Below are 56,217 nucleotides of genomic sequence, written 5' to 3' on the forward strand. Positions count from 1 at the left end.
ACACCGGCCAGCGCGGCCACCGCCTCGGCGTCGAAATCCGCGCCGGGAATCAGGCTCAGCAACCGGAACAGCCGCTGCGCGTCGGCGGACAGCGCGGCGTGAGACAGGTCGAAGGCGACTCGCACCGCTGTCTGCTCGTCGCCCGGCACCGCGAGCGCGGCGAGAAGGTTGCCCTCGCGCAGTTCCGCGACGTAGTCCTCGATGTCGGAACCGGGCCGGTCGGCGAGGTTGGCCGCGGCGATCCGCAGCGCGAGCGGGAGATGGACGCACAGCTTCGCGAACTCGGCGGCCGCCTCCGGCTCGGCGCGGACGCGCGCGCCGCCCAGCACGCCCGCGAGCAGTTCGACGGCTTCGTCGGGGCTGAGCACGTCGATCGTGAGCCGGCGTGCGCCGTTCACCGCAACGAGCCCCGTCAGGCTGTCGCGTCCGGTCACCACCGTCAGGCATCCGGGTCCGGCGGGCAGCAGCGGCCGGACCTGATCCGGGCTGACGGCGTTGTCCAGCAGGACCAGGATCCGCCGGTCGGTCGTCATCGTCCGGTACAGGGCCGACGCGGTCTCCGTATCGGAAGGGACGCGGGACGGCGAAATCCCCAGCGCGGCAAGGAACTGCGCGAGGATTTCGGCCGGTGACGCCGGCGCGCCCGGAGCGTGGCCGCGCAGGTTCGCGTACAGCTGCCCGCCCGGGAAGCGGGCCCGGACGCGGTGCGCCCAGTGCACGGCCAGCGCCGTCTTGCCGACGCCCGCCGTGCCGGAGACCACGGCGATGCCGCCGGTCGCCAGACTGTCCAAAAGCGACAGTTCCGCCGACCGTCCGGCGAACGCGCGCGGTTCGGCGGGCAGTTGCTTCGGGACCCGGTGCGTCTGCCGGGGTTCGGCGGGAACCGCGGCGCCGGGGTCGCGCAGGACGGCCGCGTGGGCGGCTTGCAGTTCGGGCCCGGGGTCGATTCCGAGCTCGTCGGCGAGCCGCGTCCGCATTTGCCCGTAGAGCCGGAACGCCTCGCCCCGCTGCCCGAGGGCGTGATGCGCGCGGATCAGCAGCGCCTGCGCGGCTTCGTCGAGGGGCTGTTCCGCGGCGGCTTCGGCGATGCCGGGCAGGATCTCGGCGGCGGCGCCGGTGTCGATCATCGCCCCGGCGTACCGGCAAAACGTCTCACGGCGCTCGGCGACCAGCGAAACGACCTTCGGATGGCCGGCGAGCGGCGGCAGATCGGCCAGCGGCCTGCCGTGCCACAGCCGGAGCGCCTCGCCGAGCGAAACCACGACGCGGGCGGTGTCGGCGTCGCGGTGCGCGTCGTTCGCCTCGGCGATGAGTTCGCGGAACCGCCACAGGTCGACTTCGACGGCGTCCTGCCGCACCGCGTAGCCGCCACCGACATGCGGCAGCACCCCGCTGCCCGCCCGCGGCGCGCGGCCGGGTTCCAGCAACCGCCGCAGGTGCTTGACGTGGGTCTGGACGACGTTCACCGCGCTCGGCGGCGACCGGTCGCCCCACAGCGCGTCCACGAGGTCCCGCAACGCCACGGCATCCCCGCCGGCGAGCGCGAGCAGCCCGAGCACCGCGCGCCGCCCGGGCGGGCCGAGGTCGAGTTCGGCGCCGTCGCGCCAAGCGCGCAGCGATCCCAGCACCTGGATGCGTACCGATCTCGTTGCCACCGTGGCCCCCAGCTATCGGCTGCGAGCCAAAACGCTATCGGCTGCAGGACAAACGTAATGGGTTCGGCGGCCGGCGCACAAGAAAGTGGCTCCGCCCGGGCTAAAATACCGCCGACGGCCGGGTGCACGCCAGGGCCGTCCGCCGCCGCGAAAGACCGTTTCCCGGTCACGGACAGTCCTTTGTGGACTCATCGCGAACCGTCGGCGCGCGTGCCCGATTTCCCGGATCTCGTTGCGGACAACCCGTTTCCGGCCGCGATCCGCAGTCCAACGGCCGTCCAGTCGCCGTCCAGTACCCCCTGATGAAGTAATCGGCGGCGGCCTTCAGCCGTCGAATGCCCAATTCTCGAAACGTGCCCCAAACCGGACAGGAAACAGAAAAGAGGCGGACATGGAAAATCGTGCCTGGAAGGCATGCGCCCGGGCGGCGGTCGCGCTCGCGGTCGGCGTCATGGCGCTGACCACGGGGGTGACGGCGGCTTCCGCCGCGCCGCGTTCGTCCCTGATCGACGTGACCCAAGGCCCGTTCACTCTCGTCTCCGCGGACGCCGGGGCCAGACGCGCGGCCCCGGCGGACGACCCGATCACCGCGTTCCAAGGCTTCAGCACTTTCCAGAAGCTCGTGATCCAGTCGCAGGGCTTCGACCTCGAAGGAGAGATCCACGGCAGGCTCCGCAGCTACAACTTCAAGGCCCTGTACCAGGTCTACAACCTTCCGTCGTCGGACAGCTGGAAGGTGTGGGTCGTCAGCTTCAAGCACGACAGCAGCCGGAGCGTCCTGAAGGAGACCTTCCGCAACGAGCAGCTGATCGACGTCAACATCGACCTCAAGTTCCACGTCGCGGCCGCCAATCTGCGGGGCGTGTCGTCCCTGCGGGTCGGTTTCGAGACGCTGAGGCTGCAGTTCAACGGGACGACCAAGGACTTCACGGTCGTCAACGGCGCGTCCGGCGGCGCCAAGGACCAGAACAACAACGACGTCCCGGTGGACTTCCAGCAGGTCTGACCGGGACTCGCCGCCGGCCTTCTGACGAGCCGGCAACGGCGGCGGCCGGCGCAATGCCTCCCCTGGCGCCGGCCGCCGCCGGATTCCCCCTTTTTCTCCGCCTCGAACACCGGACAAGGAGTCGGCATGTTTTTCAAGGAAACCCGCGCGCTGCTCGCCAGACGTCGGCCGGAGGACCGCGGATCGCCCGGCGCGGCTTGGCGGAATCCGGCGAGATTCGCGGTAGCCGCGGCGACAACGATGGCGTTGCTGGCCGCCGGCTCCACCGCCGCGCTGGCGGCCGAGGCGCATTTCGTGCCGGAGGACACCGTCGTCGGCTGGGACGGCACCGTCGCCACCGTCTCGTTCCGAGAGGTGAATGTGGTGTTGGGACGCAGCACCACAACGATCTCCACCAAGTTGACCGCCGATGTGAAGGCCTTCTGCACGAACGGCGAGACGACTCTCGACGTCCACGCTTCCGCGACCGGCTTGACCACGGCGGACTATGCGATCAAAAACGGCACCGTCGCCGGGACCGCCAAGTTCCCCGTCCAGGTGAAGATCGAGCACGATCCCGGCTATACGTGCGTACTGCGCCACAAGGAGATCACCGCGGTCCTCGACGACTTCCGGACCGGCGCGACCCTGGTCCACCACCAGAACTGACGTGTCGGCCGTCAGCGCCCCGCCGACGCCCCCGCGGCGGGGCGCATTCCGGCCTCGGCTGCGCGCGATGCTGCCTGAAAGCGAGAACACGCACAACCAGCGCTTGCCCAACGTCGGATAGCGCGCGAAGTCGCGGCCGGTACCCCGTCGCCGTGGAAACTGGCGATCGCCGAGGCACCAGCGGCGCGGGTTTCGTCGACATACCGGCGCAGGTGCGGCTCAGGATCGCCTCGACCGGAACGAAGCGCTCGGGAAAGAACTCGCGGCAGACGTTGTCGCCCCGGAACGCGCCCTCGTCGGCGAGCGGGATCGCCTCGTCGGCGACGTCGAGCAAGCCCGGTGCGGTCGGCCTTCGAGCCGATCAGCCCTGGGAGATCGCCGCCGTCCACGCAGCCCTCGTGCTCCGCCAACCGGCCTCTGTTGACGTACCTGTGCCGGGCCAGTCAGCCGAACGCGGCGGCACCGACGCCCAGCACGTCGCACCGTTCGGAGAAGTACGGCACCGCGTGTTTGTTGATCTTGCCGAGGAGTCGTACGCCGAACCGGCGTCGCGCAGCATCTGCGAAGCGCCTCCTGCACGTCGGCCCGCCGCTGTTCAACTCGGCGCCCGGCATGGCCGCTCTTCCTCGCGCCGCGGGAGGACGCGCGGAGTTGTCGACTCGCCTCCGCGGCGGAGAGAAGCGGTCGCCCGGATCGGTGCACAACGGCTGAACACCAGGGAAAAACGCCCGGTCTGAATGCCCGGCTGAGCGTTTTGTCTTGTGTTGCGGGCCACCGGATCGCGGTTACTCAGGCTTCTCACAGCGTCGCGTTCATAGCCTGCGACGCGCCTGGGGGGGGTCCCGAACGAACGAGGAGCACGTGATCGTGACACCAGACGCTGGCCGGAAAGCCGAGCAGGCCAGGATCGCGACGTCGTGCTCGATCACCGAAGCCTGAGCGCCCGCCCGGCGCGGCCGGTTCCGGCCCGCCGCACCGAGGTCAGGCCCGCCGGACTGTCGATTTAGGACAGGTCCGCGCGTTTCCGCCGAGGCCGGGCAGCCCGCACCCGTGCCTGATCCGCACGCCCTCCCCCGCATCCCACCGCAGAAGGAAGCCTTGTGAGCGAGGAACTGTCGCTTTCCCTCGAGGACACCGCACAGCTCCGCCCGGAGCCGCGCCACGCGCCCGCCCCGGTCCGGCTGCACGAATTCTTCGAGCGGGCATGCGACGAGACACCGGACGCCGTCGCCCTCGAATGCGGGCCGGACCAGCTCTCCTACCGGCAACTCGACGAGCACGCGAACCGGCTCGCACACGCGCTGATCCGCCGGGGCATCGGGCCGCACCGCAGGGTCGGCCTCCTGATTCCGAGGGCGACGCCGATGTACGTCGCATTGCTCGCGGTGCTGAAGACCGGGGCCGCGTTCGTGCCGATCGATCCGGCCGCGCCCGCGGACCGCGTCGCCTACGTCGCCGGCGACGCCGCGCTCGACCTCCTGCTCGTCGCCCCCGAACTGGCCTCGGCGGCGAGCGAGGTCCGCTGCCCGGTGCTGCGGCCCCGCGAACTCGCGGCCGAGGCGGCGCGGGCCAGCCCTGCCCGGCCTCGGCTCCGGCCGGTCGAGGACGACGTGTGCTACGTCATCTACACCTCCGGGTCGACCGGACGGCCGAAGGGCGTCGCGGTGAGCCAGACGAGCATCTGCAATTTCATCGGGGTCGTCGCGGACGTCTACGGCGTGCGCCGCACCGACCGCGTGTACCAGGGCATGACGATCGCGTTCGACTTCTCGATCGAAGAGATCTGGCCCACCTGGGCGGCGGGGGCCACGCTCGTGGCCGGTCCGGTCGGCGCCGACCGCATCGGGTCGGGCCTCGCGGACTTCCTCGAACGAAGCCGCGTCACGGTCCTGTGCTGCGTGCCCACGGTGCTCGCCACGGTGGACCGCGACCTGCCCGGCATCCGCACGCTGCTGGTCGGCGGCGAGGCCTGCCCGGCCGAACTGGTCCAGCGGTGGAGCAGGCCGGGTCGCCGGATGCTCAACACCTACGGGCCCACCGAGGCGACGGTGACCGCGACCTGGTGCGAACTGCTTCCCGGCCGTCCGGTCACCATCGGCCGCGCCCTGCCGACCTACCGGATCCGGCTGCTGGACGACCGGCGCAGGCCGGTGCCGGACGGCGCCGTCGGGGAGATCTGCATCGGCGGGCCGGGCGTCGCGCTCGGCTACCTGAACCGGCCGGACCTGACCGCCGACCGGTTCCTCGACGACCCGCGGATCACCGGCGGGGGCAGGCTCTACCGCACCGGCGACCTCGGGCGGGTGCTGCCCGGCGGCGAGATCGAGTACCTCGGGCGGGCGGATTCCGAGGTCAAGATCCGCGGGCACCGCATCGACCTCCAGGAGATCGAGAGCGTCCTGATGGAACACGCGGAGGTGGCGGTGGCGGCGGTCGCCCCGCACCCCGCCGCTCCGACCGAAGACCTCGTCGCGTACCTGGCGCTCACCCGAGGCGGCCACGACCGGGACGCGATCGTCGCGCGGCTGCGGGAAAGCCTGCGCCGGCGGCTGCCCGCGCCGATGGTCCCCGGCTACGTCGACACGCTCGCCGAACTGCCCATGATGCCGAGCGGCAAGGTCGACCGCGCCCGCCTGCCGCGCCCGTCCGGGGCCAGGTTCCACGCGGTCGCCGCGGCGGCCCCGGAAACCGGGGCGGAACGGGCGATCGCCGCGGTGTGGGGCGAACTGCTCGGCACCGCCGAAGTGTCGGTGACCGCCGATTTCTTCCACGACATCGGCGGCCATTCGCTGCTGGCCGCGCGCGCGGTTTCGCTGCTGCGCCAACGGGGAGTGGCACCGGACGCGTCCGTCGCCGACGTCTATGCCCACCCCACGATCCGCGCGCTCGCCAAGGCCTTCGAGAACCGGGCGCCCGCACAGCCGTCCCGGGAACAGATTCCGGCGACGCCGAGCGTCGGCCGGGCTCGGCTGTTCGGCTGGGGCGCGGCGCAACTCGGCACGCTGTGCCTGCTCTTCCTGCTGCTCGGCGGGCCGGCCGCGGCGGTGCTGGGGCAGAGCGGGGGCGTCCTGTCGCTCGGCACCGTGTGGCTGCTGGTCGCAATCGCGCCCGCGCTGTACCTGACTGCGCGGTTCCTGCTGCCGATCGCCGGCGTCCGCCTGCTGTCGCGCGGGATCCGGCCGGGCGAGTATCCGTTGTGGAGCGCCGCGTACTTCCGGGTGTGGCTCGTGAGCGGGCTGACGACGCTGGCCCCGCTCGGGTCGATGAGCGGATCCCCTTTGCTGCCCTGGTATTTGCGGCTCCTCGGCGCCCGGGTGGGCCGGCACTGCCAGCTCGCGACCGCGAATCTGGGCCTGCCCTCGCTGCTGACGATCGGCGAGGACGTCAGCGTCGGTTACGGCGCGCACCTGCAGTCTTTCCGGGTGCGGGGCAACCGGGTCGAGATCGCCCCGGTCATGCTGCACGACCGCGTCTTCGTCGGCGCGAACGCGGTCGTCGAGCCGGGCGCCCGGCTCGACGTCGGCTCAGGACTGGCGGAAATGTCGGCCGCGACGGCCGGGCAGCGCATCCCGGCCGGGCAGTACTGGGCCGGCTCGCCCGCGCAGCGCTGTGCGGAGACCGATCCGCTCGTCGCGGCGCTGCGGGCTCGGCCCGGGCAGCCCCCGTCCCGGGCGTTGCGGGCCCGGTTCGCGGCGGCCTGGCTGGGCGTCGAACTGCTGCCCCTGGTGTTCCTCGCCCCGTCCGTCGCACTCGGCAGCTGGCTGTATCTCGCGCACGGCGCTGCCGGCGGATGGTGGGCGTGCCTGCTCGCCGGACCGGTGACCGCAGGCACCGTGTGCTTCGTGGTCTTCGCGGGCAAACGGCTCGTGCTCCCCGTCACCCGCCCCGGCGTCCGGTACGTCGCCTCCTCGTTCGGGCTGCGCAAGTGGATCGCGGACAAGCTTCTCGGCGCGAGCCTCGCCGCGACCAACTCGCTCTACTCCACGCTGTACACGCCCGGCTGGCTGCGTGCGCTCGGCGCCCGCATCGGGCCGCGCGCCGAGGTGTCGACGGCCTCTCAGCTCGACCCCGGCCTGCTCACGCTCGGCGCGGAAAGCTTCGTCGCCGACATGGCCGCGGTCGGAGCCGCGACGTACTGCCACGGCCAGGTCGCGGTCGGCCGCACGACAGTCGGGACCCGGTCTTTCCTCGGCAACGCCTCGTTCCTGCGCTCCGGAGCCACGGTCGGCGACGGCTGCCTGATCGGCGTGCACACCGCGGCGCCGGCGGACGGCAGCCCGGACGGCACGTCCTGGCTCGGCACCCCGCCGATCCGGCTTCCCCGCCGCCAGGACAGCGGCCGGTTCGCCGACGAGCTGATCTTCCGGCCGACCCGGCTGCGCGTCGTCGAACGACTGGTCATCGAATTCTTCCGGATCGTCGTCCCGGGCAGCCTGCTCGCCGCGGCCGGCTACCTCGTGCTGCTCGCCCAGCTGCAGGCCGGAAAAACCTCCGGCGTGCTCGCCTCCGTCCTCGTGACCCCGGCCGCGGTCCTGCTGAGCGGACTCGGCGTGGTGCTCGCGGTCGCCGCGGCGAAATGGCTGATCGTCGGGCGGTACCGGCCGCGCGTCGAGCCCCTGTGGAGCCGGTTCGTGCGCCGCACCGAATTCGTCACCGCGCTGTACGAAACCGCCGCCGTGCCCGCGCTGCTGGGATCGCTGGCGGGCACCCCGATGCTGGGCCCGCTGCTGCGGCTGTTCGGCGCGCGGATCGGCAAGCGCTGCTGGATCTCGACGACGTACCTGACCGAATTCGACCTGGTCCGGCTCGGCGACGACGTGTGCGTCGGCCCGGCGACCTCGCTCCAGACCCACCTCTTCGAAGACCGGGTGATGAAAATGTCCACTGTGGACATCCGGAGCGGCGCGAGCGTCGGCGCGCGGTCGGTGGTGCTGTACGACAGCGTGGTCGGCGCCCGCACGGAGGTGGACGCGATGTCCCTGGTGATGAAGGGAGAGCAGCTTCCCCCGGGGACCGCCTGGCGCGGCATCCCGGCGCGGGGAATTTCCGGGGCGCCGGATGCCGGAAAGCGCGTGGCACGCCCTTGATCCGGCCGGAGCAGCTGGCTAGCCTCGGCTTCCGGACCCGGCGCGCACGTCCTCGGCGTCGGCGGTAGCGGCGTTCTCCCGCTGGGCCTCGACTTCCGCCAGCCGCTCCCGCAGCGTTCCGGTCATCAACCGCCAGGCGTCCGAACCCAGCACGAGGCGGCGCGGCGGATTCGGCGACACCGCGGCGCGGATGATGCCCGCGACGGTGCGTTCCTCGCTGTCGGTCATCTCTTCCTCCGGGATCGGCTCTTGATCGGCAGGCCCGCCTCGGTACGGCGCGCTGACCGGCACCCGGGTCGCCGCGTCGAAGAAACCGGTGCGGACCATGCCCGGCTCGATCAGGGTGGTGCGGATGCCGAACGGCTCCACCTCCGCGGCCAGCGCGTCGAAGAAGCCCTCGATGCCCCATTTGGTCACGTGGTAGAGCGAGAACGCGGGAAAAGCGAGCTGCCCGCCCATGCTCGACATCTGCATCACCAGCCCGCCGCCCTGCGCTCGCAGGTGCGGCACCACCGCACGGGCGAGCTGGATCGAGCCGGTCAGATTGGTCGCGATCATCTGATCGATTTGCGCGTCGGCGAGGTCCTCCGCGGCGGCGAACACGCCGTAGCCCGCGTTCGACACGACGACGTCGATGCGCCCGTGCGCGGCGAACGCTTCGTCGACCACGGCGCGCATCCGCGCGGTGTCGGTCACGTCCAACGCCCGCACCCAGAGGCGGTCGCCGTAGCGCGCCGCGAGGTCGTCCAGTTGCCCGGGACGACGCAACGTCGCCGCGACGCGGTCCCCGCGCGCCAGCGCCTGCTCGACGAGTTCCCGGCCCATTCCGCGGGAAGCTCCGGTCACGAACCAGCTTTTCGGCATGATCGTCATCTCCTCATCATTGGCCTTCGTGAATCGACAACCTCAAGCATGCCAACAAAAATCCATGCAGGTGGTGACAGTTCCGGATGGCAGCCATACGATTGGCGTATGGGTGAGGTGACCGTGCCCGGACTGCGGGCCGTCCGGGAAATCGCGCTGACCGGATCGTTCACCGCGGCGGCGAGGCTGCTCGGCTATTCGCAGCCCGCGATCTCGCGCCAGGTCGCCGCGATGGAGACCGCGACCGGATCCCCGCTGTTCCTCCGCGAGGGCCGCGGCGTGCGAGTCACCCCGGCGGGCGCCGTCGTGGTGGAACACGCGGCCCGGATCCTGGCCGGGGTCGAGGCGTTGCAGCAGGATCTGGCCGCTCTGGACGACCGGTTGTCCGGCCGGATCAAACTGGGCGCCTTCCCCGCCGCGACCGCGGTACTGGTCCCCCTGGCGATGGCCCGGCTGCGGGCCGAACACCCCGGCCTGGAAGTAGCGCTGGCCGAAGGACCGACGCCCACCCTCCTGCGGCAACTGCGGGCGCGACGCTTGGCGGTAGCCGTCATCGGCGTCGGCGCCGGGCTGCCGGACTACGACCTGTCCGGGCTAGGACAGGAGATCGTGTCCGCCGGCGGCTTGTGCGTCGCCGTGCCCGCCGACCACCGGCTCGCGAACACCGGCGTCGTTCCCGTGGCGGAACTCGCCGGCGAAACCTGGATCGCCGGGTCGGGCGCCGGCGGCGATCCTCAATTCGGGGCCTGGCCCACCCTCGCCGACCCGGTCGTCGGCCACGCCGCGCGCGGCTGGCCCGCACGGCTCGGCCTGGTCGCCGCGGGGCTGGGCGTATGCCTGGTGCCCGAGGTCGCCGCGCTGTCCATCCCGGCCGGAGTGACCACCGTCGACGTCGACGACCCGAACTGGCTCGGCCGGTCGACGGTGGCCGTCACCCCGCCCGAACCCGGCGCCGAAACCGCCGCCGTGGTCGCCGCTCTGCGTCACGCGGGCGAGGAAATCCGGCACCGCCGCCGGAATCCGGAGCCGGAACACGGCTGACGGGAACTGCGCCGAGGTACCGGCTGGACGAGGCCCCGCGCATCACGCCCGTCCGGCCGTTCCCCAGTCTCGACGAACGCCTCGCGACTCGGGACGTAATGCGCGAACCGCCCAGTGCGTTGTTCACAACCGGTTGTTCGCGTCGGCGTCTTCCGGCGGTGAACAACGGGGCCGCCCTACAACGGACCCCGGACGGACCCGAGGTCGTCGACGCGACGGCCGCGGCAACGGGTCCGGAAAGGGGAATCATGTTTCGGAAAATCGTCACCAGGGCGCTCGCTGTCGCCGCGGCGGGAATGCTGCTGCTGGCGCCGGCGGCCGCCGCCACGACAGCGCACGTGCAGTCCAACGACCGACTGGCCCGCGCGTTCGTGAAGTTCCACACCACGGACAACGACAAGGACGGCGATTCGCACGTCTCCGTCTTCGTCAAGGAGCGGGACGGGACCATCGCCGCCCGCGTCGACAACGATTTCGGGCGATTCCCGGACAACAGCGACAACGGCCCGTTCGAACTGGAAGTCATAGACCCCGCCTCGCGCGACGACTTCGCCAGCGGGCAGGTCGTCGTCCGGATGGACCCCAAGGGCCACGACACCTGGGAATTCACCATGTATGTCGAGCTGCAGTTCGACAACGGCCGGAAGAAGAACGTGCAGTCGGAGAACCTCCGGCTCACCCAAGACGGCCGCCAGCAGTCGTTCCCGATTCCCTGACGGCTCGCGCCGCGTTGTCCTCCCTCTCGGGGCGGGGAGGACAACGCGGCACCCCGCCGTTCACGGGCAGGGCGGCTGGTAGTCCAGTTCAGGAAAAAAGGCGTCCCATTCGACGCGGCTGATCCGCGGGCGGGCGAGCGCGCAGACCCGTGCCGCGACCCGCTCCAGGCCGGTCTCCCACTGCCGCGCGGTGTGATCGCTCGACGCGGTCAGCACGAACCGCCCGTCCGGGCTGAACGCCGCCCCGGCCACCCCGTCGCCGTGCCCGCTCAGCACCCCCTGGTCGACCGGCTTGCCCGGATCGCTGATCTCCCACAGCCGGACCGTGCGGTCCTGGCCGCCAGTGACGAGCCGGCGGCCGTCCGGGCTGAAGGCCACTCCGTAAACCGCGTCGGAATGTCCGCCGACGATCGCGGTCGTCCGGGGGCTCTTGGGGTCGCCGACCTCCCACAACCGGACGGTGTGGTCGTTGCTTCCGGTGGCGAGATGCCTGCCGTCGGGGCTGAAGGCCAGGCGGCTGATCGCGTCGGTGTGGCCCGTTCCGGCCGCCGCGAGCCGGGGACGCCCGGGATCGGCGACGTCCCACAGCCGGAGCACGCCGTCCTCGGCCCCGGTGGCGAGCAGCCGCCCGTCCGGGCTGAAGGCGACCGAATCCGCGCCGCCGGAATGGCCGGCGGCGACGCCCAGCGGCCGGGGCCGGGACCGGTCGGCGAGGTCCCACAACCGCGCGGTGCCGTCCCAGCTCGCGGTGGCGGCCAGCCGCCCGTCCGGGCTCAGCACGGCCCGGCTCACCGCGGCCGTGTGTCCATTGAGGACACTCAGTTGCCGAGGGCGGGCGGGATCGGAGAGGTCCCACAGCCGCGCGGTCCGATCGCGGCTCGCGGTGATCAGCAACCGCCCGTCGCGGCTGAACTCCGCGGTGAACATCGCGTCCGGCTGCCGGATCGTCGCCAGCGGACGGGGCCGCAGCGGATCGGCCGTGCCGAAGAGGCGGACCGCGTGGTCCATGCTCGCGGTGGCGATCATGCGGCCGTCCGCGGAAAACGCCGCCGAGCTGACGGTGTCCGCGTGGTCGGCGAGCGGGAGGGCGGCCAGGTCCGTCAGCCGGACCGTCCGGTCGCCGGCGCCGGATGCGAGAGTTCCGCCGTCCGGACTGAACGCCAGCGCGTAGACGGTGTTGGTGTGGCCGGCCAGCGCGGCGATCCGCGGCGTCCGGGCCGGATCCGCGACGTCCCAGAGCACGACGGTGTTGTCGTCGCCGGCGGTGGCGAGCAGCTTCCCGTCCGGAGAGAACCGGAGCGCGTTGACGGCGGCGGTGTGTCCGGCGAGGACCGACACCCGCCGCGGCCGTTCCGGATCGCTGACATCCCACAGGTTCGGCGAATAGTCCCGGTCGTCGGCGGTGGCCAGCAGCCGTCCGTCCGGACTGAACGCGGACCTGCTCCGGCCGTCCACAGTAGACACTTTCCTGGGCTGGGCCGGATTGCGCACGTTCCACAGCGCGGTGCCGTTGCCCGGGCCGGTGACGGCGAGCAGCGAACCGTCCGCGCTGAGTTCGGCGGAGCGAACCGTACCCGCCGAGGCCGGGACGGCACCGGCTTCTCTCGGCGCGCGAAGGTCGGTGATATCCCACAGCCGCACCGTTTCGCCGCCGGTGGCGAGCAGGCGGCCGTCCCGGCTGAACGAGACAGCGGTGACGCCCGCGGTGTGTCCGGTGAGGACAGTCAGCTGTCGCGGGCGAGCCGGGTCGGCTAGATCCCACAACCGCACCGCGCGGTCAGCGCCCGCGGTGGCGAGCACCCGGCCGCCCGGCCGGAACCGTGCCGCACCGGCACTGTCGCCGATCGTGCCCAGCTGCCTCGGCTGGAAGGGGTCGGCGACATCCCACAGCCGCACCGTGCGATCGGCGCTCGCGGTGGCGAGCAGCCGCCCGTCCTCGCTGTAGCTCACCGAGTAGACCCGGTCGGCATGCGCGGTGATCCTCGCGGCGTACGGCGTCGCGAACGTACTGAGCAGGCCGTCGCGAGTCTCCGGCATCGGTGCCAGCCGGTACGCGGCGAGGCTCAGCTGCACCGAAAGCGCCGGGTTGGTCGCGCGGATCGCGGCGGCGTCCGCGACCGCCTTGCGGGCGAGCGCGGTGTCGCGCCGTTCGGTCGCGGTGTTCTCCGCTCGCACCGCGACCACGACGGCCCCGGCGGCGAGCAGCAACAGCACCGCGAGAAGCCCGGCTAACTGCTGCAGCCTGCGGGTCCGGCGGCGCGCCGCGGCCTGTTCCCGGGTCCACGCGGCCAGGCTGGCGGCGAGGAATTCCCGCTCCGCCGGATTCAGCGCGCCGTCGTGGTCGCGGGCCCAGTCGTCGGCGAGAGTGAGCCGGGTGCCGCGGTGGAGGGCACCAGGGTCTCGGTCGACCGCCTCCCACGCCTTGGTCGCCTCGGTCAGTTCCCGGTGCACGCGCAGCCCCTCGCGGTCCTCGGCGAGCCAGCCGCTCAGCCGGGGCCAGTTCCGGATCAGCGCTTCGTGGGTGATCTCGACGGTGTCGCGGTCGATGGTGAGCAGCCGAGCCGCGGCCAGCACTTCGAGGACCGCAGTGTCGTCCTCCCCGGTATCCGCTTCGCTGCGGTCGACCCGGCGTTTGGTGTCCTCGGTCCCCTCGCCCAGCGCCGTCAACCGCAGGAACAGCCGTCGCGCGATCTCCCGCTGCTGCTCGGTCAGTGCGGTGTAGACGGTCTCGGCGGTGCGGGCGACCGCGTGTTCGATCCCGCCTGCTGCCTCGTATCCGGCCACGGTCAGCGTCGCGCCGCTTCGCCGCCGCCAGGTCTCCAGCAGCGCGTGCGAAACCAGCGGCAGCACCGAGGGCCTGCCGACCGCGTCCGCGACCAGCCGCGACACCAGCGCCGCCTCCACCATGCATCCCGCCGCCGCGGCGGGCCGGGTGATCGTTTCCCGCAGGTCCTCCGGGGTCATCGGCCCGATGAGCACCTGCGCGCCGCGCAGCGCGTCCACCAGCGCGGGATAACGCGCGCAGTGCCCGTAGAAATCCGCCCTGACGCCGATCACGACACGGGCCCTGCTCGACGGCCCGCTCGCCGCGGTGACGAGCGCGTCGATCAGCCATTCCCGCTCGTCCTCGGCCCGGCAGAGCGTGAAGACTTCCTCGAACTGGTCCACGACGAGCAGCAAGTCCGCATCGGACGGCCGGTCCGCCATCGCCTGCCGGATCAGCAGATGCGCGTGTGCCGGGTCGGCGGCGAGTTCGGCCCGCAGCGCGGGCGCGGACCTCCCGGTCGGCCCGGCGAGCGCGACCGCGAACTCCTCGGCCGGATGCGCGCCGGGGGTCAGCACGACCACCGGGCTGCCGCCGCGCCCGGCCCGCGCCGCGAGCCCCGCCCGCAGCACCGAGGACTTGCCCGAGCCCGAGGCGCCGAACACCCCGGTGAACCGGCGGCGCTCCGCCAGGTCCGCCAGCTCCTCGACCACCCGGTCCCGGCCGAAAAACCGGTCGGCCTCAGCCGCCTGGAACGCGGCGAGCCCCAGGTACGGCGCCCGCTCTTCCGGCTCGTGCTCCTTCTCCGGCCCGGCGGACCGCTCGGCGGCGATCTCGGCGACAAGGGCGTGCCAGCGCTCGCGCCACTCCTCGACGTCGCCGCCGCAGCCGCGCACGTAAGCCAGCGTCACCACGAGACTGGGCACCCTGCGCCCGCTCGCGGCTGTCGACAACGCGGCCACCGAGTAGTTCACCCGCCCGGCGAGCTCGCGGTAGGTGGGGGCGCCCGCTTTGTCCCGCAACCGGCGCAGCCCGGCGGCGAACCTCCCCAGCGCGCTGTCCTCCGCGTCCAGCGGGCGTTCACTACGCGGCACCGTCACGCTCCCTCGACCGATGCCATTGTCGGCAGCCGCGTTGTTCACCGTCCAGCTTTCCGGCGGCAGACAACACTGTTGCCTTACCAAGATCTCCGGCGGACGGCCGGATGCCGTCGGCCCGGGGAGATTCGCGGTTGTCGGGTGCCAAGGCCGGTTGATTTGTCGAATATTCGGCCGAGCGAAGTCTCCTCACTCTTTTCCGCAGCAGAAAGCACGCTTCACTGCCGGATCGGCGATGTCGGGGAACGAAAGCGGAAATCCCGGCGCTTCAGCCATTCCTCACCGCAAGCGGCTGGAGAAGAACGACACGATCTCGCGGACGGCGTCGCCGCGCTGCCGAGCCGGTGTCAGCTTGCCGACGCAGCTCGCGGGCGCGTCGTCCTCCCCGCCGATTTTGCCGGGCGACCATTCAGTGTTGTAGAAGTTGTGGTTCGCGCCGGTGAGCGTCACCGAGCTGGCGTCAGGGTTCTTTCCGACAACATCCTTGACGTATTGCAGTCCTACCGTGCCGACAGCGCCGTCGCAGCTGCTGACGATTACCTTGAACGGCACCCGGGTGACCAGGACATCGCTGTTGTCGTCCTCAGTGGAGTTGAAGTAGACGGGTGCGAGCGGGACGACCGCGCGGATCCGGACGCCGGCGGGCCACTCGGGCGCGTGTTTGTCGGAGGCCTGCCACATCACGCCCTTGCCGCCGCGGGAATGGCCCATCGTTCCGACGCGGGAAAGGTCGACATGTCCGCGGAACCGCCCGAGAGCGCTCTCCAGGGGTCCTTCGCCGCGAGCCAGGTCGCGCCACAGCTGCAAGTGCTTGTTGACCAGGTGCGCGCGGGCGTAGTAGCCCTCGTCGCCGAGGACGTGCGCGTTGATGGCGTTGGCGCTGATCGACACGACGACGAAGCCGCGTTCGGCCAGCTTCTCGCCGAGGTAGTCGTAGCCGCGGTAGCTCGGCAGCGTCCGCTGTCCCGGCGGGCAGGGCCAGTCGCCGCCCGGGGTTTTCGCGACCGGGTCCAGGCAGCTCCACCAGCTGCCGTGCTCCTGGACGATCAGCGGATGCGGGCGGCCGCCGAGGTCGCGCGGATAGTGCACGACGGCGGCCAGCTCCATCGGCACGGACACGGTGGGGTCGTGAAAAGCCTGGTCGCCGAGGTTGTACTCGACGACGCCGACACCCTGCGCGGCTGACGCCTGCGGCGCCGCGACGGTCACCAAGGCCAGCGCCAGTACGGCGAGGGCCATGCGAAGGAAGGTCATGCCGCACAGGGTGCCGAAGAAGTGTCAAGGACTCATGAGCGTCGGCCGGTGCCGTCGCTTCGGAAACCCGGCCGCCGGACGGCGACTTCTGCCAAGGTGGAAGCATCGAGGCGGCGGAAAGGCGGACACGATGCGGATTTGGCTGAGACGGCTGGCGGTGGCAGTGCCGGGACTGTGCCTCGCCGCCTGCACCGGTGCCACCAGCCAGCCGGAATCCGCACCGGCGGCCCCGACGACGCAGGTTTCCTCCCCCGCGCTCGGCGGAAACCAGGACACGGCGCGGTTCGCGGCGACGGCCCGGAAGCGCGCGCAGGAGGCCGGAGTGTCGCCGCGGCTGGTCATGGCGATCCTGTTCAACGAGTCGTACAAACCGCACGACCCGGGTCTCGAGCGCGCCTGGCAACGGATGAAACCGGGAGCCGCGTTCGGGGTCGCGAACATGCACGAAGCGACCTTCAACGCCACGAAAAAGGACAGGGCGTTCGCCGGGCGCGCCTGGGACCAGCTGCCGGACGATCCCGACCTGGCGATCCAGGCCGAAGCCTGGTACCTGCACGACCTTGCCGCGCAGCTGCCCTCGCACCGGTCCGGCCCGATCACCTCCGACGAGCTCCTCGCGCTCGGCTACAACGCCGGGCCGGGCGCGATGAAGACCTTCGCGCGCGGGACCAAACCCGGCCCGCAAGCACAGTCCTATTTGGACACTCTGCGCGGGAACTGGGGCAAGGCGGGGCAGGCGCTCGGCGAGTCCTGAACGGGTTCCCGTCTCTCCGGCTCGGCGGGCCGGGCACTCACCCGGCGCCCGGCGATCTTGACCGACTGGCACCCGTTGCCGGCACGCCGCGGCGTCCAGCGTCGCCAGTGCCTGACCGAGAGGCGCGCCGCCCAGACGGTCGTCGCCCGGAATCCGGAAGCACCGGCGTCCTCAGTGGACACTCCGGCGTACGGTTCGCGCGTGCCCGTGGGAGCGAGCTCATCGCCGAACATCAGTCGCGGGTCAGAAGCGTCCAGTCCGCTGTGGACTCGGCCACGCGGAAGTGCTGCGCCAGGTACCCGCCGTAAATCCGGGTCATCGCCTCGACGGTGTCCTGGCAACAGCCCTGTCCGGCCCGCAGCTTGGGCACGATGACCCACTGCGCGTCCCGGAAGACCTGGTCCGCCGGCGGGTGAGTGCGTTCGTCGAAGCTGATCTCGAGATCCCACCAGAGCGGGCCGCCGGTCACCGGCGCCAGGTCGAGCGCGAACGCGAAGGGGTTGGCCAAGGACATGCTCGCCACGCGATCGCCGGGCCGGAGGTGGCGGCGCAGCAACGCGAGACCGTCGTCGAGCATCGCCGGGACCTCGGAGGCGTTGCGGTACGCGGTCTGCCACGTCGCGTCCGCCGGTACGGCGAAGTCCCCGAGGTGCGGGCTGGCGATCCGCTGCGACGGCGGAGGAACGGCGACGACATCTCGGCGTGCCGCGCTGATGCCGAGCGCCAGCGCGTCCTTCCCGGCGATCGGAGCCGTCGTCACGATGAGCAGCAGCACGAGCCCGGCGAGCAACGGCACCGGAATCCGGCGGCTGCCGTCTCCTCCGGTCCAGCGCGGCAGTTCCGGTTTCAAGACCGCCACGAGCACCAGTGGGATGACGACAAGTGCGGCGAGGTCGGACTTTTCCGGACTGTCCGCGGCGGAGATCACGACGCTCGAACCGAGCACGAACAAGGTGATCAAGAGAAGACGCCACGGCCGCGCCGGTTCTCCACGCCGTCGGGCGAGGAAGAAGAGACCGGCCACGACGAGCAAGGCGAGCGCGCCGACCGGAGCGTTGTACGCCACGGCGTGCAGCAGCAGGCTCAGCCGTTTTCCGCTGCCCTGCGCGGCGAACGCCGTCGCGACGTCGCCCGCGTAGCCGATCGGGCTGATCCCGAAACCCAGCCAAAACACCGTCGCGATCAAGCCGAAACCGGCGACCGTGCCAAGGATCTCCCGCGCGGCGAGGGTTCGCAGGAAAAGCCCGAGCACTACCGCGACCACGCCCATCAGGAAGAAGTTCGCCTTGTCGTAGGCGAGCAGTCCGAGCAACAGGCCGAGAACGGCGCCGTCGGCCAGCGGCCGCCGTGTGCGCGGCCGGAGCAGCACGGCGAGCAGGAGCGCGGAGTAGAGCAGCCAGCCGAATTTGTTGTAGAGCATCGCGTAGGTCGTCGTGCCCGGCGAGTAGCCCGGCGGCCGGACGGAAATGACCAGCAGGGCCATGAATACGGTGAATCCTGTCGCATACCCGCCGGGCAACCGCCGATGGGAAACGTATCCGGCGAGCCCCGCCGCGACCGGGAGAAACAGCAAACAGCCGTACGTGACCGCCGCAAGCGACGGCACCGCTTGCATCTGCATGCCGAGCGAAGCGAGCACATAGACCAGCGGGCCGATGGCGTTCGAGAAATCAGTTCCCGGAACCTGCCCCTGCGCGATCCGGTAGCCGCCGTCCAGCAGGATGAAATTGTCCCACGGCGCCACGAGCGCGACCGGGCCGAGCCACCAGGAGTACAGGCCCAGCAGGACAACGCCGGTCACCGTCAGCAGCGGCCACCGCACGCGCCGGCGCGCTTCGGACGCGGAAAAATCGGAATCTCCGAGACGGACATCATTTTCTGCCGACATGCGTTTCCCATCCCCGGGATTGGCTCGACTGATCATTTCGAGACGGCAGAGATCCGGCCGCCCCGCGATGCCTCGTAATCGAGACGGAAACGTCAGGCGTTACATTCGCCCGCCAGCCATTTCCAGAAGAGAAACTTATCAACCAGATAAATTATTGCACTATTTTCCACCGCTCCGGCAGCGGGATAATTGAGACCTGCGAGCGCTCCCGGTGTGCTGCCGACGCCGACGAGGAGGACGCATCGACACAGAGCAATTATTGACTCGCACACCGCAATCTCGGACATGGAGCCGGGGCCCGCCCGGCCCTACGGTTCATACCGTGGCTGATATTTCCGCGAACGACCCGTTGCCCCGCCCCGAGCCCTTCGCCCTCCGCGTCGCCGACGAGGATCTGGCCGATCTGCGGGCCAGGCTGGACCGAGTCCGGCTTCCCGAACACGAGACCGTGCCCGACGCGGCCCAGGGAATCCAGCTGGCGCATTTGGCGACTCTGCTGACCGCCTGGCGGGAACACGACTGGCACGCGCGGCAGGAGCAGTGGAACGCCATCCCCCTTTACCGGGCGGTTCTCGACGGCCTGAGCATCGCGTTCTGGCACGTGCGCTCCCCCGAGCCGGACGCGGTTCCCCTGGTGCTGACGCACGGCTGGCCCGGTTCGATCCTCGAGTTCGAGAACGTCGTCGGGCCGCTGAGCGATCCGGTCGCGCACGGCGGTTCCGCGCACGACGCCTTCCACCTGGTGATCCCGGCGCTGCCCGGGTTCGGCTTCAGCGAGCGGCCCCGGGAACAAGGCTGGAATCCCGGCCGCACCGCACGAGCGTGGGCGCAGTTGATGACGGTGCTCGGCTATCCGCGGTTCGGCGCGCACGGCGGGGACTGGGGCGCGTTCGTGAGCACCGAACTCGCGAGGATCGTTCCCGAGCGCGTCGCGGGCCTGCACCTCACGATGCCGGTGGCCTCGCCGATGCCCGACGACCTGCTCGCGCCCAGCCCCGCCGAACAACGCGTCCTCGACCGGCGCACGCTGCACCTGACCGACGGCTACGGCTTCGGGATGCAAATGAGCACGCGCCCGCAGACCTTGGGTTACTCGCTGGTCGACTCCCCCGCCGGGCTCGCCGCGTGGCTGGGCGAGAAATTCGCCGCCTACTCGGACAACCGGCCCGAAACCGGCGGCGGCGTAAGCATTTCGCAGCAGGTCGACAACATCGCGCTGTACTGGCTGACCGGCACCGGAGCGTCTTCTTCCCGCTGGTACTGGGAAGCGATGCGCTGGGTGCCCCGAAGCGCCGAAGCGGAGAACGCGCAACCGGTGACCGTGCCGACCGCCTGCTCGCTCTTCCCGGCCGATCCCTGGCCGACCGTCCGGCACTGGGCGGAGCGCCGGTACCTCGATCTGCGCTCCTGGCACGAACTCGACCGCGGCGGCCACTTCCCCGGCCTGGAACAGCCGGATCTGCTGGTGTCCGAGATCAGGGAAGCGTTCCGGCACACGCGAAAGCTCCGGGCCGTTTCCTGATGCCGTCCCGGTCAGGAATCGCGGTACGCCGAAGGCCGCATCCCCGTGTGCCGCAGGAAAGCCGTCGACAGCACGGCCGGACCGGCGAAACCGCATCGCCCGGCGATCTGGGAGATCGTCAGATCGGTGTCGCGCAACAGCCGTTTCGCCTCGTCGATCCGCAGCCGGGTCAGATACCGGTACGGCGTCGCCCCGGTCGCCTCTTTGAAGACCCGCACCAGGTGGTAGACGCTCAGGTGCACTTCTCCGGCGAGATCGGCGAGGGTGATCGGCTCGGCGAGCCGCTCGCGCATCGCCGCGACCACCGCCCGGACCCGCGGGTTCTCCCGCTTCGGCCGCGCCCCGGCGGACAGGCCGGCATGGCGGGTGAGCAGCTGCATCGTCAGGAACGCCGCCGCGGACTCGGCGTACAGATCGTCGGCCTCGGCCGCGCCGCCGAGGGTTCGGACGAGCTCCTCGACCAGCGGATCCCCGGCTGCCACCGACGCGGCCATCGCAGCGAAGTCCACCGCGGCGCCGCCGAGCTGCGCCGCCGCCGCGTCGACGGTGGCACGCGGAAGGTGGACCTGCACGCTGTTCAGCACCCTGTCCGCCCGATAGCGGCGCACGGCGGACTGGTCCGGAAGCATCAGCTCGACCCGTCCCGGCGTCCAGGGCGTGCGATCCCACCGGCCGCCTCTGCGCGTCTCCATCACCGCGGATCCCCCGGCCGGCAGTACCAGGTGCAGATCCGCCGCGGCCGGGAGTTCCATTTCCTCGGCCGCGGCGACGTGCTCGAACCGCTGCACGAGCAGCGACTCCCAGCCGGAATCCTCCCAGCTGCAGTACGTCCGCCGCACGTAACGGCCCATTTCGAAACCGGCGTACGGCTGGAGATCCAGCCGCGTGGAGTCGAACACCATGATTCACAGGCTAGCGACGCTCGACACCAGGAGGTTCCATGACCGCCGCACGCACCGCAGCCCAGGCCTTGCACGCCGCCGTCCGGAGGCGGGACAAGGCTGCCTGGCTGGCTCTTTTCGCCGCGGACGCCCTGGTCGAAGACCCGGTCGGCCCCTCGCATTTCGACCCGGAAGGCAACGGGCACCGGGGCCGCGACGCCATCTCGGCGTTCTGGGACCTGGCCATCGCGCCGAACGAATCGATCGAGTTCCTGTTCGACGATTCCTTCGCCTGCGGGAACGAAGTCGCCTTCACCGGCCACGTCCGCAGCCTGCACGAGGGCCAGGTGCTCGAGGCCGAGGGCGTTTTCGTCTACCGGGTGGACGAGGCGGGGAAGATCGCCGCCGTGCGCGCCTTCTGGGAAGCCGAGCGCACCATGCGGACGATGCGGCCTGCCTGACCGCTACGCGCGGCCTGAGAGATTGAGACGGGCCACGGTCCTCCGCCAGGACAGCCAGAACGCCACGTACGGAATCCCGGCGAGCAAGCCCACCGCGGAAAGGCCGAGGCCTGTCCCGAAGATCGCATGAGTGTCGCTCAAATCGGAGTACGCCGTTTCGTGCATGTAACTGACGACCCCCGCGACTTCCACGACGGCTCCGACAGTGATCAGCACCACCGCGGCCGCGGTCAGGCGCATGAGGCGTTTTTCCCAAACCAGCCGAGGGGCCGCGGGGCTCCGCTCATCCTTCGGGACTCGCAGCCGAGCCACCGCCGCCATCACGCCGGCCACCAAACCCAGCACGGTGAAGCCCATCCCGAAAGTGAAGGCAGCAGCGGCACCGAAATTGAACCCGGCGTCCAACGGCGTGGTGATGCGCATGACGAATCCCATGCCCTGCAGCACGGCCCCGGCGACGAGGATCCAGATCGCGACGAACGTCAAGGTCCTGACAGTAGTTGTTCTCATGTTCCCTTCCGGCTGAATGACGCCTCCCGCTCGGCAACCCGGCTGCCGGTTCGCAGCGCAAGCTTGCCTTGCGGTCCCCTCCTGATCACCCAGCCGCTCGCGTCGAAACGCGTGAACAACTGATTTCAGGCAAAAGCATCTTATCCGGTCGCAACCTGCCTGGAGGGGCCATATAACGGTGTCGCCAAATGGTTACCGAAGAACGCCGGGCAAGCAGCATCGCGCGCTTCGGTGCGCCGCTCCTGCTCAGCCCTCGCGCGGGGCGGGGATCACGACTCCGTCAGCGGGCCGGTTGCCGCGATAACGGGCCACCGCGACCCGGACCCCGTTGCGGAAGGCGTCCGGCATCGCCGCGAGGACGGTGCTGTGCGGCATCGGACGCGGAACGTCGAGCCCGGTCATCGGCCGCGCGAGGCCGATTCCGCGGACCGTCCAGCGCGGCTGCCCGTCCTTGTCCAGGTCGGTGAATTCCAGCGAGACCGGACGCATCGCCGCCACGCGCACGAGCCCGCTGTCCGGCCCGGTCGGGATCAGGACGTCGCCCGCGTCGAGAAGGAGGCACACGCGCGGGACCGGCTGGAGGCCGTCGATCGCGACGATGCCGCGGCGGCCGCGTTCGGGCGACCGGAGCAGCCGGACGCATTCGCGATGCGTCAGCTCGACGTCGTCCATCGCTCCGCTCCTCCCCTGCGCCGTGTCCCGATTCCACCTCGCGACGGGCGGGAACGCCCACCGCCGGACGTCACTTCCTCAAGGGACTCAAGGCCTTCACTGCCTTCAAGACCTTCGCTGTCCGGGGCTGCTTGCCCGCTGATCAACTATTCGCCGGAAAAGTCGATCACGCCAGCCCTGTTCACCGGGTCGTGACCCGCCCGCACCGGGCGCGGTGCTAGCCGCGGCCGTCCCACGGGCTTCCGGCACCCGTTCGGGTCGCGCTGCCGCCGGGCGGCAGGTCGAGGATGCCGAGCAGGCTTGGGTCCTCGTCGACGGCGTGATGCAGGTGCCCGGTCTTGGCGGTGCCGCGGTCGAGGTCCGAGGCGCCGAGGAGTTGCCAGACGCCGTCACCGCCGTGGCGGACCCGCAGAATCGGCTCGCGGCGTTCGAAGACCTCGGCGCTCTGGACGCAGGCCGTCCGCAGCAGCCAATGCAACAGCCACCAGGCGCGCCGGTCGCGCTCCATGACCAGGTCGGCGACCGCCCAGACGAACGGCAGGTCCCCGTGGACGCGCGCCTTCTCCGCGGTCAGGTGCGGGCCGCCCTCCGGGACGCGCTCGAAGGGCTCGTCGACCAGGGAGAACGCGTGCCCGTCCCCGTCGTCGAAGATGACGGCGTGGAAGGTTCCGCCGCCCGGATTGCCCGCCCCGATCCCGACCGAAATGCGGGCGACGTGCGGTTCCGCCCCGGTGGTCCAGCCGAGCGCGTACGAAGCCAGCTCTCCCCGGGGCCCGACGAACTCGCCGAACGCCCGCCGGTCCATGCCGGTGACCGCGCTGGTCGGCACCTCGACCAGCGCACCCTCCACTACCTCGATGTCCACTGGCGGAAGATAGCGGACCAGCCGGCCGAACCGACTGCGGCGTCGTGAGTACGGTGGCGCGATGGACGCCCGGGATTGGCACGCACTGCCTGGACCGACGTGGTATCGGCCGGCCGAAGCCGCTGGTGCCGCGAGAGATCTGGCCAGGTCGGCGTCCGCGGAGGAGGCCGCCTCGGCGGTCCGCCGCTTGGTCGCCGCGGTGGGCAACGACCACGCCGGGACCCTGTACCCGGCCGCGGTCCCGGCGGTGCGCGTTCTGCTGAGGGTCGTCCGAGACCTGCCGGGCAAGCCGCGCGCCGCGGTACTGAACACGTTGCTGGACTGGTGGGGCTGTTTCGCCCCGGAGCCCGGATATGCCAGCTACCACGGCGACGACGGGCAGCCGGTCGACCTGACCGAGGCGGTGGAACACCAGATCCGCAGCGCGGCGGGGATGGTGCGCGCCGTGGCCGACGACCGCTCGGAAAGCGACGACGTCCGGAAGATGGCCGAGGACTTGCTGGCGCAACTGGAGGCGGGAAGCTGGTCGGACCTGGTCGCTGACGGCTGACGGGCGGATCTTGCCCTGTCGACGGACATCCGCTCGCGCAGGCAGGGACCCCGACCGGCCCGGCCGTGCGCCCGTCCGGATCAGACGCGGTCCCGGCGGATGGCCGCGTTGATCCGCGCGCCCTCGGACTGGCTCACCGGGCGCTGCGGAGCGCTGAACCGCCTCGCCGTCCGGATCGGCGAGGCGGGCGTTGCACTACCGGGCGTCGCGGGAAGTCGGGCAGTTCCTGCAGCTCGCCCGGCGGGTCAGCGCGACTGCGGCGGAGTCCTGCGCCACGGTGTCGGCCGGGTGGTCGGCCGCGTCCCGCATCCAGCTCGGCAGGTACTTCGGGTCAGCCTTGATCGGCGCGGGCACCGACGGGGTTGAGCCGCAGGCCGCCAACGCAGGCCGCACCGGCAGGAGATGACGGACAGCGACGCGAAGCGGCCTCCCGGCGATCTGCTCGCCCGCCGCCGACCTCAGGGGTCTTTGCTCGTCCCGTTCCGTCTTAGCGCTGGCTGCGCGTCGCTGTCCAGATGCCGTGCAAGCCGAGCTCATCGACGGCAAGGGCGCGCTGACCCGCCGTCGTCAGCCCGCGCACCGACCAAGGCCCGCATGGTCTGGGCGCGGCGGGGTACCCGTCGGGTGAACCGCACGTTCCCGGCGACGGTCAGGAGGACCCCATGCTCGCGCTGCTCGGTCTGCTGTTGGTGATCTGGCTGGCATGCATCGTGCTCGGAGTGGTGATCAAGGGCCTGTTCTGGCTGATCGTGGTCGGCGCGGTCCTGTTCGTGGCGACCGCCGCGGTCGGTTTCGCCAAACGGGAGGCGCTGGGGCGCGGACGCTGACCGCCGCGGCCCGGGCCGAAACCTCTCGGCGGCGAGACGATCGCAACACCCCGGCCAGCCCTTCCCGGCTTAGGCTGGTGCCATGGCCGACACGACACCGCCGACTCCGCAGGAAGCGTTCGACCTGCTCATGGCCGGCAACCAGCGCTTCGTCACGAGCGCCCCGGAACACCCCAACCAGGACGCTGCCCGGCGCGCCGCGATCGCACCGAACCAGTCCCCGTTCGCGGTCCTGTTCGGCTGTTCCGACTCCCGCCTCGCCGCCGAGATCATTTTCGACCGCGGTCTCGGCGACCTGTTCGTCGTGCGCACCGCGGGCCAGGTGATCGGCTCGGAGGTCCTCGGCAGCATCGAATACGGCGTCGACCTGCTGAACTGCCCGCTCGTCGTCGTACTCGGCCACGACTCCTGCGGTGCCGTCGGCGCGGCCAGGGCAGCGCTGGAGGACGGGCTCGCGCCGGTCGGCTACGTCCGCGACGTCGTCGAGAAGGTGACCCCCAGCGTGCTCGCCGCACGGGCGGCGGGCCGGGTCGAGCCGCACGAAATCCTCGCCGAGCACGTCAAGCACACCGTCGACCTGTTGCTGGACCGCTCCCGCGTGCTCGCCGACCGGGTCGCGGACGGGCGGGCCGCCGTCGTCGGCCTGCGCTACCGCCTGGCCGACGGCAGCGCCGAAGTCGTGGCCGCGCACGGCATCGACGCGCCCGCCGCCAACTCCCTGGCCTGAGCGACCGGCTTCGCCGCCTCGCGATGCCCTGCGGGGCGGCGAAGCCCGCTCGCGGGTCTCATGTGGACAGATCGAGAGGGCGGCTTTTCGGGCAGCGTCCGTGCGCGTACAAGGCGGCACCGCAACGATTTCGCTCCTGGACCGGGATGAGATCGTCTCCGACGCCATAAACTGGCGCGCACGGACTCCCCTGATGCTCTGGCCGCAAGGTGCCGACCGGCCGATCGACGCCGCCCGCGCGGCCTCGTCCGGGACGTCGATCACGGCGGGCTCGGCGGCCGGGATTCGGGCGGCGGCGGAAGCGCTCGAGAAAAGCGCATACCGCCGCGAGCCCAGGAAGGTCGCAGCCGAGATCGCCGACCGTCCCGGCCCCGTTGCCGAGATCGCCCAGCCGCAGCAACGATCTGCCTGCCGCCCGCACCGGCTGGACAGCGACCTTCCTGGCGCACGCTTCTCGACAGAGCCGCGGGTGCTGGCCCCCGCTCAGCCACCAGCCAGCACCCGGTGGGCCAGTCAGCGACCGGACATCTCGAATCCGACCTCGGCCAGCGCCTCCTCGGCAGCCTCCCGGTCCTGCTCGTCGCTGCCGCCGGAAACGCCCAGCCCGCCGACGCACTGGCCGTTCTCCACGATCGGACAACCGCCGCCCATCGCCGTCATCCGCGGGTGACCGACCAGCAGCGCGACCTTCGGGTCGGCGACGTACTCGTTCCACGTATGGGTCGGGATGCGGAAGGACGCCGCGGTCCAAGCCTTCTCGAACGCGACCTCGGCGGTGAGGAACGGCGCGTCGTCGGCCCGTTCGAAGGCCTTCAGATGCCCGCCCGGGTCGGTGATCGCGAAGCCGATCCAGGCAGCGGCGGCCCGCACCGCGGCGATGAGCGCGGCGGCTGCGGCCTGGATGACCGACGGCGCGGGCACTGATTTCGCGAAGGTATTCATCGCACTTCCTTGTCCGGCAAGCGTTTCACCGCAGCGGCGACGCTGAAGTCGGGGCCACGCAGGTGACGACGCTCTTCTCCGCGATCAGCAGCTCCCGGACCGCCGGGCCGATCTCGTTCTTCCAGCGGGCATGCTGGTAGACGGCCTCGTAAAGCGCCTCGCTCTGCGCCTCGTCCTCGAAACGGCGCATCCAGACGTAGCCGTCCTCGTGTTCGGCGTCCACAAAGGACGCAGTCACGTCCATGCCCAGCGCGGCCTGGAACGGGATGACCACGTCTTCCATGTAGCGCACCCACTCCGCGCGACGCCCGGGCCGGGCCTGGTAGTGGCGGATTTCGTAATACACAGCCGGATCACTCCGCCACTTCGAGGACGAGCTTGCCGCGAGTGCGGCCAGCCTCACCGCGAGCGTGGGCTGCGGCGGCCTGCTCGAGCGGGAAGGTTCCTCCACCTCGACGACGACCTCGCCGGCGTCGATCAGGCCCGCGATCGCGGCCAGCGCGGCACCGTCCGGCTCGACCAAGAACGGCGTGACGCGCACCTCGGCCGCTTTGGCCGCCTGGGCCAGTTCTGGCGAAACACCGGACGGGACGGCGACCAGCAGGCCGCCAGGACGCAGGACCTGGAGCGAACGGGTGCTGGTCCGGTCCTGCGCGTCGCCGACCAGATCGATGACGACGTCCACGTCGGCGACGGCTTCCTCGAAACGCGTGGCGGTGTAGTCGATGGTCTCGTCGGCGCCGAGTTCCTTCAGCCACGGATGCCGGGCGTCGCTGGCGGTGGCGATCACGTAGGCGCCGAGGTGCCGCGCGAACTGGACCGCGAAGTGGCCCACGCCGCCGGCGGCGGCCGTGACGAGGACGCGTTGGCCAGCCTGTACGCCGGCGGTGTCGACCAACGCCTGCCAGGCGGTCAGCGCCGCCAGCGGCACGGCGGCCGCGTGCACGTGGTCAATGCTGGCCGGTTTGCGGGCCCACTGGCGGGCCGGCGCCGTGACGTACTCGGCGTAACCGCCCGCGGCGCGCGGGAACCACGGCATGGCGTAGACCTCGTCGCCCGGCGCGAGCGTGGTGACGCCGAAGCCGACTTCCTCGACGACGCCGGACACGTCCCAGCCCAGGATCAGCGGGAACGTCTGCATCCCCGCCATTCCCTTGCCCTCGCGGGTCTTCCAGTCCACCGGGTTGATCCCGGCGGCGTGCACGCGCACCAGCACCTCGGTCGGCAACGGCCCCGGCCGCTCGACCTGCTCGACGGTCAGCGCCTCCGGCCCGCCGAATTCCCGGATCACGACTGCCCGCATGTGTTCGCTCATGGTGTTCTCGCTCATTCCCGTCCTACTCCGGTCCTGCGCCCGGACTGCGGCGCAGGACCAGAATGGCGCGCGCTCGCGAAGAGGAGTGAGTGGCCGGGAAGACACCTATCGTACTATTCCAGCCATGCCGCATCGCGTAGTCGTGCTCGCCCTCGACGGAGTCCTGCCGCTCGATCTGGGCATCCCCGCGCGGGTGTTCAACGAAGCCTGCGAACCGGACGGCACCCGCCTGTACTCCGTCACCACCTGTTCCCTCGGCGGAGAACCGGTGCGCACGCACGAGGACTACCGGCTCGTCGTCGAGCACGACGAGTCGGCGCTGGAGACCGCGGACACCGTCGTGCTCGCCACGCAGGAGCCCAGCGAGCACCTGCTCAAGACGGGCGAACTCCCCGCGGCAGTCGCCGCGGCCCTGGACCGGATCGGGCCGCGGGCCCGCATCGTCAGCCTGTGCACGTCGGCGTTCCTGCTCGCGGCAGCCGGACTCCTCGACGGCCGGCGGGCCACCACGCACTGGGCGCTGTGCGACGCCCTCGCGCGGCTTTTCCCCGACGTCGAGGTCGATCCGAACGTGTTGTTCGTCGACAACGGACGCATCCTGACCTCCGCGGGCGGAGCGGCAGGCATCGACCTCTGCCTGCACCTGGTCCGCCGGGACCACGGAACCGCAGTGGCTTCAGCCGCCGCGCGGCGCTGCGTCGTCGCGCCATGGCGGGAAGGCGGGCAGGCGCAGTTCATCGAGCACCCGGTTCCGCAGGACACCGGCCGTTCCACCTCGGCGACCCGGCAATGGGCGCTGGACCGGCTCGCCGAACCGATCACCCTCGACGAAATGGCCCAGCACGCGCACATGAGCGCGCGCACCTTCACCCGGCGGTTCCGCGGCGAGGTCGGCAGCAGCCCGCTGAAATGGCTGGCGCAGCAACGGCTCGCGCACGCCCGGCTGCTGCTGGAGTCGACCGACCTTCCCGTCGCGCGGATCGCGACCGCCTGCGGTTTCGGCGATCCGGTCGCCTTGCGCAAGCACTTCTACACCAATCTGGGCATGTCGCCTCTCGCTTATCGTCGTGCCCACCACGTGCCGGAGCTGTTGGCAGCACAGTGAAATCCGGTCCGTCGACCGGTAGGCTGAAACGTCGGGAAATCAGCGGCCCCTGGGGGGATTCGGTGGACTGGAGTCTCTACCCGGACATCGCCGAAGCCTCGTCGTTGCAGATCGCTCTGCAGCGCGAATTCGACCGGGCGGGCCACGACCTCGAGGCGCAGCTCTTGTCGTCGCCCGGGTGGCGCGACGTCGCCGCAGCAGTGCGCAAGGAAGACCGCAGCGTCGACGTCGGCATGGGCATCGAAGAACGCGTGTTCACCCTGCAGTTCTGGGCCTCCGGGCTTCGGCTGGCGCACGGGAAGACCGTGCGGCTGGCCTCCGTCGGCGAGTCGGTCCAGGTCTGGCTGAGCGGCGTTCCGGTCCGCCGGCTCAATGCCACGTGCCCCTTCGCGGAGTTCAGCCCCTGGTCCGAGGCATGCGAACGCGGCGAGGGCATCGAGTTCACCTGGCAGCAGTACCTCGCCGCCCCCTCGCAGGCATCTCGCCTGACGGCACTGCATTCGTTCCTCGCACACGCCGCCCGGCAACCGCGGCTCCGCGCGCTGTGTCCGTTCACCTCCCACGACAACCTCGGCTTCCGGCCCACGATCCGCTACACCGCCTCGGTGGGCCTCTGGATCGAGCCGCTGGGCGATGACCGCTACCGGGTGTACGGCCCGGGACGGAAGGAAGCCGGAACAGCCGACGCGGCGGGCAGTGTCGAACTCGCCCTGGCCGTCCTCGACGCGATCGCCCAGGAATAGCTCTCGGAGGCGCCGCGCTCGCGAACCGGCCGGCCATTCCCGCTCGAACCTTTCCGACATTCGTACGGCACTGCGGACATTCCCTACGAAAGTCGGCTCGGCGCCTCACGCGCCGAGAATCCCAGCACCGGCAAGGCATATCCCAATTGACCGGCGAATCCGGAACATTCCGTTGGTCCGTTTGGAGCATTGACGCTCCGATGCGCTGATCCTTTACTCGACTGTGTTCGGTCGCATACCCACCGTAAGCGGCCGGGCACGTTCCCTCTCCCCGCACCCATCGTCCTGCCTTCATGGAAGGAAGACCTCGATGCCCCATCGCGGATTCACGACGGGCCTGGCGGCTGCCGCCGGGCTCGCAATGACGCTCGTACTGCCGACGGCTCCGGCCGGCGCGGCCTCGGAAGCCCAGACCCTGTCCCCGGATGCGGCCGCCGCTCGCGCCGCTGACCAGGCGGTCGCCTCCGGGATCGCCGCGCTCAGCCGCGGTCCGGCGGAGGCATTCCGGCGCGTCGGCCTGACCGCGGGCGACGCCGGACTCTTCTACGGCGCCTACGAGCGCACCTACCAGGGCCTGCGGGTCGTGGGCGGGGACGCGGTCGTCGTCGCGGACGGCGCCGGGAACGTCCGCGGCACCAGCGCCGCGGAAACCGCGCCCATCGCCGTGGGGACGCAAGCTGTTCTCGACGCCGCGAAGGCCGTTTCCGCCGCGCGCACTCAACTGCCCACTGTGGACAGTGTGAGCGCTCCGGAGAAGGTGGTGCTGGCCGGGACGAATCCGAAGCTGGCCTACGAGGTAGTCGTCTCCGGGCGCACTGCCACCGCACCGAGCAGGCTGCACGTGTTCGTCGACGCCGCCACCGGCGCGGTGCTCGACAAGCGGGACGACATCAAGACCTTCGGCTCCGGAGCCAAGTCCCAGACCCAGCCGAACGCGGTGAACGCCGCAGGCACCGGAAACAGCTACTACGTCGGCACCGTCTCCCTCGACACGACGCAGTCCGGCTCCACCTACTCCCTGCGCGACCCCGGCCGTCCGGGCCTCAGCTGCGGCCGCGAGGGCGGATCCGTCTACAGCGGACCGGACAACAGCTGGGGCAACGGCTCGGGCACGAACCTCGAAACCGGGTGCGTCGACGCCCTCTTCAGCGTCCAGACCGAGTGGAAGATGCTGAAGGACTGGCTGGGCCGCAACGGAATCAACGGCACCGGCCGCGGCTACCCGGCGTCCGTCGGCCTGAACGACGTCAACGCCTACTGGGACGGGTCTTCGACGCACTTCGGGCACTCGCAGGACAACCGGCGCCAGGCCACCTCGATGGACGTCGTCGGCCACGAGTTCGGGCACGGCATCTTCCAGACCACCCCGGGCGGCGCGGGTTCCGGCAACGAGAACGGCGGCCTGAACGAGTCGACCGGCGACATCTTCGGGGCGATGACCGAGGCGTACGCGAACAACGCGAAGGACCGGCCGGACTACGAGGTCGGCGAGGGCGTCAACCTCGTCGGCCAGGGCCCGATCCGCTACATGTACAACCCGTCGAAGGTCGGCGACCCGAACTGCTACTCGTCGTCGATCCCCAGCACCGAGGTGCACGCCGCGGCCGGTCCGCAGAACCACTGGTTCTACCTGCTCGCCGAGGGCTCGAACCCGGGCGGCGGCAAGCCGTCCAGCCCGACGTGCAACAACAGCAGCGTCACCGGGGTCGGCATCCAGAAGGCCGCCAAGATCTTCTACAACGGCCTGCTGAAGAAGACCTCGTCGTGGAACCACCGGGCCGCCCGCAAGGCGACGCTGGAGGCCGCGATCGCGCTCTACCCGGGCAGCTGCACCGAGTTCAACGCCGCCAAGGCCGCCTGGAACGCCGTCTCCGTGCCCGCTGTCTCCGGCGAGCCGACCTGCACCGCGCGGCCCGCGCGCTGACCTGACGCGGCCGGGTCCCGCTTCTCGCCGACCGGCGGGACCCGGCCGCGCATCAGAGCTGCCGGGCAGTCCGAATCCCCGCTCCCCCAACCGAAGGAACGCATCGTCATGAAGTGGAAGACAAGACTCGGCGCCGGGGTCACCGCCCTGGTGGCCGTGCTGGGCGTCGTCACCGTGCCCGCGGCCACCGCCGCGCCCGCGTCGACGCTCGCCGCGCCGGACATCTCGCTGGCCAACATCAAGACGCATCTCAACCAGCTGCAGACCATCGCCCGCAACAACGGCGGCACGCGCTCGCCGCGCGGCGGCGGCTACGCGGCATCGGTGTCCTATGTGGAGAACCTGCTCAAGAACGCGGGCTACACCACGAAACGGCAGACGTGCACGAGCTGCACCGGCCGGTCGCAGAACCTGATCGCGGAATGGCCGCAGGGCGACGCGAACCAGGTCCTCATGCTCGGCGCACACCTCGATTCGGTGAGCGCGGGCCCCGGCATCAACGACAACGGTTCCGGCAGCGCGTCGATCCTCGAGGTCGCGCTGACGCTGGCCCGCACCAACCCGGCGATGGCCAAACGCGTCCGCTTCGCGTGGTGGGCCGACGAGGAGTCCGGCATGGTCGGCTCGCGGTACTACGTGAGCACGCTGTCGAGCACTGAGCGCGCGAAGATCAAGACCTACCTCAACTTCGACATGATCGGGTCGAAGAACTGGGGCTACTTCGTCTACGACGACGTCGCTTCGGTCAAGGCCGTCTTCGACGAGTACTTCGCCTCCGTCGGCATCGAGACCGAGGGAGACACCGAAGGCGACGGCCGGTCCGACCACGCGTCGTTCAAGCGCGCGGGCATCCCGGTCGGCGGCCTCGCGACCGGAGCCGGCGACATCAAGAGCGACGAACAGGCCGACAAGTGGGGCGGCACCGCGGGCGCACCGTTCGACAACTGCTACCACCGCGCCTGCGACACGACGGCGAACATCCCGGACACGCCGCTGGAGAAGAACTCCGACGCGATCGGCTACGCGGTGTGGAAGCTGGCCGTGGCCGCGCCTGTCGCGGCGGCTCATCGCTGAACCTGATCGGGCACCTGCTCCGGGCCGTCGCCGCGAGTGCGGCGGCCTGGAGCGTCCGGCTGCCCGGGATCGGCCTTTCGGACGAGGATCGGTTCGATCAGGAGCGGGCGGTGTCCCGCGATCTCGGGCAGGTCGAAATGCTCGAACGCGTTTCGCTCCAGATGCCACCGGACGATGCGGCGGGTCGACCCGTGGTACGGCTGGGAGAAGACCACTGTGCCGGGGGATTCCCACATCGGTGCGATCGACGGTGTATCGCTGGTGTTGCAGCCCTTGGGGAGCGGATAGTCGGCGGTGGTCCCGGCGGCCAGGTCGAGCACCTCCACAACGGGCGGGTCGTACCCGAACGAATACATCCGCGCGCCGCCCGGAACGAAGCGCCAGCGATGGGGTTCCGGCAACTCTCGCCGCTCCCCCGACGCGGTCAACACTGTTGCCGCCTCGGCTTCGTCGCGCACTTGAGCGCCGGAAAGCGGGTCGAGCTGGTGCAAAGAAGAGGCAAGCTCCACCGGTTCCTCGCCCGGCGTCCAGCGGGAAGCGGTGAACGTCCGGTATCCCGAACTGGTGGTGAAATAGACCGAGCCGTCGTGGATGCCCAGGACTTTCCGGGTCAGCTCCGGTGATTTCGGCAGGCTCCACGTTTTCCCCGCGGCCGCGTCGAAGACATGCACCTGGTCCCAGGTCCGCCGGCCGACGTGCGTTTGCACGCCCGCCAAGTACCGTCCGTCGACGCTGCGAACGGGCAGCATGTCCAAGTCCACCGGCACCTGGACGGCAGCACCGGCCCAGTCGATCAGCTGTCCTTGTCCTCCGGAGGCGGCGACGTAAATGCCTGCCACGGTCTCGAACGCGCGGTAGCGGTCGTCGCTCTCGACCCGGCCGAGGACCACGGGTTCGCCCGCGCGCCACACGACAACCGTGCCGTCGCCGGACACGAACCCCGCTTTCGGCGGCGAACCGGCCACAGTCGCGGGTTCCTCGCGGCGAACGACCTCGACCCGTCGGCGTGTCGGCCTAGTCGGCTGCGGCGGGCGAGGAAGCGCCGCGACGGTACCGTTCGCCCGGTGGATCAGCTTGTCGCTGACCGCATACTCGAGCAACGGCTCCATCGTCTCCTCCGGGACGGCCAGCAACTCGGCCAAATCCCTTGCCTGCGCCGGATTCGACCAGGCCGCGATGCTGACGAGATCGGCCGCGAGCCAAGCGTAGACGGCACGGACCGCGGCGGCGTCTATCCGGTTCGCCAGTTCGTCCGGGAGGTCGAGCACCTCCGTGGCCCGCCGCGGAGTTCCCGCCGAGTACCCGCCGGCGCCGTCCTCCACGAGCAGCCCTGCGGCGACCAGCAACGGAATCGTGTCCCGGCGCGTGCGCGGCGGGTCGACGCCCAACTGGGCGCACACGTCGTCCGACGGCTGCTCCTCGCCGGGCAAGGGCTCGTCCAGCCAGCCGTCCGGGCGCAGCATGCCGACGAGCGTGAAGTACCACGACACCTCGATGGTGTCGTACCCGAATACCTGCTGCCAGCCCGGTTCCTCCCGATGAATCGCCGGACGCGTGCGTTTGAGCCACCGCGGCGGTTCCCGGACCTCCTCCGGCCAGAACTGGAACAGCCAGACGTCGCCTTCCTCGCCGGCTTCCGCCGGTTTCCGGCACACCCGGACGCGGTAAAACCCTTTCGCTCCCAGACTCAGTTCCCCGCTGAGCGTGCCGCCCGTCAACCATCCCAGGCCCGCGATCCCCGAGCGGCTGCGAAAGGGCGACTCGACGATGTCTTCCCAGTTCCCGAGTCGCAGTTCCGGTGGCCCGTCGTGCGCTTCGCAGCGAATTGCCTGATAGAAGCGGCTGGCCGTGGCGTGCAGCCAGCCGTCGCCCGCTGTCGCGACTGTGCCGGACAGCGCCGCTGTCTCGTTTTCGCCGAGAAGTTTGTTGCCCAGCGCGGGCAAAGTCTCGTCGCGGTACACGTCTCGAAGCACGATGGTGCCGTATTCGGGCGAGTACTCGTCGTCCTCGCAGAACTCCAGAAGGGCCATGGCGAGAAAGGTAGCGGCGGGCACCGACAATTTCGGCGCCCGCGGTGTCTCGGCGGGACGGCACCGGGGAGTCCGATGTGGTCAGTACTACGTCATTCGCCGGAAAACATCGAGGAGAGAACGGAATTCCGCTCTCAGCAGAGCAATCGGCGAAGGAAATCCCGGTACGCCTCATGCGGAAACTGGGCACACCTCCACCGCCGAACCAGGTCGATGTCGGTCAGCGAGCGCTGCAGTTCCCGCGACGGGGCGCTCACGCAAAGCCCGTCCCTGATCGGGCAACCCGGCGCGGGATCAGAAGAAGCCGTCTCGCTGCACCGGCGCGGGCCTCGGGTCGTACCCGAGGTCCGTGCTGATCGCCGCGGCGGTTTCGAGCAGCACCGGAACGGTTTCCTTGCGCAGCCGCTCCGGGGCGAACCGCCCGGTGGTGGTGGACGAGGCGAGCGCCGCGACGACCGCCCCGGTCCGGTCGCGCACCGGGGCCGACGCGGACAGCAGGCCCTCCTCCAGCTCTCCGTCCACAATAGACAGCCCGGCGTCGCGCACCGCGGAAAGCTCGGTCCGCAGCTCCGCCGGCTCGGTGACGGTGCGCGCGGTGTACGACCGCAGCGGCACCTCCTCCAGGTAGCGGGTGATCCGCTCCGGGCCCGCCCACGCCAGCAGGACCCGGCCCATCGAGGTCGCGTGCGCGGGCAGCCGGGTGCCGACCGCGACGTTGATGCTCATGATCCGCCGCACCGGCACCCGCGCGACGTAGACCGCCTCGTTGCCGTCGAATTCGGCCAGCGACGCGGACTCCCCCGTCGCCTCGGCCAGCCGCAGCAGGTGCGGATGCGCCAGGTCGATCATCGCCCGGGTCGCCGTGTAGTGCTGGCCGATGGTCAGCACTCTCGGGGTCAGCGACCAGCGAGGTCCGTCGCTGGTCACGTAGCCCATCCGCTGCAGGGTCAGCAGCAGCCGGCGCACGGCCGGGCGGGACAGGTTCGTCGCCGTCGCCAGTTCGGTGAGCGTGGGGTTGGTGCGCTCCTCGTCGAAGGCGAGCAGCACGGCGAAACCGCGCTCCAGGCTCTGCACGAAGTCGCGTTCGTTTCCGGCTGACGTCACGCTCCGCAGTATTTCACCCGCTCCGGTACCGGCCTTGACCTCCGCCGCCTCCTGATGCATCCTTCCTCTCACTGCACGCATAGCGTTCACTTCGTACGCATAGCGTACATCGCACGAGGAGGTGCGAGATGACGGTTTCGTCCCGCGAGCTGCGCGACGCGTTCGGCCGGTTCGCCACCGGGGTCACCGTGGTGACCTGCCGCAGCGACCGGGGGACCCCGCACGGGGCCACGGTCAACGCGTTCACCGCGGTCTCGCTCGAACCCGCGTTGTGCCAGGTCACGCTGACCCGGCAATCGAAGGCCTGCAGCTACCTCGACGGCGCCGCGTTCGCCGTCAACGTGCTCGGCGCGGACCAGGCAGACACCGCCTGGCACTTCGCCGGACGCCCGGCCGATCCCGGGCCAGAGTGGGCCGAAGGGCCGGTCGCACCGGTCCTGGTCGGCTCCGCCGCGGTGTATTCGTGCCGCCCGTGGCGAACCTACGACGGCGGCGACCACCTGATCGTGGTCGGCGAAGTCGTCGACATCGCCGTCGAAGACCGGCAGCCGCTGCTGTTCTACGCCGGCGCGTTCCGCGAACTCGGCCCCCGCGAGACCGGCACCCACTGGGGCGGCTCGCTCGACTGCCCCGAGGCGGGCTGGTTCGGCGCCTCGACCACGTTCACCCCGCTGCGCCCCCACGCGGCTTGACCGCCCATCCGAAAGGACATCCCGATGACCATCCAGCAGGACCGCTCCGAGGCAGCCGCCCCCACCGCTTCCGCGCCGATGACCGGCGACGAGTACATCCAGTCCATTCAGGACGGACGCGAGGTGTGGATCTACGGCGAGCGCGTCAAAGACGTGACGACGCACCCGGCTTTCCGCAACCCGGTGCGGATGACCGCCCGGCTGTACGACGCGCTGCACTCGCCCGACACCCGCGACGCGCTGACCGTGCCGACCGACACCGGCAACGGCGGCGTCACGCACCCGTTCTTCCGCAGCCCGCACACCGTCGACGACCTGCTCGCCGACCGCCGCGCGATCGAAACCTGGTCGCGGATGACGTACGGCTGGATGGGCCGCAGCCCCGACTACAAGGCCAGCTTCCTCGGCACGCTCGGCGCGAACTCCGACTTCTACGCGCCGTTCGAGGACAACGCGAAACGCTGGTACAAGGAGTCGCAGGAAAAGGTCCTGTACTGGAACCACGCGATCATCAACCCGCCGGTCGACCGGAACCTGCCGCCGGACGAGGTCGGCGACGTGTTCATGAAGGTCGAGAAGGAGACCGACGCGGGCCTGATCGTCTCCGGCGCGAAGGTCGTGGCGACCGGTTCGGCGATCACGAACTACAACTTCATCGCCCACTACGGACTGCCGATCAAGAAGAAGGAGTTCGCGCTCATCTGCACGGTGCCGATGGACGCGCCGGGCGTGAAGCTGATCTGCCGCACCTCTTACACGCAGCAGGCCGCGGTGATGGGCAGCCCGTTCGACTACCCGCTGTCCTCCCGGATGGACGAGAACGACACCATCTTCGTGTTCGACAAGGTGCTCGTGCCGTGGGAGAACGTGTTCCTCTACGGCGACATCGAGAAGATCAACGGGTTCTTCCCGGTCTCCGGCTTCATCCCGCGCTTCACCTTCCACGGCTGCATCCGGCTCGCGACGAAGATCGATTTCATCGCCGGTCTGCTGCTCAAAGCGCTGGAAATCACCGGCAGCAAGGACTTCCGCGGCGTGCAGACCCGGGTCGGCGAGGTCGTCGGATGGCGCAACACGTTCTTCGCGCTCGCCGACGCGATGGCGCGCAATCCGGACGAGTGGACCAACGGGACGCTGCTGCCCAAGCTCGACTACGGCCTGACCTACCGGATGCTGATGATCCAGGCCTACCCGCGGATCAAGGAGATCATCGAATCCGACGTGGCCAGCGGCCTGATCTACCTCAACTCGCATTCGGTCGACTTCAAGACCCCCGAGGTGCGGCCGTACCTGGACAAGTACGTGCGCGGCTCCAACGGCTACGAGGCGGTGGACCGGGTCAAGGTGATGAAGGCGCTGTGGGACGCGGTCGGCTCCGAATTCGGCGGACGGCACGAACTCTACGAGCGCAACTACTCCGGCAACCACGAGAACGTCAAGGCGGAGCTCCTTTTCGCCGCCGAGGCCCAGGGCACCACCGAGTCGATGAAGGGACTGGCCGAGCAGTGCCTGTCCGAATACGACCTCGACGGCTGGACCGTGCCGGACCTCATCGGCAACGACGACGTCTCGTTCCTGAAGAAGCGCTGACCGGCCCGCCGCGGCGCCCCCGCATCCCCCGGGGGCGCCGCGGTTCCCAGCACCGCTGTCCGGTCTCGGGAGGTTCGCGTGAGCAAGGTTTTCTGGCACGGCACCGCCGAGGTGCCGGACGGCTGGGGCCGGTCCGTCGTCGCGCTCGGCGTTTTCGACGGACTGCACCGCGGCCACCAACGGGTTCTGGACCACGCGGTGCGCCTCGGTCGCGAGCGCGGCGCACCGGTGGTCCTCACGACCTTCGACCCGCATCCGGCGACCATCGCCGGACGCCCGCGCGACACGACACCGGTAGCGACGGTGGAACACCGTGCTGAACTGGCCCGGCGGCACGGTGCCGACCACGTGCTTGTCCTCCCGTTCACCGAATGCCTCGCGCGTACACCCGCCGAGGACTTCGTCGCGGACGTCCTGATGCGCGCCCTGCACACCACCGCTGTGGTCACGGGCAGCAACTTCCGGTTCGGTCACCGGGGAGCCGGGGACACCGCTCTGCTGCGGAAGCTCGGGCCTGCCTGCGGTTTCACCGCGCACGCCGTCGACCTGCTTCCCGGCTGTTCCTCGACGCTGGTCCGCACGCTGGTCACCGCGGGCGATCTCGTTGGCGCCGCGGCGATTCTCGGCCGTCCGCACCGCGTGCACGGGACTGTCGCGGGCGAAATCGTCACCCCGCGCACCACGCTGTTGCCGCCGCCGGGGAAATACCGGGCCCGCACCCCGTACGGGGACCGGACGGTCGCGGTGGATGCCGGTGTGCTGCTCGCCGACTTGCCGGACGGGCCGACCGCGGTCGATCTCGTCGACGCGGGGTGACCTTCCGGACGCCCGGGTTTCAGCCCAGCCGAGGGAACAGCGCGCGGGCGTTCCCGGAGTCGATCGCGCGGCTTCGTTCGGCGGTCAACCCGCTTTCGGTGTCCAGGATTTCGGTGAACCGGGTGCCCACTTCCGTTGGCGCGTAGGGGAAGTCACTGCCGTAGAGAATCCGCCCAGGGTCGGCGAACCGGGCGAGCGCCCCGAACGCGTACTCCCCCGACGACAACGCCGTGTCCCAGTAGAAGCTCCGGAACCGCGCCAGGAGTTCCTCAGCGGCAGGCCCGGCAGGCTCCAGCGCGGCCTGGATCTGACAGAACCGCAAAGCCGCGAACGGCACGAAACCGCCCGCGTGCGAAAGGATGATCCGCACGTTCGGGTACCGTTCGGCGATCCCGTGGAACACCATGTGCACCGCGTTGCGGGTGGTGTCGAACGGATAGTCCACCAGCGGCCCCGGAATCCCGGGAAGCAGCGGGACGAGCGGATGCGCCGGATGGATGAACACCACCGCGCGATGCCGGTCCAACGCCTCCCACAGCGGCGCGTAACGGTCGTCGCCCAGGTACACCCCGTCGTAATTGGACAGCAGCACCACGCCGTCGGCCTGGAGCGCTCCGTACGCGTGATCGACCTCCGCGACCGCGCCGTCGACGTCGGGCAGCGGGACGGTGGCGAACAAACCGAACCGGTCTGGGCGTTCCCGCACCAGTTCGGAAGTGTATTCGTTCACACGGCGGGCCATGTCGCGACGCGCCGCGCCGGCCCAGCCCACGACGCTCGGGGCGGTGAGCGACAGTACGCTCGTGGCGATGCCGTTGGCGTCCATGAACTTCAGGTGGTCGTCCGGCGTCCACGGCGGCAGTGCCCAGCCCGACGGGTCGCCGCCGTGCTGTGCGAGGGCCTCGCCCCAGAACGGAGGGACCAGGTGGGTGTGGACGTCGATGCGTTCGCGGTCGGTCATGCCTCCACGGTGCGCCGCGAGCGGTGCGCCCGGGAGGGGCAGAATCCGATCCCCCTCCCCCGGAGTCCTCGCTGATGGCGCGCGATCCCCGGCTCACCCAGCTCGGAGCGTTCCTGCACGCCCGCCGCGACGAGGCCCCGCCGCCCGCCGCAGCCGATCCGGGACGGCGGCAGGTGCCCGGTCTCCGGCGTGCCGAGGTCGCGGCGCTGGCCTTCGTCAGCGACGAGTACTACACGAGGATCGAGCAGGGCCGGGTCCTGCCGAGCACCGACGTGATCCGCCGCGTCGCCGAGGCGCTCGGGCTGGACGCCGACCAGACGCGGTACGCCCTGGACCTCGTCGCCGCCCCCGCCGCCCCTCCGGAGAACCCTGAGCCGAGCGATCCGCTGCGCCGCCTCGTCGAGACGATGGGCGAGGTGCCCGCGCTCCTCGTCGGACCGGCGACGTCGATCCTGGCCTGGAACTCCGCCGCCGCCCGGACGCTGACCGATTTCGGCGCGGTGCCGCCGGAGCGCCGCCGGTTCGTGCAGATGCTGTTCGCCGATCCGGTGCTCCAGAGCCGGTTCGCGGACCTGGAAGCGATGCGCCGCACCGTGATCGGCATCGTGCGCGCGAGCACCCCGGCGGGCCCGCCGACCGGGGACTGGATCGACGAACTGCTCCGCACGGACCCCGGCTTCAAAGCCCTGTGGGAACGCAACGACGTCGTGCTGCCGCACACCCATCTCCGCGTGCGGCTCCGTCTGCCGGGAGGCGTCGAGGAGCCGGTGGACCAGGTGGTGCTGCAGGTGCTCGACGATCCCCATCAGCGGCTGATCGCGCTCGTCCCGGCCGGGTAGGGAGCGGTTAGCGACCAGAGGGCTGTCTCGTCGACCGGCACCGCGTCGACGCCGTCGTCGCCCCATCGCGCGCCCTCGTCGCAATCCGCCCACAGCAGCCTGGTTCGCCAATGCAGTGCGGCCTCGTACGTGATGCCCATCGCGCCGTGCAGCTGGTGTGCGGTTTGGGCGATGCGCGGGGCCACAGTCGCGGAGACTTCCCGGGCGGTGGACAGCGCGAAGGCGAGTGCGCCGTCGTCGCCGAAAAGGCGGTTTCTGGCCTCGTGCGTGACCGTTTCCAGTTGCCGGACATCGACTTTCAGCTGTCCGAGTGTGGTGCGCACCGCCGGGATGGCGGTCAACGGCTTGCCGAACTGGACGCGGTCGGTCACGTACCGCCGGGCTTCGGCGACCGCGCCTTGGGCCGCGCCGAGCATCTCTTGGTGCCGGAGGACTTCGGACAACGCGGTGAGCCGCAACGGGATTTCCGTCGGCGGTGCCAGAGAATACGGCCGGTCCGCGAGATCTCGTCCGGCTTCGTCGAACGCGCTGCCGTCCGCGGCGACGTGGACGTCCGCGACCGGCGCCCAGATTCCTTGTGCGGCAGGGTGCACGGCGATGGCGTCCACTGTGGACAGCGGAGTCTTCGCCGCGGCGCGGGCGACCAGTGTCTGGCGGAGCGGGAGCGCTATCCCGCCGCGCCCGAGGGCCGTGACCGCACCGCAGGCCGCATCGACGAGGTCTTGCTCCGGTGCGTCGGTGCGGAGGTCGTCCAGGATGGTGGTCCAGCCGAGTCCGGCGGCGATCCGCCAGTGCTCGCGCGGGTCGCCGGGTCGTTCCCAGCCCGCGATCACCTCGCTGACCGAGGCGTCCAGGTCGGCTTCCAGAGTGTGCGTGGTCATCAGTTGTCCCTAGCGATCATCGACAGCATGACTGGGGCCGCGCCGCCCCGCAGGCCGGAAGCGGGTGCGGCGGCGAGGGCTTGGTCGTAGAGCGCGCGGACCTCCGGAGCGGCTCGCGGCATGAGCGGCCGCGCCCAGTCGATGACGCTCAGCTCGAACTGGTGGCCGAGGTATTTGCTCGTCGCCGCGCGCACGACGGGCGAGCCGCCCGCGTCGAGCACCTGCGCGGTCTCCAGCACCCAGGCTCGCAGGATCTGCAACCGCGCGGCCAGTGCGCGCAGTTCACGCCGTGCGGTGCCGTCGGCGAGCCCCGCGTCGAGCACGGCGGACAGCAGCGGATAGGTCGAGAGGAACCGTTCCGGGCCGCCCCGTTCGAACGCGAGCTGCCCGACGACCTGCCGCCAGCCCTCGCCGACGCGGCCGATCGCCCACCGGCCCGGGACGGCCACCTCGTCCAGGACGACCTCGTTGAAGTGGTGTTCGCCGCGCAGGTCCAAGATCGGCGTGACGGTGATTCCCGGGGAATCCGCCGCCACGACGAACTCCGTGAGCCCGTCGTGGCGGTCGGCTTCGCGGGAGGTGCGGGCCAGCACGTACAGGTGGCTGGCCCGGTGCGCGCCGCTGGTCCAGATCTTGCGCCCGGTGATGCGCCAGCCGTCGCCGTCGCGGACAGCGGACGTGCGCAGCGACGCCAAGTCCGAACCGGCGTCCGGCTCGCTCATGCCCAGCGCGAAGGTGCACTCCGCACGTGCCAGCGGCGGGCAGAATTCCTCCTGCAGCTCGGGACTGCCGTGCCGGAGCAGGGTCGGCCCGATCTGCCGTTCTCCCACCCAGTGCGCGGCCAGCGGAGCACCGGCGCGCAGCAGTTCCTCGGTGACGGCGAGCCGGTCGACGGCAGTGCCGCCACCGCCGCCGAGGCGTTCCGGCCAGGAGACGGCCAGCAGCCCGGCTTTGCCGAGTTCTCGGCTGAAATCCAGGTCGTAGGAGCCCGCCCAGGAGTCACAACGCGGCGTGAACGGATGGGCGGCGAGGAAATCCCGGACGCGGCAGCGAAGGTCTTCGGTCATCTGGCTCACTCTCCGAGGTAATGCGCCGGGCGCTTGCCGACGAACGCCGCGAGCGCTTCGGCGGAGTCGGCGGTCGCCTGGACGACGGCTTGGTGCGAGGCGATCAGGTCCAGCGAGGTCCGCAGGTCCGCGTGTTCTCCCGCCCGCACCGCGCGTTTGATCAGCTCGACGGCCACCGGCGGCCGGGAGGCCAGCGTTCCGGCGAATTCCCGGGCTCGCGCCGGAAGCTCCTCGTGCGGGCAGGTCTCGTCCGCCAGTCCCCAGGCCAGCGCCTGGTCCGCGTCGACGAACTCGCCGGTCCACAGCAGCCGCAGCGCCCGCGACCGGCCGACGATCCGCGGCAGGTAATGGCAGCCGCCGTCGCCGGGGACGAGGCCGACCCGCACGTACCCTTCCGAAAAGCGGGCGCGTTCGGAGGCGATCCGGTAATCGCACATCAGGGCCATGTCCATGCCCGCGCCGACCGCCGCTCCGTTGACAGCGGCGATCAGCGGTTTGGCCAGGTCTTCCGCGGCCATGGCCACCGGGTGCACGTGCTCGGTCATCAGCCGCCTGCTGCCCAGCGGGGTGCGGGGCCGGCCGAGATCGCCGAGATCGGCCCCCGCGCAGAAAGCGTCGCCGGTTCCGGTGACGACTACGGCGCGAACCTCGTCGTCTGCTTGGAAAGCGCGGTACGCCTCGGCCCAGGCACGCAGCATTTCGCCGGTGAAGGCGTTCTTCTGCCGCGGCCGGTCCAGGACGATCCAGCCGACGCGGTCTTCGACGCGGACGTCGAGGCCGGGTGTGGACGTCATCACGACTCCTTCCTGATGGTGAAACGGGTTTCCGCCCAGACGGGGCTTCGGCGTTCGAGGAAGGATGCGATCCCCTCCCCTGCCTCGGCACTCTCGCCGAGGCGCGCGGCGAGCTCCGCCAGCTCGTTCGCGTGAGCGCCAAAGAACCGCCGGGTTTCCGTCGTGGTCAGGTGCTTGGCGACGGCGAGTGCCCCGGGCGCGGCGGAGCGCAGCCCGGCGAGCACCGGTTCGAGTGCCTCGTCGACGTCGTCGGCGGCGAGCGTGATCAGGCCGATGCGGGCGGCTTCGGCGGTGTCGAAGCGTTCTCCGGTGAGGTAATAGCGAGAGACGGCGCGCGAATCGAGGCGCGGGAGCACGGTGGTCGACAAGACGGCCGGGGCCAGCCCGAGGCGCACCTCGGCGAACGCGAAGCTCGCGGCCGGGCTCGCCGCGACGATGTCGCACGCGCCGAGCAGTCCGAGCCCTCCCGCCCTGGCGTGCCCGGTCACGCGAGCGATCACGGGTTTCGGCATCTCGACGACAGTGCGCAGCAGGCTGGTCAATCGCTCGGCGGTGAGGCCGGTGCCCGCGCGAGCTTCGGCAAGGTCGATGCCTGAGCAGAAGGTCTCGCCGGTGTGCGTGAGCAGTACCGCGCGGACGGCCGGATCCTCGGCCGCGCGGCTCAGCTGTGCGGTGAGTTCGGCTACCAGCCGGACCGACAGGGCGTTGCGGTTGTGCGGCGAGTCGAGGACAAGGGTGGCGATTCCGCCTTCGTCGGTACGCCTCATGCGGCACTGACGCTTTCCAGAGAGAATGCGGGCAGCCGCCGCTGGTCTCGCTCCGGATTGATCAGCACCGTGCCCACGACCGCTCCCACCAGCAACAGCGCGCCGCACACCCCGAATCCCGCCGCATAACCGTTTCGCGCGGTGAGGAAGCCGCCCATCACCAGCGGCGCGAACACTCCCGCCGAAGTGGCGACGGCGGTCGTCGCGGCGGTCACGGCGAGGCGGCGCTCCGGCGGGACCAGTTCTCCGATGAGCAGCCACACCATCGGATAAAATGCGCTCGGCAGGCCGAACGCGAGCGTGATCAGCACGATCGCCGTGACCTTTTCCGTATGCGGGAAGAGAATCATCGCGGCTCCGGAGACGGCGAGCAGCGCCATCCCGGGCAGGCAGTACGCGCGGCGGCTGCCCGCTCCTCGGCGCCGCCGCCTCGTGGAAACCGCGCCCATCGCCACGATCACGACGGTCGCGAGCAAAGACGGCAGCGCGGAGAGAGTGCCCGCCTGCTGAGGCCCGATCCCGAGCCCGGAAGACAGGTAGCGGGGCAGGAAACCCAGCGCGGTGGTGGTCGCCCAGAAGGCGACGAAACCGGTGAGGATCGCGCCGAGCACTGTTCCCGACCGGAAAAACACGCGGTACGGCACCGGTTCGCGGCTCGCTCCGGACGGCCCGGCCGGCTTGGAGTACGGACCGTCGTTCGCGAGCAGCAGCCACGCCGCCGCCCACACCGCCGAAAGCGCGAACAGGACGCCGAACGCGGTCCGGTAGCCGAAGTCCGCGATGATCCAGCTGAGCAGCGGCGCGCTCGCCACGACGCCGAGGGTCGGTCCAATGTGGACCAATGCGTTGGGGAGGGCCCGGTCGCGCGTGGGAAACCAGCCGTAGACGGTGTGCGTCGCCGCGGGCACCGCCGGCCCTTCCGCCGCGCCGAGCGCGATCCGCGAAGCGATCAAGGCTCCGAAGCCGAGCCCGGCCGCCATGGGCAGCGCGGTCAGTCCCCAGACCAGGGCGAGCACGGCCATCACGCGGGTCGTGCGGCGCTTGGCGGCGGCGAAGCCGACGACGATGCCGGAAACGCTGAACAGGAAATAGAAACTGGACTGGACGAGGGCGTAGTGCTCCTCGCCGAGACCGAGGTCTTTCATGATCGGCTCGGCGGCGAGCCCGACCACGGTCTTGTCCGCGTAGTTGATCAGCAGGAACAGCAGCACGAGCGCGGTGACGGCCCACGCCCGCCCGGGGCGTGGGGCAAGGGGTTCGGATGAAGCCATGGGTTCTCCTCGGGACGACGGCGTTGTCGTGGGGACGGGCCGGGTTCAGCCGAGACGGGCCGGGTCGAAGCCCGCTTCGGCCAGCACCTGCTCGGTGTCCGCGCCGACGGGCGGGAAATGCCGGTAGATCCCGGGCGGAGTGCGGGAGTAGCGCACCGGCGGGGCCACGAGACGGCAGGCGCCCTCGGTCGGGTGCTGCACCGTCCGGACGAGACCGCCTTGCCGGGCGTACTCGCTCTCGGCCGCCTCCTGGAGGCTGTACACGGGATGCGCGGGAATGCTGACGCGGTCGCAGAACTCCTGCCACTGCGCGGAAGTGAACTGCGGCGTGAGTTCGCGAACCTGGCCGTACAGGTCGTCGGCGTGCGCGACGCGGGCCGGCATGCTCGCGAAGCGCGGGTCGGCGGCGAGTTCGGGACGGCCTGCACGGGCGAAGAAGTCGCGCCAGTTGCGGTCGTTGTAGGGCAGGATGCACATCCACCCGTCCGCCGTGCGGCACGCCCGCCGCTGCTTGCTCAGCACGCGCGGGTAGCCGTAGCCGGGTTCCTCCGCCGGTTCCAGCGAGGCTCCGGCGAGGTGCTCGACGAGGTTGAACGCGATCATGGTGTCGGCCATCGGCACCTCGACGTGCTGGCCCTCGCCGGTGCGGTCGCGGTGGCGCAGCGCGGCCAGCACGGACTGGACGATGAACAGGCCGCACACCTTGTCCGCCAGCACGGTCGGCACGTAGTACGCCTCGCCGGTGACCTGTTCGTTCAGCCAGACCAGACCGGAGGCGGCCTGGAGGATGTCGTCGTAGGCGGCGTTGTCGCCGAGCGCGGAATCGCTCCGGAACCCCTGCGCGTTCACGTAGACGAGCCCGGGAAGGCCGGCCGCCAGGTCGTCGTAGGCCAGCCCGAGCCTGCGCAGCGCGCCCGGCCGGACGTTGGTGACGAACGCGTCGGCGGTCCCCAGCAGCGCGAGCAGCGCGTCCCGCCCGGCTCCGGTCTTCAGGTCGAGGCACACGCTGCGCTTGTTGCGGTTGAAGTTCAGCGCCGCGCCCGCCATTCCGGGGTGCCGGCGCGGCTCGAAGTGCCGGGTCGGATCCCCGCCCGGAGCCTCGACCTTGACGACGTCCGCGCCGAGGTCGGCCAGCTGCGCGCCGGCGTACGGGCCCATGATCACGGTGGCCAGTTCGACGACCCGCACTCCGGTCAGCGGGCCCGTCGGCTTCCCGTCGTCCACCTCGCCAGGCGACATCCCTCGCACCTCCTGTGCTCTCGGCTGCTGCACTCAGTCAAGACGAGGTCATTCATCTGCCGCCAATACTTCTTGACCCGTTATCCATATGCTTGGGGATATGGATCTGACGACTCGCCTGCTGGAGCAGTTCGTCGTGCTGGCCGAGGAGGAGCACTTCGGACGGGCCGCCGAACGCCTTTCGATGAGCCAGCCGCCGCTGAGCCAGGCGATCCAGCGCCTCGAACGCGGCCTCGGCGTGCGGCTGCTGGAACGCAGCACCCGCGCCGTGCGGCTGACCGCGGCCGGCGCCGCGTTCGCCCGCGACGCCCGGCATCTGCTCGAAGCCCAGCAGGCCGCCGTCGGCCGCGCGCGGCGGATCGCCGACGGCGCCGAGGGCGAACTCCACCTCGGTTTCATCAGCGGCATTTCCTACACGTTCCTGCCGCACGTGCTCCGGCTGACGCGGGACCGCTTTCCCGGGCTGCGCCTGCACCTGCACCAGAACACCTCGGCCGAACTGGCGTCGATGGTCCGTTCCGGCAGGCTCGACCTCGCCTTCGTGCGCGGCCCGCTCGCCGACCCGGACGGCCTCGACCTGCGCACGGTGGCGGCCGAACGGCTCGCCGTCGCGCTGCCCGCCGGACATCCGCTCGCCGGGCGCACCGCTCTGCGACTGGCCGATCTCGCGGGGGAAAACTTCGCCCTGCCCTCGCTGACCGCACTGGCCGGGCTTGCCGAACAGGTCGCCGCCGCCTGCCGCGCCGCCGGTTTCGCCCCGCGCGACGGCGCGCGGGCGGACAGCCTGCCCGGCTTGATCAGTCATGTCGCCGCGGGAAGCTGCGTGTGCCTGGTGCCCGAACAGGTGCCCGCCGGGGCGCTGCCCGGGGTGGTGTTCCGGACGCTGGAGTCCGCGCGCCGGGACGACAACCTGGCACTGACCGTCGTCGCGGCCGTCCGTGCGGGACAACGGGATCCGGCCGTGGAACGGGTTCTGGCCCTGGCACGGGATTCCGCGCCTGGCTGAGCCCGCCTTCGCTCAGAAAAGCGTCGCGGGCTCGACCGGCTCCGGCTCCGGCAAGGCGTCCAGTTCAGGCACCAGCGCCCGCACGTCGTCGTGGAACCGGCGGGCGAGCGCCGGTGCTTCGTCGTTGTCGGGAGTGTGCAAGAAAACCGTCGGCGAACGGCCCTCCCGCAGCCAGCCGGCGACCACCTCGGTCCACGGCCGCCATCCCTCGACGGTCTCCTCCACCGAGTCCCGGCCCAGGTAGCGGACGACCGGCCGGTCGGTCAGCGCCCGCGTCCGGCGAGGCAGGCGCGGCTTCTTGCCCCAGGCGTCCTGCTCCGCCTCGCTGGTCGGAGGGCTCTGGAAAAAGACCGTGGTGTCGAACGGCACCCACTCGGCGTCCGCGGCGCCGAGCGTCCCCTCCAGCAGCGACGTCGCGCTGGCATCGGCGAAGAACTCGGGATGCCGCACCTCCACGGCGCGCCGGAGATTCGCCGGGAGGCGGCGCAGGAAACGGCCGAGCGCGTCGACGTCGGAGGGGCCGAACGAGCCGGGCACCTGGGTCCACAGCACCGCCCGCTCGCCGAGGGGTTCGATCGCGTCGAGGAACGCCCGCATCTCGGTCTCGACTCCGGCGAACCGGCGTTCGTGCGTGACGGTCTTGGGCACCTTCACCACAAACCGGAAGTCCGGACCGGTCTGCTGCGCCCACGTCTCGACGGTGGCCCGGGCGGGCGTCGCATAGAAGGTGGTGTTGCCTTCGACCGCGTTGCACCAGCCGGCGTAGGCCCGCAGGCGCTCCTTGGCGGGCAGCGACTGCGGCAGGAACCGCCCCGGCCACGCCTTGTGCGTCCACATCGCGCAGCCGACATGAAGACGTGCCACTTCTCGTCCGCTCCCCTCTCTCCCCAGGGGAAATTACTACCCGGGCGCGGCTATCCGTGGGTCCGGGGCCGGTAGTCGCCGTACTGCTGGCGCCGGGCAGGCCCCCGGCGGCGGAGCAGGTGTGCGGGCACGTAGTGGCTGACCGGCCGCGACCACTGGTCGTCGGCGGTGACGAGCTGGTAGGTGACCCAGCCGAGCAGCCCGCCGTCCTCGCGGCGCGCCCATTCGAACAGCAGCCCGGGATGCTCGGTCTCGATCCGCAGCCCGGCCCGGTCGCGCGGCGCGAGGAGTTCGGTGCCGAGCACGAGCAGCTTGCGCACGCCCACCCACACCGGAATCGGCGGGTCCACTCTCCGCACGGTCGACGGCCACTCGCTCACCTCAGGTCACTCGCTTCCACGCTCCGGGCAGCCCGCGGTTCCCGGCGACCCGAGAGGGGAGTCGAACATGTGTTCGCATGGAGTGTCAACTTGGACTGGACCGCGGGTGACCGGCGTCTCGGGACGACAGGCGGCAGGCGGCACGGCCCGCTGCACTCGTTTGCCGCGCCGGTGTGGCTGAGCGCTTCAGGCGGCCGGTCGGACACGCTTGCCGGTCGCAGGGAGATCAGTCATCGCGACGACGGAGCGCGTGGCCGAGCGTTCGTTGCACCCGCCGCAGGATCTTGATCGTCTGTTCGTCCGAGAGGCCGGTCGTGATCGACCAATCACGGCCAGACCCGAACACGTCGCTGACGAACACGATTTCAGCAGCGCCCGTCCTCCCAGAGATCCGCCACGCTCCTGAAGCCCATCGCCACCGCGAAGGCTTCAGTACAGCTCGCCGGGCCGCCCCATTCGCCCCCCGACACAGGACGTCACGTTCGTCATCAGCCAGCTCGACCGACACCAGCTTTTCACCGTTCACCGACAAATCATGGCCTGTGCGGCCAAGAGCAGCGTTCGATGGAACGCGAGCGGCGCCGGCTTCGGGACAAGTCACAAACCGCCGCAGAGATCTTCGTGTTTTCGCCGATGACGCCGGGACGGGCCGCTGCTTAGCATCGTCGGGGCAGAAGCCCGGGTGACCGAACGGGATCGAAGGGGATTTCGTGATGACCAACGCCGCAGAAGCCGTTCGCCTTGACCCGTCGGACCCGGCTTTCGGAGCCGACCGCCACGCGGTCTATCGCCGTCTCCGCGAGGCCGCCCCGGTCGCGCGGACCGCGGTCAACGGGCAGGCTTCCTGGCTGCTCACCGGTTACGCCGAGGTCGAGAAGGTCCTCAAGTCCCCGGCGAACACGGTGCAGCCGCGCCCCGGCGAGTTTCCCGCGCACATCGGCTCCGGCCCGGCGTCGGAGTTCTACCGGTTCTCCCTCCCGAACGTCGACGCGCCCGCGCACGCCCGGCTGCGCAAGCTCGCGTCGCCCGCGTTCCAGCCGCGGTCGGTCAAGCGGATGCGGGCGTGGGTGGAGGAGATCGTCACCGGAGGGCTGGACGAACTGGCCGGGCACGACGGCGTGGTCGACTTCGTGCGGGAGTACGCGATGAAGATTCCGGCGCTCATCGCGTGCCGGCTGCTGCACGCGCCGCTGTCCGACGCCGCAACGGTTTTGGAGCGCATGCCCGGCCTCAACGCCGTCCTCAGCCAGGGCGACATCACGCCGGAACAGCTCGCGGAGGCCGACGCGACGGCCCAGTTCTATTTCGACTACATCGGCGACATCGTCGACACGCTGCGCGGAAAGCTCGACGAGGACGATCCGGTCGGCGCACTGCTGCTCGCCGAGGCGGACGGCGAGCGGCTGTCGCGAACGGAACTGGTCGTGACCCTGGTCGGGTTCTTCGTGGCCAGCTACCACACGACGATGGTCGCGATGACGAACGCGGTCTACGCGCTGGCCGCGAACAAAGACCAGTTCCGCGAGCTGGCCGACGACCCGGCGCTGGCGAGGGCGGCGTGGGAGGAGAACCTGCGTTTCGAGGCCCCGGTGCATTTCGTGTGGCGCTACGCGGGAGCAGGCCTGGAACTGGCCGGAATCCCGATCCCCGAGGGGGACCATCTGCTTCTCGGGCTGGCCGCCGCGAACCGCGACCCGGCCCGGTTCGAACGGCCCGACGCGTTCGACCTGCGCCGCCCCGACAACCGGCATCTCGCGTTCACCGCGGGCGGGCACTTCTGCCTCGGCGCGCCGTTGTCCCGACTGGAGGGAGAAATCCTGCTGCGCGAACTGCCGCGGCGGCTGCCGGCACTGGAATTGTGCGACGCCGAACCGCCTCGCACGACCGATCTGACCTTCGCCATGATCTCCCGGCTCGACGTCGCACTGCGGGGCCGGTGATGGCCGGCCGATGGGGCCCCGGCGGCGCGCAGTGCGCGGTCGCGGTCACGTTCGACCATCTCGGCGAAGCAGCCGAGATCCAGCTCGGTTCGGCCCGGCCGACAGGCGATCACCACAGCGTGACGCGAGAGCTTCCGGCCTTGCTGACGATGCTGGCGGCGCATCAGTACTCCGCGACATTCTTCGTTGAGGCGTGGAATTTCCGGCAGTACCCGAACGCGGTGCGCGCGATCGCCGAGGCAGGCCACGAGGTCGGCTGGCACGGCTGGCTGCACGAGCCTTGGCACCGGTCGTCTGCGGAGGAGATCGACGAGTCCATCCGGCTGAGCCTGGACGCCTTCGCCGAGCTCGGCATCCGCCCGCGCGGCGCGCGGCCGCCGGCGGGACTGCTCGGATCGCACTCGATCGACCTCCTGGCCGAACACGGCTTCGACTACGTCTCGCTCGCCGGAACGGCCTTCGGGACCGCGGTCGGCGACGCGGCGAGGCTTCCGCTTCTGCCGTATCTCTGGCACGGCGTCGACGGCGCCTACTACGTTCCCGGTTTCACCCGGCTCCGCCAGCCGCCCGGCGACGAGCCGGTCGGTCCCGACGGGCTCCTCGACGGCTACGCGGCGATCGTGGACGACACCGCGGCCGCCGGCGGCTGCACAGGGCTGATCTTCCATGTGCCGTGGCAGGACAGCCCCGATCGGGTCGCGGCGATCGGGACGCTGGTGGACAGGCTGGCCGCGGACGACCGCGTCTGGCTCGCCCGGGCCGACGAAATCGCGGACTGGGTCCGGCGCCATCCGGCGGACTTCCCGGCCGCCGCCCACGCCGACCGGGCGCCGGCATGGTGAGCGAGGCGTCCCGGCCGAGGCTGTCGGCGGTGCCCGGGCCCGCGGACCGCGACCGGTTCTGGGCGTCGGTCGAGGACACGCTGGACGAGCTGGCGCGGGGGCTGGTGGCGCGGATCCGGGCCGAACTGCCGTCCTACGCGCGGCTTCCGGAGGACGAGCACTTCCGGAACGTCCGGGCGCTCTACGGGACGATGACGCGCAGCCTCGCCGCCGGATCGCCGCCGGATCCCGAAGTGCTGCAGTCGATCCGCGCCTCCGCCCGGCGGCGCGCCTACTACGACATGCCGGTGTACGACGTGCTGGCGGCTTTCCATTACGCGCACCGGGATTTGTGGGAGGCGCTGCGGCGTTCGGAGCTGGCTTCGGAGGCGCTGCTGGTCGAACTGGTCGGCCCGATGGCGCACTGGTCGCAGGCGATGAGCCAGGCGGTGGTGGACGCTTACGTGGCTCAGCAGGGCGGCCGCGAGCAGCACGAGCGGGAGACGAGGGCGCGCTTTTTCGATCTCCTGCACGCGGACGGGCCCGGCGAGGGCATCGCCGACGTGATGCGCGAACTCGCCTTCGACCCGGACGGGGAGTTCACCGTCCTCGTCGCGGGGAGCCGCCGGTGGCCGCGCGAGTCCGTCGACGCGCTGCAGCGCGCGGGACGGAGGATCACCGGGGTTCTGCACGTCGACGCGAGGGCGGGGCTGATGACGGTCGTGTCCCAGGGCGCGGCGATCGACGACGTCGTGGCTCTCGCCGCCGAGGTGGGCGGCGAGAATCGGCCGCTCGGCATCGGGCTGGCCAGAACGGGGCCGGCCGGGATCCGGCTCGGCCTCGGCGACGCCGCGCGAGCACTGCGGCTCGCCGAGGCCGACGGCCGCGCGGCGGTCCGGTTCGAGACCGAATGGTTCCGGGCCACGGTCCCCGATCTCGCCCCGCTCATCGGCCCCCTCGTCGAACCGGCGGCCCGGATCGCGCGCGAGCAGCCCGATCTCGCCGACGCCGTCGTCGCCTACGCCGAGTCCGGATTCACCTTGCGCGGGACCGGATCCGCGCTCGCGCTGCACCCGAACTCCGTTTCGTACCGCCTCTCTCGATGGCACCGGCTCACCGGCCTCGACGTGCGGTCGTTCACCGATTTGGCGCTGTCGTTCGCGGCCGTCACCGAAGCCAGGAGGAACCCGTGAAGCTCGTCAGTTTCGGACCGCCCGGAGCCGAGGAACCGGGGGTGCTGGTCCGGCCGGACGCGATTCTTCCCTTGCGCGGAGCCTTTTTCGCCGGAGGATGGAGCGAACTGCTGTCGCGCTGGCCGGTCGCCGAACCGCTGGTGCGGTCCGCCGTCGCCGGGCACACCGGCGCCGACCTGATGCCGCTGGCCGGGACGCGGCTCGGACCGCCGGTGCCCCGGCCCGGCACGGTCATCGCGATCGGCTTCAACTACCCCGCCCACGGCGGCGAAGTGCTCGGGGCACGGCCCGCGGGCGAGCCGGTCGTGTTCCTCAAGCCCGCCAGCAGCGTGTGCGGCCCGGCCGACGCCATCGTCTGCCCGCCGGAGACCCGCCAGCTCGACTACGAGATCGAACTCGCCGTGGTCATCGGCCTTGGCGGGCAACGGATCCCGCGCGCCGAAGCGCCGAAGCACGTGGCCGGGTACATGGTCGCCAACGACGTCACGGCGCGGGACATCGCCTTCGGCGAGGGCGCCGGCCATCCGCTGCTGTTCCAGATCGCGCGGGCGAAGGGGTCCCCTTCGTTCTGCCCGACCGGGCCGTGGCTGGCGACCCCGGACGAGTTCGACCCCGCCGGCGCCGGGCTGCGGCTGTGGGTCAACGGCGAACTCCGCCAGCGGGACTCCACCGCGGGCATGGCGGTCGGGGTCGCAGGGCTGATCGAGTCGGTCAGCAGGTCGATGGCGTTGCGCCCGGGGGACGTCCTGCTGACCGGCACTCCGCCGGGCTGCGGCTTCCAGCTGGACCCGCCCCGTTTCCTCGCCGGCGGCGACGTCGTCGAGGCCGAGATCGACGGGCTCGGCCGCATGCGCTCCCCCGTCGTCGAGCACTCGCTGGAGAGGATCTGAAGTGCCGAAGGTGATCTTCCGGGCGCCGGACGGCGACCGGGCCGTCGACGTGCCGCCGGGCACTCCCCTGATGCAGGCCGCCGTCGACGGGGACGTCGAGGGAATCGTCGGCGAATGCGGCGGCAACGCCATGTGCGCGACCTGCCACGTCTACGTCCCCGCCGACCTCGCGCACGACTTCCCGCCGATGAGCGAGGCGGAGGACGAGATGCTGAACTGCACGGCTTCCGAGCGCCGCCCGGCCAGCCGGCTGAGCTGCCAGCTGCCGGCGCCGGAGCACGACGTGCTCGTCGACCTGCCCGAAGAACAGTGACCGGCGGGCCAGGCGCCGATCCGGTCGTCGTCGTGGGCGGCGGGCACGCCGGTTTCCACGTCGCGCTGTTCCTGCGAGAGGAGGGCTCCGACGTCCCGATCGTCCTCGTCGACCGGCTCGACGGCCCGCCGGTGCAGCGGCCGCCGTTGTCCAAAGCGATGCTGCTGAGCGACACTGAGCCGCGGCTCGAGTTCCGCAAACCGGAGTTCTACGCGGCGCGAGGCATCACTCTGCTGCGCGACACGGTCGCCCGGATCGACCGGGACCGGCGCGTCGTGCGGCTCGGGTCGGGCGGGTCGCTCGGCTACCGCGAACTGGTGCTGGCGACCGGCTGCCGGGCGCGCGAGACGACCGTGCCGGGAGCCGGGCTCGCCGGAATCCGCGTGCTGCGCGTCCCCGACGACGCCCGTGCCGTCCGGGACGCGCTGACCAGGGCAGGCGACGTCGTCGTGGTCGGCGGCGGGTTCATCGGACTCGAAGCAGCCGCCGCCGCGCGCCGCCGCGGCTGCGCGGTCACGGTCGTAGAAAGCCTGCCCCGGGTTATGCAGCGGGTCGTGTCGGCCGAGATTTCCGAGCATTTCCGCGCGCTGCACGAAACACAGGGCGTGCGCGTCCTGACCGGCACGACGGTCCGGGCGTTCGACGGCGATGCCCGGGTCCGGCACGTGGAACTCGCCGACTGCACGCGGATCCCGGCCGACCTCGTGGTGCTCGGGATCGGGGTGGATCCCGAAGCCGGGCTCGCGCGCGAGTGCGGCCTGGCGGTCGGCGACGGGGTGGAGGTCGACGCCGCGCTGCGCACGTCGGATCCGCTGATCTCCGCTGTCGGCGACTGCGCCTCCTTTCCGGTCGGCGGCGGACGCCGCAGACGGCTCGAATCGGTCCAGAACGCCGCCGATCAGGCCCGCGTCCTCGCCGCCCGCCTCGCCGGGCGGACAGTGCCGTTCGACGCGGTGCCGTGGTTCTGGACCGAGCAGTTCTCGGCCAAGCTGCAGATCGCCGGACTGCTGCCGGACAGCGAAGCCGAGGCGGTGCGCCTCGCCGGGGAAGACGCGTTCTCCGTCCTGCATTTCCACCGTCGCCGGCTCGTCGCGGTCGAATCGGTGAACCGGCCGGTCGATCATGCCGCCGCGCGCCGCCTCCTCGCCCGCGACGCGCGCCTCAGCCCGGACGACGCGCGCGTTCCGCAGTTCCGCCTCTCCGAAGCTGCAGCCGTTCGCGCCGGGTGAGACGCCGTGCGGATTAGCCCGTGAACACGCATAGGCGGCCTGGCGTCCCGAATGCGCGGACCGCGAGCTTTGCCGACCGCGGCCCGCAGATCGCTCCGAATTGATGAACCTTGGACCCTATCGCGGGCCATCGAGGGAGCGCACCATAGAGCCTGGCACCGACCGGACGCACTCCCCCAACCCGAGCGGGAAGCAACAATGCCGAATTCACGGCCGAATTCACTGGCGAATTCGCGGGTTCCCAGCCCCGCCACCGTCGAGGCGGCAGTCGCCGCCGCTCTCCTCGCGCCGGGCGCCTCCGACGTCCCGTTCTGGCACTGGCGCATCGGTTACCGCACCCTCCACCTGTACGCGGACCCGGCCCGCCGCCGAGCCGCCGACGATCCCGCCGGGCGATGGCAGACGCTCACCAGCGGCGCGGCCCTGCACCACCTCCGGGTCGCCTTCGCCGGTCTCGGCTGGGCCTGCACGGTGGACCGGCTGCCGTTCCCGGCGGAACCGGACCACCTGGCCGTCGTGACGCCGCAGCCGGGCGAACCGGTTCCCGGGGAAGCTGCCCTGGCGACGTCGATCGCCCGCCGCCGAGAAGATCTACGGCCGGGCGGCGGACGGCCCGTACCGTCGGATTGCCTTGACCG

Annotated in this window: 52 protein-coding genes (2 of these 52 cut by a window edge); 27 read left to right on the forward strand and 25 right to left on the reverse strand. The window is 70.9% G+C overall.

What is annotated here, in order from left to right; genetic code table 11:
- On the reverse strand, nt 1-1,655 hold the 5' portion of the coding sequence (locus ACZ7OI_RS08910) for an AfsR/SARP family transcriptional regulator (protein WP_470263607.1). It extends 1,462 nt beyond the left edge of the window; only the first 1,655 of its 3,117 coding nucleotides appear in the window; the start codon lies at nt 1,653-1,655; its stop codon lies off the left edge, out of view.
- Nucleotides 1,656-2,046: 391 nt separating this feature from the next.
- Here ACZ7OI_RS08910 and ACZ7OI_RS08915 point away from each other — a divergent pair, with 391 nt between their 5' ends.
- Nucleotides 2,047-2,661, forward strand: a complete 615-nt coding sequence (locus tag ACZ7OI_RS08915) for a hypothetical protein (protein WP_470263608.1) — start codon at nt 2,047-2,049, stop codon at nt 2,659-2,661.
- Between the two features lie 126 nt (nt 2,662-2,787).
- Nucleotides 2,788-3,309, forward strand: coding sequence for a hypothetical protein (locus ACZ7OI_RS08920; RefSeq protein WP_470263609.1), 522 nt, complete (start codon nt 2,788-2,790; stop codon nt 3,307-3,309).
- A 443-nt stretch (nt 3,310-3,752) separates the two neighbouring features.
- On the opposite strand, the gene ACZ7OI_RS08925 is transcribed toward ACZ7OI_RS08920, so the two are convergent.
- Nucleotides 3,753-3,923 (reverse strand): hypothetical protein, encoded by a 171-nt coding sequence (locus ACZ7OI_RS08925; protein ID WP_470263610.1) that lies wholly within the window; start codon nt 3,921-3,923, stop codon nt 3,753-3,755.
- Nucleotides 3,924-4,409: 486 nt separating this feature from the next.
- On the opposite strand from ACZ7OI_RS08925, the gene ACZ7OI_RS08930 reads away from it, so the two are divergent.
- A complete protein-coding gene (locus tag ACZ7OI_RS08930; protein ID WP_470263611.1) occupies nt 4,410-8,396 on the forward strand; it encodes a Pls/PosA family non-ribosomal peptide synthetase in 3,987 nt (1,328 codons plus the stop codon).
- Between the two features lie 18 nt (nt 8,397-8,414).
- Here ACZ7OI_RS08930 and ACZ7OI_RS08935 read toward each other — a convergent pair whose 3' ends face one another.
- Nucleotides 8,415-9,269 (reverse strand): SDR family oxidoreductase, encoded by an 855-nt coding sequence (locus tag ACZ7OI_RS08935; RefSeq protein ID WP_470263612.1) that lies wholly within the window; start codon nt 9,267-9,269, stop codon nt 8,415-8,417.
- A gap of 99 nt (nt 9,270-9,368) precedes the next feature.
- Here ACZ7OI_RS08935 and ACZ7OI_RS08940 point away from each other — a divergent pair, with 99 nt between their 5' ends.
- Entirely contained in the window at nt 9,369-10,301 is a 933-nt protein-coding gene (locus ACZ7OI_RS08940; RefSeq protein ID WP_470263613.1) for a LysR family transcriptional regulator, read from the forward strand.
- Nucleotides 10,302-10,549: 248 nt separating this feature from the next.
- Nucleotides 10,550-11,017 (forward strand): hypothetical protein, encoded by a 468-nt coding sequence (locus tag ACZ7OI_RS08945; protein WP_470263614.1) that lies wholly within the window; start codon nt 10,550-10,552, stop codon nt 11,015-11,017.
- A 60-nt stretch (nt 11,018-11,077) separates the two neighbouring features.
- Here ACZ7OI_RS08945 and ACZ7OI_RS08950 read toward each other — a convergent pair whose 3' ends face one another.
- Nucleotides 11,078-14,875 carry an nSTAND1 domain-containing NTPase gene (locus ACZ7OI_RS08950; RefSeq protein ID WP_470263615.1) on the reverse strand — a complete coding sequence of 1,266 codons (3,798 nt, stop codon included), beginning with the start codon at nt 14,873-14,875 and terminating at the stop codon, nt 11,078-11,080.
- A gap of 282 nt (nt 14,876-15,157) precedes the next feature.
- A complete protein-coding gene (locus ACZ7OI_RS08955) occupies nt 15,158-16,132 on the reverse strand; it encodes an alpha/beta hydrolase family protein (RefSeq protein ID WP_470263616.1) in 975 nt (324 codons plus the stop codon).
- 130 nt (nt 16,133-16,262) lie between these two features.
- On the opposite strand from ACZ7OI_RS08955, the gene ACZ7OI_RS08960 reads away from it, so the two are divergent.
- Nucleotides 16,263-16,886, forward strand: coding sequence for a transglycosylase SLT domain-containing protein (locus ACZ7OI_RS08960; RefSeq protein ID WP_470263617.1), 624 nt, complete (start codon nt 16,263-16,265; stop codon nt 16,884-16,886).
- Nucleotides 16,887-17,118: 232 nt separating this feature from the next.
- On the opposite strand, the gene ACZ7OI_RS08965 is transcribed toward ACZ7OI_RS08960, so the two are convergent.
- On the reverse strand, nt 17,119-18,774 hold the full coding sequence (locus tag ACZ7OI_RS08965; RefSeq protein ID WP_470263618.1) for a hypothetical protein: 1,656 nt from the start codon (nt 18,772-18,774) through the stop codon (nt 17,119-17,121).
- 322 nt (nt 18,775-19,096) lie between these two features.
- Between ACZ7OI_RS08965 and ACZ7OI_RS08970 the strand changes: the two genes are divergently transcribed.
- Nucleotides 19,097-20,296 carry an epoxide hydrolase family protein gene (locus tag ACZ7OI_RS08970; protein WP_470263619.1) on the forward strand — a complete coding sequence of 400 codons (1,200 nt, stop codon included), beginning with the start codon at nt 19,097-19,099 and terminating at the stop codon, nt 20,294-20,296.
- Nucleotides 20,297-20,307: 11 nt separating this feature from the next.
- Here ACZ7OI_RS08970 and ACZ7OI_RS08975 read toward each other — a convergent pair whose 3' ends face one another.
- Nucleotides 20,308-21,198: a helix-turn-helix domain-containing protein gene (locus ACZ7OI_RS08975; protein WP_470263620.1), complete on the reverse strand. Its 891-nt coding sequence runs from the start codon at nt 21,196-21,198 to the stop codon at nt 20,308-20,310.
- Nucleotides 21,199-21,236: 38 nt separating this feature from the next.
- On the opposite strand from ACZ7OI_RS08975, the gene ACZ7OI_RS08980 reads away from it, so the two are divergent.
- The gene (locus ACZ7OI_RS08980) at nt 21,237-21,638 is read left to right on the forward strand and encodes a nuclear transport factor 2 family protein (protein ID WP_470263621.1); all 402 of its coding nucleotides are present in this window, start codon (nt 21,237-21,239) and stop codon (nt 21,636-21,638) included.
- A gap of 3 nt (nt 21,639-21,641) precedes the next feature.
- Here ACZ7OI_RS08980 and ACZ7OI_RS08985 read toward each other — a convergent pair whose 3' ends face one another.
- From ACZ7OI_RS08985 to ACZ7OI_RS08995, 3 genes are all read right to left on the reverse strand, one after another.
- Nucleotides 21,642-22,124, reverse strand: a complete 483-nt coding sequence (locus ACZ7OI_RS08985; RefSeq protein ID WP_470263622.1) for a hypothetical protein — start codon at nt 22,122-22,124, stop codon at nt 21,642-21,644.
- A gap of 270 nt (nt 22,125-22,394) precedes the next feature.
- Nucleotides 22,395-22,820 (reverse strand): hypothetical protein, encoded by a 426-nt coding sequence (locus tag ACZ7OI_RS08990; protein ID WP_470263623.1) that lies wholly within the window; start codon nt 22,818-22,820, stop codon nt 22,395-22,397.
- Between the two features lie 217 nt (nt 22,821-23,037).
- On the reverse strand, nt 23,038-23,685 hold the full coding sequence (locus tag ACZ7OI_RS08995) for a hypothetical protein (RefSeq protein WP_470263624.1): 648 nt from the start codon (nt 23,683-23,685) through the stop codon (nt 23,038-23,040).
- Between the two features lie 61 nt (nt 23,686-23,746).
- Here ACZ7OI_RS08995 and ACZ7OI_RS09000 point away from each other — a divergent pair, with 61 nt between their 5' ends.
- Nucleotides 23,747-24,235 carry a hypothetical protein gene (locus tag ACZ7OI_RS09000; RefSeq protein WP_470263625.1) on the forward strand — a complete coding sequence of 163 codons (489 nt, stop codon included), beginning with the start codon at nt 23,747-23,749 and terminating at the stop codon, nt 24,233-24,235.
- A 195-nt stretch (nt 24,236-24,430) separates the two neighbouring features.
- Here the strand turns inward: ACZ7OI_RS09000 and ACZ7OI_RS09005 are convergent, their stop codons facing one another.
- Nucleotides 24,431-24,628 carry a hypothetical protein gene (locus tag ACZ7OI_RS09005; RefSeq protein ID WP_470263626.1) on the reverse strand — a complete coding sequence of 66 codons (198 nt, stop codon included), beginning with the start codon at nt 24,626-24,628 and terminating at the stop codon, nt 24,431-24,433.
- A 269-nt stretch (nt 24,629-24,897) separates the two neighbouring features.
- Between ACZ7OI_RS09005 and ACZ7OI_RS09010 the strand changes: the two genes are divergently transcribed.
- A complete protein-coding gene (locus tag ACZ7OI_RS09010) occupies nt 24,898-25,062 on the forward strand; it encodes a hypothetical protein (RefSeq protein ID WP_470263627.1) in 165 nt (54 codons plus the stop codon).
- Nucleotides 25,063-25,144: 82 nt separating this feature from the next.
- Nucleotides 25,145-25,789, forward strand: coding sequence for a carbonic anhydrase (locus tag ACZ7OI_RS09015; RefSeq protein ID WP_470263628.1), 645 nt, complete (start codon nt 25,145-25,147; stop codon nt 25,787-25,789).
- A 513-nt stretch (nt 25,790-26,302) separates the two neighbouring features.
- Here the strand turns inward: ACZ7OI_RS09015 and ACZ7OI_RS09020 are convergent.
- Together ACZ7OI_RS09020 and ACZ7OI_RS09025 are read right to left on the reverse strand one after the other, a co-directional pair.
- A complete protein-coding gene (locus ACZ7OI_RS09020; RefSeq protein ID WP_470263629.1) occupies nt 26,303-26,731 on the reverse strand; it encodes a GlcG/HbpS family heme-binding protein in 429 nt (142 codons plus the stop codon).
- Between the two features lie 25 nt (nt 26,732-26,756).
- Nucleotides 26,757-28,061 (reverse strand): alcohol dehydrogenase catalytic domain-containing protein, encoded by a 1,305-nt coding sequence (locus ACZ7OI_RS09025; RefSeq protein ID WP_470263630.1) that lies wholly within the window; start codon nt 28,059-28,061, stop codon nt 26,757-26,759.
- Nucleotides 28,062-28,170: 109 nt separating this feature from the next.
- On the opposite strand from ACZ7OI_RS09025, the gene ACZ7OI_RS09030 reads away from it, so the two are divergent.
- The 4 genes from ACZ7OI_RS09030 to ACZ7OI_RS09045 all read left to right on the forward strand — a co-directional run bounded on the left by ACZ7OI_RS09030 (nt 28,171) and on the right by ACZ7OI_RS09045 (nt 32,892).
- Nucleotides 28,171-29,151: a GlxA family transcriptional regulator gene (locus tag ACZ7OI_RS09030; protein ID WP_470263631.1), complete on the forward strand. Its 981-nt coding sequence runs from the start codon at nt 28,171-28,173 to the stop codon at nt 29,149-29,151.
- Nucleotides 29,152-29,213: 62 nt separating this feature from the next.
- Complete coding sequence (locus ACZ7OI_RS09035) at nt 29,214-29,894, forward strand: DUF6193 family natural product biosynthesis protein (protein ID WP_470263632.1); 681 nt, start codon at nt 29,214-29,216, stop codon at nt 29,892-29,894.
- Between the two features lie 310 nt (nt 29,895-30,204).
- On the forward strand, nt 30,205-31,818 hold the full coding sequence (locus ACZ7OI_RS09040) for a M4 family metallopeptidase (protein ID WP_470263633.1): 1,614 nt from the start codon (nt 30,205-30,207) through the stop codon (nt 31,816-31,818).
- A gap of 108 nt (nt 31,819-31,926) precedes the next feature.
- Nucleotides 31,927-32,892: a M28 family metallopeptidase gene (locus ACZ7OI_RS09045; protein ID WP_470263634.1), complete on the forward strand. Its 966-nt coding sequence runs from the start codon at nt 31,927-31,929 to the stop codon at nt 32,890-32,892.
- On the opposite strand, the gene ACZ7OI_RS09050 is transcribed toward ACZ7OI_RS09045, so the two are convergent.
- Both ACZ7OI_RS09050 and ACZ7OI_RS09055 read right to left on the reverse strand, forming a co-directional pair.
- A complete protein-coding gene (locus ACZ7OI_RS09050; protein ID WP_470263635.1) occupies nt 32,883-34,922 on the reverse strand; it encodes a hypothetical protein in 2,040 nt (679 codons plus the stop codon). The genes ACZ7OI_RS09045 and ACZ7OI_RS09050 overlap by 10 nt on opposite strands.
- Before the next feature lie 294 nt (nt 34,923-35,216).
- On the reverse strand, nt 35,217-36,035 hold the full coding sequence (locus tag ACZ7OI_RS09055; RefSeq protein ID WP_470264300.1) for an IclR family transcriptional regulator domain-containing protein: 819 nt from the start codon (nt 36,033-36,035) through the stop codon (nt 35,217-35,219).
- A gap of 119 nt (nt 36,036-36,154) precedes the next feature.
- On the opposite strand from ACZ7OI_RS09055, the gene ACZ7OI_RS09060 reads away from it, so the two are divergent.
- The 3 genes from ACZ7OI_RS09060 to ACZ7OI_RS09070 all read left to right on the forward strand — a co-directional run bounded on the left by ACZ7OI_RS09060 (nt 36,155) and on the right by ACZ7OI_RS09070 (nt 39,124).
- A complete protein-coding gene (locus tag ACZ7OI_RS09060) occupies nt 36,155-36,718 on the forward strand; it encodes a flavin reductase family protein (protein ID WP_470263636.1) in 564 nt (187 codons plus the stop codon).
- 24 nt (nt 36,719-36,742) lie between these two features.
- Entirely contained in the window at nt 36,743-38,308 is a 1,566-nt protein-coding gene (locus ACZ7OI_RS09065; protein ID WP_470263637.1) for a 4-hydroxyphenylacetate 3-hydroxylase family protein, read from the forward strand.
- 78 nt (nt 38,309-38,386) lie between these two features.
- Nucleotides 38,387-39,124 (forward strand): adenylyltransferase/cytidyltransferase family protein, encoded by a 738-nt coding sequence (locus tag ACZ7OI_RS09070; protein WP_470263638.1) that lies wholly within the window; start codon nt 38,387-38,389, stop codon nt 39,122-39,124.
- Nucleotides 39,125-39,143: 19 nt separating this feature from the next.
- On the opposite strand, the gene ACZ7OI_RS09075 is transcribed toward ACZ7OI_RS09070, so the two are convergent.
- On the reverse strand, nt 39,144-40,085 hold the full coding sequence (locus ACZ7OI_RS09075; protein ID WP_470263639.1) for an amidohydrolase family protein: 942 nt from the start codon (nt 40,083-40,085) through the stop codon (nt 39,144-39,146).
- A gap of 74 nt (nt 40,086-40,159) precedes the next feature.
- Here ACZ7OI_RS09075 and ACZ7OI_RS09080 point away from each other — a divergent pair, with 74 nt between their 5' ends.
- Nucleotides 40,160-40,924: a helix-turn-helix domain-containing protein gene (locus ACZ7OI_RS09080; RefSeq protein WP_470263640.1), complete on the forward strand. Its 765-nt coding sequence runs from the start codon at nt 40,160-40,162 to the stop codon at nt 40,922-40,924.
- Here the strand turns inward: ACZ7OI_RS09080 and ACZ7OI_RS09085 are convergent.
- The 6 genes from ACZ7OI_RS09085 to ACZ7OI_RS09110 are packed head-to-tail and all read right to left on the reverse strand — an operon-like array spanning nt 40,891 to nt 46,943.
- Nucleotides 40,891-41,805: an acyl-CoA dehydrogenase family protein gene (locus tag ACZ7OI_RS09085; RefSeq protein WP_470263641.1), complete on the reverse strand. Its 915-nt coding sequence runs from the start codon at nt 41,803-41,805 to the stop codon at nt 40,891-40,893. The genes ACZ7OI_RS09080 and ACZ7OI_RS09085 overlap by 34 nt on opposite strands.
- Nucleotides 41,805-42,872 carry an acyl-CoA dehydrogenase family protein gene (locus ACZ7OI_RS09090; protein ID WP_470263642.1) on the reverse strand — a complete coding sequence of 356 codons (1,068 nt, stop codon included), beginning with the start codon at nt 42,870-42,872 and terminating at the stop codon, nt 41,805-41,807. Before ACZ7OI_RS09090 ends, ACZ7OI_RS09085 begins: the two co-directional genes overlap by 1 nt.
- Nucleotides 42,873-42,877: 5 nt before the next feature.
- Nucleotides 42,878-43,666: an enoyl-CoA hydratase/isomerase family protein gene (locus ACZ7OI_RS09095; protein ID WP_470263643.1), complete on the reverse strand. Its 789-nt coding sequence runs from the start codon at nt 43,664-43,666 to the stop codon at nt 42,878-42,880.
- The gene (locus ACZ7OI_RS09100; RefSeq protein WP_470263644.1) at nt 43,666-44,433 is read right to left on the reverse strand and encodes an enoyl-CoA hydratase family protein; all 768 of its coding nucleotides are present in this window, start codon (nt 44,431-44,433) and stop codon (nt 43,666-43,668) included. The genes ACZ7OI_RS09095 and ACZ7OI_RS09100 overlap by 1 nt, the downstream gene beginning before the upstream one ends.
- A complete protein-coding gene (locus ACZ7OI_RS09105; protein ID WP_470263645.1) occupies nt 44,430-45,704 on the reverse strand; it encodes an MFS transporter in 1,275 nt (424 codons plus the stop codon). Before ACZ7OI_RS09105 ends, ACZ7OI_RS09100 begins: the two co-directional genes overlap by 4 nt.
- 45 nt (nt 45,705-45,749) lie before the next feature.
- Nucleotides 45,750-46,943 (reverse strand): CaiB/BaiF CoA transferase family protein, encoded by a 1,194-nt coding sequence (locus tag ACZ7OI_RS09110; RefSeq protein ID WP_470263646.1) that lies wholly within the window; start codon nt 46,941-46,943, stop codon nt 45,750-45,752.
- A 100-nt stretch (nt 46,944-47,043) separates the two neighbouring features.
- On the opposite strand from ACZ7OI_RS09110, the gene ACZ7OI_RS09115 reads away from it, so the two are divergent.
- Entirely contained in the window at nt 47,044-47,949 is a 906-nt protein-coding gene (locus tag ACZ7OI_RS09115; RefSeq protein WP_470263647.1) for a LysR family transcriptional regulator, read from the forward strand.
- Between the two features lie 12 nt (nt 47,950-47,961).
- On the opposite strand, the gene ACZ7OI_RS09120 is transcribed toward ACZ7OI_RS09115, so the two are convergent.
- The 3 genes from ACZ7OI_RS09120 to ACZ7OI_RS09130 form a co-directional block, all read right to left on the reverse strand.
- Nucleotides 47,962-48,786: a DUF72 domain-containing protein gene (locus ACZ7OI_RS09120; protein WP_470264301.1), complete on the reverse strand. Its 825-nt coding sequence runs from the start codon at nt 48,784-48,786 to the stop codon at nt 47,962-47,964.
- A gap of 77 nt (nt 48,787-48,863) precedes the next feature.
- Nucleotides 48,864-49,163, reverse strand: coding sequence for a hypothetical protein (locus ACZ7OI_RS09125; RefSeq protein ID WP_470263648.1), 300 nt, complete (start codon nt 49,161-49,163; stop codon nt 48,864-48,866).
- Between the two features lie 256 nt (nt 49,164-49,419).
- Nucleotides 49,420-49,719, reverse strand: a complete 300-nt coding sequence (locus tag ACZ7OI_RS09130; RefSeq protein ID WP_470263649.1) for a hypothetical protein — start codon at nt 49,717-49,719, stop codon at nt 49,420-49,422.
- A gap of 187 nt (nt 49,720-49,906) precedes the next feature.
- Here ACZ7OI_RS09130 and ACZ7OI_RS09135 point away from each other — a divergent pair, with 187 nt between their 5' ends.
- The 7 genes from ACZ7OI_RS09135 to ACZ7OI_RS09165 all read left to right on the forward strand — a co-directional run.
- Complete coding sequence (locus ACZ7OI_RS09135; RefSeq protein WP_470263650.1) at nt 49,907-51,133, forward strand: cytochrome P450; 1,227 nt, start codon at nt 49,907-49,909, stop codon at nt 51,131-51,133.
- Complete coding sequence (locus tag ACZ7OI_RS09140; protein ID WP_470263651.1) at nt 51,133-51,975, forward strand: polysaccharide deacetylase family protein; 843 nt, start codon at nt 51,133-51,135, stop codon at nt 51,973-51,975. Before ACZ7OI_RS09135 ends, ACZ7OI_RS09140 begins: the two co-directional genes overlap by 1 nt.
- Nucleotides 51,976-52,004: 29 nt before the next feature.
- A complete protein-coding gene (locus ACZ7OI_RS09145; protein WP_470263652.1) occupies nt 52,005-53,147 on the forward strand; it encodes an RsbRD N-terminal domain-containing protein in 1,143 nt (380 codons plus the stop codon).
- On the forward strand, nt 53,144-54,037 hold the full coding sequence (locus tag ACZ7OI_RS09150) for a fumarylacetoacetate hydrolase family protein (protein ID WP_470263653.1): 894 nt from the start codon (nt 53,144-53,146) through the stop codon (nt 54,035-54,037). Before ACZ7OI_RS09145 ends, ACZ7OI_RS09150 begins: the two co-directional genes overlap by 4 nt.
- 1 nt (nt 54,038) lies before the next feature.
- Nucleotides 54,039-54,350 carry a 2Fe-2S iron-sulfur cluster-binding protein gene (locus ACZ7OI_RS09155; protein ID WP_470263654.1) on the forward strand — a complete coding sequence of 104 codons (312 nt, stop codon included), beginning with the start codon at nt 54,039-54,041 and terminating at the stop codon, nt 54,348-54,350.
- Nucleotides 54,347-55,579, forward strand: coding sequence for an NAD(P)/FAD-dependent oxidoreductase (locus ACZ7OI_RS09160; protein ID WP_470263655.1), 1,233 nt, complete (start codon nt 54,347-54,349; stop codon nt 55,577-55,579). Before ACZ7OI_RS09155 ends, ACZ7OI_RS09160 begins: the two co-directional genes overlap by 4 nt.
- Nucleotides 55,580-55,777: 198 nt before the next feature.
- Nucleotides 55,778-56,217 carry the 5' end (the start) of an Acg family FMN-binding oxidoreductase gene (locus tag ACZ7OI_RS09165; RefSeq protein WP_470263656.1) on the forward strand. It continues 547 nt past the right edge of the window, so the window shows 440 of its 987 coding nt (coding positions 1-440); its start codon is at nt 55,778-55,780; its stop codon lies off the right edge, out of view.

It is taken from the genome of Amycolatopsis sp. NPDC114503 (assembly GCF_055633655.1).

Bases quoted from the DNA above. Each gene is read 5' to 3' on its own strand.
- ACZ7OI_RS08915 (WP_470263608.1), top strand. From the start codon at position 2,047: ATGGAAAATCGTGCCTGGAAGGCATGCGCCCGGGCGGCGGTCGCGCTC.
- ACZ7OI_RS08920 (WP_470263609.1), top strand. From the start codon at position 2,788: ATGTTTTTCAAGGAAACCCGCGCGCTGCTCGCCAGACGTCGGCCGGAG.
- ACZ7OI_RS08925 (WP_470263610.1), bottom strand. From the start codon at position 3,923: ATGCCGGGCGCCGAGTTGAACAGCGGCGGGCCGACGTGCAGGAGGCGC.
- ACZ7OI_RS08935 (WP_470263612.1), bottom strand. From the start codon at position 9,269: ATGACGATCATGCCGAAAAGCTGGTTCGTGACCGGAGCTTCCCGCGGA.
- ACZ7OI_RS08940 (WP_470263613.1), top strand. From the start codon at position 9,369: ATGGGTGAGGTGACCGTGCCCGGACTGCGGGCCGTCCGGGAAATCGCG.
- ACZ7OI_RS08945 (WP_470263614.1), top strand. From the start codon at position 10,550: ATGTTTCGGAAAATCGTCACCAGGGCGCTCGCTGTCGCCGCGGCGGGA.
- ACZ7OI_RS08955 (WP_470263616.1), bottom strand. From the start codon at position 16,132: ATGACCTTCCTTCGCATGGCCCTCGCCGTACTGGCGCTGGCCTTGGTG.
- ACZ7OI_RS08960 (WP_470263617.1), top strand. From the start codon at position 16,263: ATGCGGATTTGGCTGAGACGGCTGGCGGTGGCAGTGCCGGGACTGTGC.
- ACZ7OI_RS08965 (WP_470263618.1), bottom strand. From the start codon at position 18,774: ATGTCGGCAGAAAATGATGTCCGTCTCGGAGATTCCGATTTTTCCGCG.
- ACZ7OI_RS08975 (WP_470263620.1), bottom strand. From the start codon at position 21,198: ATGGTGTTCGACTCCACGCGGCTGGATCTCCAGCCGTACGCCGGTTTC.
- ACZ7OI_RS08980 (WP_470263621.1), top strand. From the start codon at position 21,237: ATGACCGCCGCACGCACCGCAGCCCAGGCCTTGCACGCCGCCGTCCGG.
- ACZ7OI_RS08990 (WP_470263623.1), bottom strand. From the start codon at position 22,820: ATGGACGACGTCGAGCTGACGCATCGCGAATGCGTCCGGCTGCTCCGG.
- ACZ7OI_RS09000 (WP_470263625.1), top strand. From the start codon at position 23,747: ATGGACGCCCGGGATTGGCACGCACTGCCTGGACCGACGTGGTATCGG.
- ACZ7OI_RS09010 (WP_470263627.1), top strand. From the start codon at position 24,898: ATGCTCGCGCTGCTCGGTCTGCTGTTGGTGATCTGGCTGGCATGCATC.
- ACZ7OI_RS09015 (WP_470263628.1), top strand. From the start codon at position 25,145: ATGGCCGACACGACACCGCCGACTCCGCAGGAAGCGTTCGACCTGCTC.
- ACZ7OI_RS09020 (WP_470263629.1), bottom strand. From the start codon at position 26,731: ATGAATACCTTCGCGAAATCAGTGCCCGCGCCGTCGGTCATCCAGGCC.
- ACZ7OI_RS09025 (WP_470263630.1), bottom strand. From the start codon at position 28,061: ATGAGCGAGAACACCATGAGCGAACACATGCGGGCAGTCGTGATCCGG.
- ACZ7OI_RS09030 (WP_470263631.1), top strand. From the start codon at position 28,171: ATGCCGCATCGCGTAGTCGTGCTCGCCCTCGACGGAGTCCTGCCGCTC.
- ACZ7OI_RS09040 (WP_470263633.1), top strand. From the start codon at position 30,205: ATGCCCCATCGCGGATTCACGACGGGCCTGGCGGCTGCCGCCGGGCTC.
- ACZ7OI_RS09045 (WP_470263634.1), top strand. From the start codon at position 31,927: ATGAAGTGGAAGACAAGACTCGGCGCCGGGGTCACCGCCCTGGTGGCC.
- ACZ7OI_RS09050 (WP_470263635.1), bottom strand. From the start codon at position 34,922: ATGGCCCTTCTGGAGTTCTGCGAGGACGACGAGTACTCGCCCGAATAC.
- ACZ7OI_RS09060 (WP_470263636.1), top strand. From the start codon at position 36,155: ATGACGGTTTCGTCCCGCGAGCTGCGCGACGCGTTCGGCCGGTTCGCC.
- ACZ7OI_RS09065 (WP_470263637.1), top strand. From the start codon at position 36,743: ATGACCATCCAGCAGGACCGCTCCGAGGCAGCCGCCCCCACCGCTTCC.
- ACZ7OI_RS09075 (WP_470263639.1), bottom strand. From the start codon at position 40,085: ATGACCGACCGCGAACGCATCGACGTCCACACCCACCTGGTCCCTCCG.
- ACZ7OI_RS09080 (WP_470263640.1), top strand. From the start codon at position 40,160: ATGGCGCGCGATCCCCGGCTCACCCAGCTCGGAGCGTTCCTGCACGCC.
- ACZ7OI_RS09085 (WP_470263641.1), bottom strand. From the start codon at position 41,805: ATGACCACGCACACTCTGGAAGCCGACCTGGACGCCTCGGTCAGCGAG.
- ACZ7OI_RS09090 (WP_470263642.1), bottom strand. From the start codon at position 42,872: ATGACCGAAGACCTTCGCTGCCGCGTCCGGGATTTCCTCGCCGCCCAT.
- ACZ7OI_RS09095 (WP_470263643.1), bottom strand. From the start codon at position 43,666: ATGACGTCCACACCCGGCCTCGACGTCCGCGTCGAAGACCGCGTCGGC.
- ACZ7OI_RS09100 (WP_470263644.1), bottom strand. From the start codon at position 44,433: ATGAGGCGTACCGACGAAGGCGGAATCGCCACCCTTGTCCTCGACTCG.
- ACZ7OI_RS09105 (WP_470263645.1), bottom strand. From the start codon at position 45,704: ATGGCTTCATCCGAACCCCTTGCCCCACGCCCCGGGCGGGCGTGGGCC.
- ACZ7OI_RS09110 (WP_470263646.1), bottom strand. From the start codon at position 46,943: ATGTCGCCTGGCGAGGTGGACGACGGGAAGCCGACGGGCCCGCTGACC.
- ACZ7OI_RS09115 (WP_470263647.1), top strand. From the start codon at position 47,044: ATGGATCTGACGACTCGCCTGCTGGAGCAGTTCGTCGTGCTGGCCGAG.
- ACZ7OI_RS09120 (WP_470264301.1), bottom strand. From the start codon at position 48,786: ATGTGGACGCACAAGGCGTGGCCGGGGCGGTTCCTGCCGCAGTCGCTG.
- ACZ7OI_RS09135 (WP_470263650.1), top strand. From the start codon at position 49,907: ATGACCAACGCCGCAGAAGCCGTTCGCCTTGACCCGTCGGACCCGGCT.
- ACZ7OI_RS09140 (WP_470263651.1), top strand. From the start codon at position 51,133: ATGGCCGGCCGATGGGGCCCCGGCGGCGCGCAGTGCGCGGTCGCGGTC.